Annotated in this window: 43 protein-coding genes and 4 tRNA genes (2 of these 47 cut by a window edge); 21 read left to right on the plus strand and 26 right to left on the minus strand. The window is 40.5% G+C overall.

Going from position 1 to position 57,671, the window contains the following annotated elements; translation table 11 throughout:
* Positions 1-2,677, plus strand: the 3' portion of a protein-coding gene (locus tag DBR40_RS10325; RefSeq protein WP_124559669.1) for an ABC transporter permease/M1 family aminopeptidase. The gene continues 842 nt to the left of window position 1, outside the view; the window shows 2,677 of its 3,519 coding nt (coding positions 843-3,519); the start codon falls outside the window, past its left edge; its stop codon occupies positions 2,675-2,677.
* Positions 2,678-3,251: 574 nt separating this feature from the next.
* Here the strand turns inward: DBR40_RS10325 and DBR40_RS10330 are convergent.
* From DBR40_RS10330 to DBR40_RS10370, 9 genes are all read right to left on the minus strand, one after another.
* A complete protein-coding gene (locus DBR40_RS10330) occupies positions 3,252-4,193 on the minus strand; it encodes a helix-turn-helix domain-containing protein (protein ID WP_124559670.1) in 942 nt (313 codons plus the stop codon).
* A 24-nt stretch (positions 4,194-4,217) separates the two neighbouring features.
* Positions 4,218-5,318, minus strand: a complete 1,101-nt coding sequence (locus DBR40_RS10335; RefSeq protein ID WP_124559671.1) for an efflux RND transporter periplasmic adaptor subunit — start codon at positions 5,316-5,318, stop codon at positions 4,218-4,220.
* An 11-nt stretch (positions 5,319-5,329) separates the two neighbouring features.
* On the minus strand, positions 5,330-8,614 hold the full coding sequence (locus DBR40_RS10340; protein WP_124559672.1) for an efflux RND transporter permease subunit: 3,285 nt from the start codon (positions 8,612-8,614) through the stop codon (positions 5,330-5,332).
* A gap of 13 nt (positions 8,615-8,627) precedes the next feature.
* The gene (locus DBR40_RS10345; protein ID WP_124559673.1) at positions 8,628-10,016 is read right to left on the minus strand and encodes a TolC family protein; all 1,389 of its coding nucleotides are present in this window, start codon (positions 10,014-10,016) and stop codon (positions 8,628-8,630) included.
* Between the two features lie 186 nt (positions 10,017-10,202).
* Positions 10,203-10,619 (minus strand): SRPBCC family protein, encoded by a 417-nt coding sequence (locus DBR40_RS10350; protein ID WP_124559674.1) that lies wholly within the window; start codon positions 10,617-10,619, stop codon positions 10,203-10,205.
* A gap of 277 nt (positions 10,620-10,896) precedes the next feature.
* The gene (locus DBR40_RS10355; protein ID WP_124559675.1) at positions 10,897-11,091 is read right to left on the minus strand and encodes a CPCC family cysteine-rich protein; all 195 of its coding nucleotides are present in this window, start codon (positions 11,089-11,091) and stop codon (positions 10,897-10,899) included.
* A gap of 270 nt (positions 11,092-11,361) precedes the next feature.
* Positions 11,362-12,297 carry a TolB family protein gene (locus DBR40_RS10360; RefSeq protein ID WP_124559676.1) on the minus strand — a complete coding sequence of 312 codons (936 nt, stop codon included), beginning with the start codon at positions 12,295-12,297 and terminating at the stop codon, positions 11,362-11,364.
* Positions 12,298-12,515: 218 nt separating this feature from the next.
* Positions 12,516-12,908, minus strand: coding sequence for a hypothetical protein (locus DBR40_RS10365; protein ID WP_124559677.1), 393 nt, complete (start codon positions 12,906-12,908; stop codon positions 12,516-12,518).
* A gap of 180 nt (positions 12,909-13,088) precedes the next feature.
* Positions 13,089-14,282 carry an SGNH/GDSL hydrolase family protein gene (locus DBR40_RS10370; RefSeq protein WP_124559678.1) on the minus strand — a complete coding sequence of 398 codons (1,194 nt, stop codon included), beginning with the start codon at positions 14,280-14,282 and terminating at the stop codon, positions 13,089-13,091.
* Between the two features lie 105 nt (positions 14,283-14,387).
* On the opposite strand from DBR40_RS10370, the gene DBR40_RS10375 reads away from it, so the two are divergent.
* Together DBR40_RS10375 and DBR40_RS10380 are read left to right on the plus strand one after the other, a co-directional pair.
* A complete protein-coding gene (locus DBR40_RS10375) occupies positions 14,388-15,206 on the plus strand; it encodes an alpha/beta hydrolase (protein ID WP_124559679.1) in 819 nt (272 codons plus the stop codon).
* A 244-nt stretch (positions 15,207-15,450) separates the two neighbouring features.
* Positions 15,451-15,705: a hypothetical protein gene (locus DBR40_RS10380; protein WP_124559680.1), complete on the plus strand. Its 255-nt coding sequence runs from the start codon at positions 15,451-15,453 to the stop codon at positions 15,703-15,705.
* 73 nt (positions 15,706-15,778) lie between these two features.
* On the opposite strand, the gene DBR40_RS10385 is transcribed toward DBR40_RS10380, so the two are convergent.
* From DBR40_RS10385 to DBR40_RS10400, 4 genes are all read right to left on the minus strand, one after another.
* Positions 15,779-17,338: a heparin lyase I family protein gene (locus tag DBR40_RS10385; protein WP_124559681.1), complete on the minus strand. Its 1,560-nt coding sequence runs from the start codon at positions 17,336-17,338 to the stop codon at positions 15,779-15,781.
* A 109-nt stretch (positions 17,339-17,447) separates the two neighbouring features.
* The gene (gene hepC / locus DBR40_RS10390) at positions 17,448-19,436 is read right to left on the minus strand and encodes a heparin-sulfate lyase HepC (protein WP_124559682.1); all 1,989 of its coding nucleotides are present in this window, start codon (positions 19,434-19,436) and stop codon (positions 17,448-17,450) included.
* A gap of 21 nt (positions 19,437-19,457) precedes the next feature.
* Entirely contained in the window at positions 19,458-21,410 is a 1,953-nt protein-coding gene (hepC, locus tag DBR40_RS10395) for a heparin-sulfate lyase HepC (RefSeq protein ID WP_124559683.1), read from the minus strand.
* Between the two features lie 14 nt (positions 21,411-21,424).
* On the minus strand, positions 21,425-22,624 hold the full coding sequence (locus DBR40_RS10400; protein ID WP_124559684.1) for a glycoside hydrolase family 88 protein: 1,200 nt from the start codon (positions 22,622-22,624) through the stop codon (positions 21,425-21,427).
* Positions 22,625-23,037: 413 nt separating this feature from the next.
* Here DBR40_RS10400 and DBR40_RS10405 point away from each other — a divergent pair, with 413 nt between their 5' ends.
* Entirely contained in the window at positions 23,038-24,009 is a 972-nt protein-coding gene (locus DBR40_RS10405) for an ROK family protein (protein ID WP_233603849.1), read from the plus strand.
* Positions 24,010-24,182: 173 nt separating this feature from the next.
* On the opposite strand, the gene DBR40_RS10410 is transcribed toward DBR40_RS10405, so the two are convergent.
* On the minus strand, positions 24,183-24,404 hold the full coding sequence (locus DBR40_RS10410) for a hypothetical protein (protein ID WP_124559685.1): 222 nt from the start codon (positions 24,402-24,404) through the stop codon (positions 24,183-24,185).
* A 229-nt stretch (positions 24,405-24,633) separates the two neighbouring features.
* On the opposite strand from DBR40_RS10410, the gene DBR40_RS27265 reads away from it, so the two are divergent.
* Complete coding sequence (locus DBR40_RS27265) at positions 24,634-24,780, plus strand: helix-turn-helix transcriptional regulator (protein WP_124559686.1); 147 nt, start codon at positions 24,634-24,636, stop codon at positions 24,778-24,780.
* A 196-nt stretch (positions 24,781-24,976) separates the two neighbouring features.
* Here the strand turns inward: DBR40_RS27265 and DBR40_RS10420 are convergent, their stop codons facing one another.
* Positions 24,977-25,744, minus strand: a complete 768-nt coding sequence (locus tag DBR40_RS10420) for a LytR/AlgR family response regulator transcription factor (protein WP_124559687.1) — start codon at positions 25,742-25,744, stop codon at positions 24,977-24,979.
* Positions 25,744-26,538, minus strand: a complete 795-nt coding sequence (locus DBR40_RS10425; RefSeq protein ID WP_158674024.1) for a sensor histidine kinase — start codon at positions 26,536-26,538, stop codon at positions 25,744-25,746. Before DBR40_RS10425 ends, DBR40_RS10420 begins: the two co-directional genes overlap by 1 nt.
* Before the next feature lie 1,073 nt (positions 26,539-27,611).
* On the opposite strand from DBR40_RS10425, the gene DBR40_RS10430 reads away from it, so the two are divergent.
* The 5 genes from DBR40_RS10430 (at position 27,612) to DBR40_RS10450 (ending at position 40,975) form a co-directional block, all read left to right on the plus strand.
* On the plus strand, positions 27,612-30,764 hold the full coding sequence (locus DBR40_RS10430; protein ID WP_124559689.1) for a SusC/RagA family TonB-linked outer membrane protein: 3,153 nt from the start codon (positions 27,612-27,614) through the stop codon (positions 30,762-30,764).
* An 18-nt stretch (positions 30,765-30,782) separates the two neighbouring features.
* On the plus strand, positions 30,783-32,657 hold the full coding sequence (locus DBR40_RS10435; RefSeq protein ID WP_124559690.1) for a RagB/SusD family nutrient uptake outer membrane protein: 1,875 nt from the start codon (positions 30,783-30,785) through the stop codon (positions 32,655-32,657).
* Positions 32,658-32,761: 104 nt separating this feature from the next.
* Positions 32,762-34,132, plus strand: coding sequence for a sulfatase (locus DBR40_RS10440; RefSeq protein WP_124559691.1), 1,371 nt, complete (start codon positions 32,762-32,764; stop codon positions 34,130-34,132).
* Between the two features lie 25 nt (positions 34,133-34,157).
* Entirely contained in the window at positions 34,158-36,839 is a 2,682-nt protein-coding gene (locus DBR40_RS10445; protein WP_124559692.1) for a DUF4962 domain-containing protein, read from the plus strand.
* Between the two features lie 83 nt (positions 36,840-36,922).
* A complete protein-coding gene (locus tag DBR40_RS10450) occupies positions 36,923-40,975 on the plus strand; it encodes a hybrid sensor histidine kinase/response regulator transcription factor (protein WP_124559693.1) in 4,053 nt (1,350 codons plus the stop codon).
* Positions 40,976-41,172: 197 nt separating this feature from the next.
* On the opposite strand, the gene DBR40_RS10455 is transcribed toward DBR40_RS10450, so the two are convergent.
* Positions 41,173-41,256, minus strand: a tRNA-Leu gene (locus DBR40_RS10455).
* A 68-nt stretch (positions 41,257-41,324) separates the two neighbouring features.
* A tRNA-Gly gene (locus DBR40_RS10460) sits at positions 41,325-41,400 on the minus strand.
* 390 nt (positions 41,401-41,790) lie between these two features.
* Between DBR40_RS10460 and DBR40_RS10465 the strand changes: the two genes are divergently transcribed.
* Together DBR40_RS10465 and DBR40_RS10470 are read left to right on the plus strand one after the other, a co-directional pair.
* Complete coding sequence (locus DBR40_RS10465) at positions 41,791-42,243, plus strand: GNAT family N-acetyltransferase (protein WP_124559694.1); 453 nt, start codon at positions 41,791-41,793, stop codon at positions 42,241-42,243.
* 216 nt (positions 42,244-42,459) lie between these two features.
* Complete coding sequence (locus DBR40_RS10470) at positions 42,460-42,888, plus strand: VOC family protein (RefSeq protein ID WP_233603850.1); 429 nt, start codon at positions 42,460-42,462, stop codon at positions 42,886-42,888.
* 387 nt (positions 42,889-43,275) lie between these two features.
* Here DBR40_RS10470 and DBR40_RS10475 read toward each other — a convergent pair.
* The 3 genes from DBR40_RS10475 to DBR40_RS10485 all read right to left on the minus strand — a co-directional run bounded on the left by DBR40_RS10475 (position 43,276) and on the right by DBR40_RS10485 (position 44,092).
* Positions 43,276-43,359 (minus strand) — tRNA-Leu (locus tag DBR40_RS10475).
* 74 nt (positions 43,360-43,433) lie between these two features.
* Positions 43,434-43,509 (minus strand) — tRNA-Gly (locus DBR40_RS10480).
* A 94-nt stretch (positions 43,510-43,603) separates the two neighbouring features.
* Positions 43,604-44,092: a regulatory protein RecX gene (locus DBR40_RS10485; protein WP_124559696.1), complete on the minus strand. Its 489-nt coding sequence runs from the start codon at positions 44,090-44,092 to the stop codon at positions 43,604-43,606.
* A 61-nt stretch (positions 44,093-44,153) separates the two neighbouring features.
* Between DBR40_RS10485 and DBR40_RS10490 the strand changes: the two genes are divergently transcribed.
* The 3 genes from DBR40_RS10490 (at position 44,154) to arsC (ending at position 47,921) form a co-directional block, all read left to right on the plus strand.
* Entirely contained in the window at positions 44,154-46,613 is a 2,460-nt protein-coding gene (locus DBR40_RS10490) for a bifunctional UDP-N-acetylmuramoyl-tripeptide:D-alanyl-D-alanine ligase/alanine racemase (protein WP_124559697.1), read from the plus strand.
* Between the two features lie 360 nt (positions 46,614-46,973).
* Positions 46,974-47,564, plus strand: a complete 591-nt coding sequence (locus DBR40_RS10495; protein ID WP_124559698.1) for a DUF502 domain-containing protein — start codon at positions 46,974-46,976, stop codon at positions 47,562-47,564.
* A gap of 12 nt (positions 47,565-47,576) precedes the next feature.
* Entirely contained in the window at positions 47,577-47,921 is a 345-nt protein-coding gene (gene arsC / locus DBR40_RS10500; RefSeq protein ID WP_124559699.1) for an arsenate reductase (glutaredoxin), read from the plus strand.
* A gap of 64 nt (positions 47,922-47,985) precedes the next feature.
* On the opposite strand, the gene DBR40_RS10505 is transcribed toward arsC, so the two are convergent.
* From DBR40_RS10505 to DBR40_RS10520, 4 genes are all read right to left on the minus strand, one after another.
* A complete protein-coding gene (locus DBR40_RS10505; RefSeq protein ID WP_124559700.1) occupies positions 47,986-48,480 on the minus strand; it encodes a hypothetical protein in 495 nt (164 codons plus the stop codon).
* Positions 48,481-48,502: 22 nt separating this feature from the next.
* Positions 48,503-49,009 (minus strand): hypothetical protein, encoded by a 507-nt coding sequence (locus DBR40_RS10510; RefSeq protein WP_124559701.1) that lies wholly within the window; start codon positions 49,007-49,009, stop codon positions 48,503-48,505.
* A 232-nt stretch (positions 49,010-49,241) separates the two neighbouring features.
* On the minus strand, positions 49,242-49,949 hold the full coding sequence (locus DBR40_RS10515; protein WP_124559702.1) for a TIGR00730 family Rossman fold protein: 708 nt from the start codon (positions 49,947-49,949) through the stop codon (positions 49,242-49,244).
* Positions 49,950-49,966: 17 nt separating this feature from the next.
* On the minus strand, positions 49,967-51,475 hold the full coding sequence (locus DBR40_RS10520; protein WP_124559703.1) for a sodium:solute symporter: 1,509 nt from the start codon (positions 51,473-51,475) through the stop codon (positions 49,967-49,969).
* 296 nt (positions 51,476-51,771) lie between these two features.
* Here DBR40_RS10520 and recR point away from each other — a divergent pair, with 296 nt between their 5' ends.
* The 4 genes from recR to DBR40_RS10540 all read left to right on the plus strand — a co-directional run bounded on the left by recR (position 51,772) and on the right by DBR40_RS10540 (position 55,060).
* Positions 51,772-52,389 carry a recombination mediator RecR gene (gene recR, locus DBR40_RS10525; RefSeq protein WP_124559704.1) on the plus strand — a complete coding sequence of 206 codons (618 nt, stop codon included), beginning with the start codon at positions 51,772-51,774 and terminating at the stop codon, positions 52,387-52,389.
* Between the two features lie 26 nt (positions 52,390-52,415).
* A complete protein-coding gene (locus DBR40_RS10530; RefSeq protein ID WP_124559705.1) occupies positions 52,416-53,120 on the plus strand; it encodes a glycerophosphodiester phosphodiesterase in 705 nt (234 codons plus the stop codon).
* 64 nt (positions 53,121-53,184) lie between these two features.
* Positions 53,185-54,003 (plus strand): SDR family oxidoreductase, encoded by an 819-nt coding sequence (locus DBR40_RS10535; RefSeq protein ID WP_124559706.1) that lies wholly within the window; start codon positions 53,185-53,187, stop codon positions 54,001-54,003.
* A 229-nt stretch (positions 54,004-54,232) separates the two neighbouring features.
* Positions 54,233-55,060: an alpha/beta hydrolase gene (locus DBR40_RS10540; RefSeq protein WP_233603851.1), complete on the plus strand. Its 828-nt coding sequence runs from the start codon at positions 54,233-54,235 to the stop codon at positions 55,058-55,060.
* Positions 55,061-55,183: 123 nt separating this feature from the next.
* Here the strand turns inward: DBR40_RS10540 and DBR40_RS10545 are convergent, their stop codons facing one another.
* Entirely contained in the window at positions 55,184-56,125 is a 942-nt protein-coding gene (locus DBR40_RS10545; protein WP_124559708.1) for an ion channel, read from the minus strand.
* Between the two features lie 365 nt (positions 56,126-56,490).
* Here DBR40_RS10545 and trpD point away from each other — a divergent pair, with 365 nt between their 5' ends.
* A complete protein-coding gene (gene trpD / locus DBR40_RS10550; RefSeq protein WP_124559709.1) occupies positions 56,491-57,480 on the plus strand; it encodes an anthranilate phosphoribosyltransferase in 990 nt (329 codons plus the stop codon).
* Positions 57,474-57,671: the beginning of a phosphoribosylanthranilate isomerase gene (locus tag DBR40_RS10555; protein ID WP_233603852.1), read on the plus strand. Its footprint extends 435 nt past the window's final position; only the first 198 of its 633 coding nucleotides appear in the window; the start codon lies at positions 57,474-57,476; its stop codon lies off the right edge, out of view. The genes trpD and DBR40_RS10555 overlap by 7 nt, the downstream gene beginning before the upstream one ends.

The raw sequence follows: 57,671 nt of genomic DNA on the forward strand, positions 1-57,671 counted from the left end.
GACGGCAAAGGCTACTCTAATTCCCTTTAAACATTTAGAAGTTAAGCCAAATGGTTTGGGTTATCAACTGACGGCTTTAAAAGCACAATTTAAGCTCGAAATGATCAATCTGTTTAAGAACATTCCGGTTATGGTGATGCTTTTGCTTTGGGTGTTTCTTTTCGGAGTAGAACTGAAAGATGAACTTTTTAGCGGCGTGTACGGCATTCACAGCTATCCTGCAACCGGAATTATTGTAGAAGAAATACGGTCAATTAAATTTGCATTGATACTGATTATCTTTTATGCTGCAGAGAGTATAGCCAGAGAAAAATCGGTTGGTATCCACTCGTTAATTTACAGCACTCCTGTGCGCAGTTGGGTAATGTGGGTAGCTAAAAGTATGAGCCTTTTTGCATTGGTTTTTATCCTTGTTTCTTTAAATATAGGCATCGGCATTACTTTACAGCTAAGTCATGGTTATTTTCATATCGAATTGCCCCTTTACTTTTCTTTATATTATTACAGTGCGTTTCCCTTAATACTCTTTGTAGTGCTTATCGTGTTTATTCAAAATTTGAGCAGCAATAAATATGTAGGCATGATGCTGAGCATGGTTACTGTTTTTATCATGCTTTATGCCGATCGTTTTGGGCTGGAGCATTACCTTTTCCGTTTTGCAACTGTACCAGATTTGCTGCATTCGTACTTTAACGGGTTTGGATATTATGCAACTGCATTTAACTGGTATATGTTGTATTGGGCGGCCTTTGTAACCATTATTGCATTGCTAACCATTGGAATGTGGCAGAATAAGTGCGAAATAAAAGCTAAAAACAGGCTGAAGTCGGTAGGTCTGGTACTTAAGCAGCATAAATGGATCGCTATTTTCGCTTTGCTAACCTGGATTTCAGGTGGTGCATATATCTATTATGAAAGTAATGTAGTTAGCAGGTACCAAAATGCCAAAACCTGGTTAAACTGGCAACTGGCTTACGAGCAGCAATACAAAGCACTGGCCAATATGCCGCAACCTGTTATTAAATCAGTTAAAACCATTGTCGATTTATATCCGGATGAAGGGAAATATACTGTTAAAGGTACTTACCGCTTAAAAAATGAAACAGAGAAACCAATTTCGAAAATATGGATTAGCCTGAACCCCCAGGTAAATTTGTTTGCTGTTGATATTGCCGGAGCGAAGAAAGGCGAGGTAGATGAAAAATTTAAGCAACAGTTTATTACTTTAAACAGCCCTTTGTTACTGGGCGATACCATTAAGATGAGTTTTATCCTCACTGTTTTCAGAAATGGTTTTACTCCTTTTGATAAAGAAAATTCGATAGTAAAGAATGGTAGCTACATTGAACTGGAGAAATTTGTACCACATCTGGGCTACAGTTATAATTTTGAAAGCGATGATAAGCGCTCCCGCAAACAATATGGCTTGACAGAAAAACCCGTTGAGCAAACATTTAGCAGGAACTACGAACTGATTGATTTTGAAACAACCATTTCTACCAATCACGATCAGCAGGTACTTACAGTTGGTGAATTACAAAAAAGCTGGCTTGCCAATAACCGGCGCTATTTCAGCTATAAAACACCCTTGCCTGTAAATTTTATGTTTGCGTTAAGTTCGGCACAGTATGAAGTTAAACAAGAGCAGTACAAAGGTGTTGCCTTAAGTATTTATTATCAGCAAGGGCAGGAATATAACCTAAGGCAAATGTTTAAGGGAATTAAAGATGCATTGGATTACGGAAATGAACATTTTGCAAAGTATCCCCTAAAACAACTTACCCTTGCCGAAATTCCACAATACAAAGGGGCGGCAACGGCTTATCCGGGGATTATCTTTAGTGCAGAGAACATTAATTTTCTGGGTAATTTTAGTCAACAGGGCACTATAGATCACAGTTATGCCATTGCCGCACACGAAACCGCGCACCAATGGTGGGCCAATAAATTGGCTCCGTTTGGTGGACCTGGCTATGCTATGCTTACCGAATCGCTGGCTAAATACACCGAAAATGTATTAATGGAAAAAGCTTTTGGTAAAATGTACCTGCAGCAATATCTCGATTATGATAACCGCCTCTATTTCTTAAACCGCAACAATACCGAAAAAGAATTGCCATTGGCAAAAACACTGAATCAGGCTTATGTAAACTACCAGAAGGGCGGCATAAACATGTACGCGGTTAAGGAGTTAATGGGCGAACAGAAATTCAACGCAGTATTGAAACAGCTGATTGCTGATCATGCCTATCCAAAACCAAAAGCTTCGGCTTCAGACCTGGTTAATGCCTTATTAAAAGAAGCTTTACCTGCACAAAAGAAATTTATCGACGATTGTTTCAACCAGGTGGTAACCTATGATCTTGGCTTGAAAGTACAACAATGCACTTTACTTAAAAATGGAAAGTATCAACTCGAACTTTTGGTAAATGCCGAACGTTTAAGTGCCGGCCCTAAACAATTGCCCGATCTGGAAGTTGAAATTGGTTGTTTTAATCAGCCTGAGCAAGATTGGAGGGTAGAAACCAGGCCTTTTTCTTTGCAGAAGTATCACATTAGCCAAAACCAAACCAGGCTAATACTAATTGTTGACCGTAAACCTAAAACGGTGGCCATAGACCCTTACCGGTATTTGCTTGATGCAGATAAAAGTGATCATGCGGTGGAAGTGAAGTAATACAGGATTCAGCCAGCTGTTAGATAGAAACTCTGTCCTTAGTGTTAAGCGCAGCGTCACTACGGATTATTGAAAGAATGAGTTTTTAAACTCAATAAAAGAACGAGTCAGAGACTCTTTTCTATTCATCATCCGTAGAGCCCTTCGGAACTCTACGGACAGGGAGGACAGGGAGGGGGGAGGTGAAGTAATATAAGATACAGCTTGATGGCCAATACTGATGGCCTGTGGAGACACAGGCCACTAGAAATCTCGTCATTTCGAGTGAAGCGCAGCGAAATCGAGAAATCTATTAAAAGAATAGTATTAATTCCTCTTCTGTCCGTAGCGTTAAGTGCAGCGTCACTACGGATTATTGAAAGAATGAGTTTTAAACTCAATAAAAATGAGTCATAAACTCTTTTCTATTTATTATCCGTAGCGTCCTTCGGAACTCTACGGACAGCAAGGGAAAACTTTACAGACAGGTTGGTCTGCAATTGTTGTGGCAACTTTTACGCACATCAGAAAACTGCCACAAAAATCCTTAGCACCTTTAGGAGCTCTTCGGATAAATACAGACGATTAGATAAATCTAGGTAGTTCTAAAATGTTTGGGTGTACATTGCATCTGGCGTTTAAAAAAGATGTTGAAATTGGCCGGATATTCAAAGCCCAGACAGTAAGCAATTTGTGCGATGTTCCATTCGGTATGTTTCAGCAAGGCTACAGCTTCTGTTGTTACCCGTCTCGAAATATGTTCGGAGGTAGTTTTGCCGGTAACTTCTTTTACGGCATGGTTTAAATGGTTTACATGCACCAGTAATCGGCAGGCAAAATCGTGTGCTGTTTTTAATTCGAGTATTTGCTCGGTAGAGCCAATAGGAAACTGTCTTTCCAGTAATTCGATAAATAAGGCAGTTAAGCGTACCGAGGCGTTATTTTGTTTCAGTAATTCGCCTTGTGGTTTTACTTTTAAAGCTTCGTGAACAATGAGTTGTACATAATTTCTCAGCAAATCATATTTGTGGATGTAATCACCATCCATCTCTTTCATCATTTTTAAGAAAATGTCGGTCAATACGACTTCCTGCTCTTCGTTGATGTGGATAACCGGACTATCGTTAATGCGCCAGAGTAACGAATCGCGCAGGGTTTCGTTGCGGTTATGGATAAAGTTTTCGGTAAACAGGCAAAAGTAGCCCGCAGGCTTTGGCGAAGTGCTTTCCCAGGAGTATGGAATATTGGGGTTGGTAAACAACAAGGCACGCCCCTTTATTTCAATCTCGGCATCGGGGTAATGTAATATCCCATTGCCAATAATTAAAGAAATCTTATAAAAATCTCTCCGGCTAAAAACCGAAGGCACATTGGTACAAACTGTAGTTCGGTTAAAAACGTTAAAGTGCCCAATGTCGTTAATCATCCCTAAGCTAGGCGTAGGAATTTCGGGACGGTTGATTTTTAGTTTATTGTAAAAATCCTCCAGGGTTTCGTTTTTCTGGAGGGTAGAAAGCTCCTGGTTTTTGGTTAACATACTGTAAGTGCTTATATCGTAAAGTTATGGTTTAATCGCCATTCCTTCGTGCATTTCTTCTGTAGGTTCTGCAACTAATTTGTCACCTTCAGCCAAATCGCCAAATACCTCAACACGGTCGTCTGTTTCGCGGCCTTTTTTAACCTCAACTTTTACTGCTTTATTGTTTTGCACTTTTAACACAAATAAACCTTCGCTGGTATCTAACAATGCTTTTTTGTTGATGATAAAAGTACTGGCATTGGCTGGTATCGGAATGCTTACTTCGGCTACCATGCCCGGTAACAATATTTTGCTGGCATTGGGTACGTCCATTTCAATACGTTCGGCGCGCAAGCGTAAATCTAAAGCTCCCGATAAGCGTTTCACTTTTGCTTTAAATATTTGGCTGGGTAAAGGCTTAACAGTAAAACTGATTTCGTCGCCCGCTTTCAGGTAACCCGTATAAATTTCGGGGATTGATACCGCTAAACGCAGGTTTTTCTGATCCTGCAAAGTAAAAATAGGCAAATCAGAACCTTTGCCCGATGGACCTACATAAGCCCCTAAATTTACATTCCTGGCAGAAATAATACCGCTAAACGGTGCACGGATGGTAAGGTAATCCTGTACAGAACCAACCTCTTTATAAGCTGCCTTTGCAGCCTCGAGCTGCGCCAAATCGGCGTTCTTTTTCGCCATGGCCTGATCGAGATCGTTGGTAGAAATGGTCCCCGGTGTTTTACTGGTTTCGTACAAACGGTTATAGTTGGCCTTGCTGGCAGTGTAAATGGCTTCCTGGGCTTTAACACGCGATTGGCTGGCCGAAAGTTGCGAGTTCAATTCGGGCGCCTCGAGGGTCATTAACAGCTGGCCTTTGCTTACCTCCGAACCGATATCTACCTTTAGTGTACGCACAAAACTGCTTACTTTGGCATATAAATCTACCTGTTGCAATGCAATTAATTCGCCCGGTAAGCTCAGTTTAGTAGATAATTTTTCTTTTTTAAGGTCGAATGTGGCAATAACCGGGGCTTGTTCTTTTTTTACTTCTCCCTTTGATTCGGCATGGCCACAACCATAAATAGCCGTGAGTAACAGGAAACCTGCACTTAATAAACCTGTTGAAAATAGCTTGGTATTCATTTGTGATGATTTTATTCGTTTTCTTCTAAACCTTTAATGTAATGGATGCTGTCTTTATCTTCCGGATCGAGCGACATCGAATCGGTAGTTTGCTTGCCTTGTACCCAGGCAAAAACCAGTGGTAAAATAATAAGTACAGCAAATGTTGAAGCCAGCAAACCGCCAATTACCGCCCTGCCCAGTGGCGAAACTGCCCCGCCGCCTTCTCCGTGGCCAATAGCCATCGGTAACATACCCGCAATCATGGCAATACTCGTCATAATGATGGGACGCAAACGTAAGGCTGCGGCTTCGCGGGCTGATTGGAGCGCATTTCCATTGTGTTTTCTCAACTGTTCTGCATTGGTAATCAGTAATACCGCATTGGCAATAGATACCCCAACCGACATGATAATACCCATGTACGACTGCAGGTTTAGGGTAGAGCCTGTAATGGTTAAGAGCAATAAAGAACCCAAAATAACTGCAGGTACCGTGGCTAAAATTACCAGGGGCACTTTAAACGACTGGAAATTGGCTGCCAGCATTAAAAATATCACTACAATGGCCACAAACAAGCCCGATTGTAAACTATCCAGCGTATCGGTAAGTACTTTGCTCATGCCAATGGCAGCAACATTTAAACCTCTTGGCAGTTCGCCTACACCTTTAATCGCTTTTTCTACATCTTTGGTGGCAGTGCCCAAATCAGTATGGTAAAGGTTTGCAGTAACCGATAAGAAAGGCATAGCGCCAATATTGTCGTTTTCGCCGGCAGTAGTATCGGGTGTAATCTTCGCTACATCGCTCAATACAGGTCTGGCCGAATTTTTCAATAAAGGTATTTCCCCAATATCATCTTTACTGGCCATCTGGTTTAAGGGCACCTGCACCTGAACATTGTAAGGTAAAGCCGCTTTTTCATCCAGCCAGATATTTTTATCGGTGTAACGCGATGATGAAGTAGAGGCAATCAGCGACCTCGAAATGTCGGCCATATCAATCCCAATTTGTGCCGCACGGGTTCTGTCGATTTCGATATTCAATGAAGGGTATTTAATGGGTTGTGCAATCTGAACATCGCGCATGTAAGAAATTTCTTTCAGCTCGGCCACAATTTTATTGGCGTATTGCGCATTCAGCTTTTTGTTTTTGCCCGAAATACGCACCTCTACCGGAGTAGGAGAGCCCTGGCTCAATACTTTATCAGTCAGTTCTATCGGTTCGAATGATAATTTAACATCGGGTAACAGTTGTTTAATTTTTGTCCTGAACTGGTCCTTAAAATCATCCATATCAGCTTCGTAATCTTTTAAGCTTACCTGAAATACAGCTTCGTGCGGGCCAGCCATGAACTGATAAATCGGGTTTACCGAAAACTGTGCAGGGTGTTGCCCCACAAAAACCGAAGATATGCTTACATGTTCTGCACCAACCATTTTTTTAAGTTCGGCCAAAACTACGTTGGCTTTTTCTTCGGTACGCTCCAAACGCGTTCCATCGGGCGCGCGCAAACGCAACTGGAACTGGCTCGAGTTAACGCGTGGTAAAACATCGCGACCTATATTAACCAGTAAAAGGGCTGCTAAACCAATAATAACCATCAGATAAGTTAACACGACAGGTTTCTTATATGGCAATATACGGTCGATAAAGCGCATAAAACGATTACGGAAACGATCGAAAACCCCAATTTTGCCATTGCCACTAAAATCTTCGCGCTCCACCAATACCCTTTTTTGGTTTAGGGTATCTTTTTCCGATTCGAGGGTAATGCCGGTAATTTTAAAATCAGCTTCATCCTGCGTAATGCCCGGATGGTGTTCGTTACCTTTTTTCGGGTGCGCAATCATCAGCCAGTTGGCCATAATGGGGACAAAAGTTTGCGAAAGCAAGAACGAAACAATCATCGAAAATCCAATGGCCAGTGCCAGGGGTAAAAATAAAGCCCCCGGTATGCCCGACATGGTTAAAGCTGGTGCAAAAACAGCGAGGATACAAAACAGGATCAGTAATTTAGGGAAAGCAATTTCCTTACAGGCATCCCAAATGGCCAGCGCTTTGGGTTTTCCCATATCAAAATGTTGGTGTATATTTTCTATCGTAACGGTCGATTCATCTACCAGGATACCAATGGCTAAAGCCAGTCCGCTTAGTGTCATGATGTTGATGGTTTGCCCGAATAATTTCAGGAACAAAACGCCGGCAATAATGGATGTTGGGATGGTGAGGATTACAATCAGTGCCGCACGCTTATCGCCAAGGAAGAGTAAAACCATCAAACCCGTTAAAATTGCGCCGATAGCACCTTCGCTGATCAGACTTTTTACTGCATTAATTACATAAACCGACTGATCGAACTCGTACGAAAGCTTTACATCCTCAGGTAAGGTATTTTGAATGTTGGGTAAGTTTTTCTTTAAGTTTTTTACCACATCCCAGGTAGAGGCATCGCCTGATTTTGCAATACTTAAGTACACTGAGCGCTTACCATTAACTAAAGCATAGCCGGCCACCAAATCGGCACCATCTTTAACGGTAGCTACATCGCGGAGCTGTAAATTCTGTACACTGCCTTTAAACAGGGGAATGTTCTCAAAATCTTTAACTTTTTTAATGGTATAGTTGGTAGGCGTAAGGTAGTTTTTATCGCCAATGCGCACATTGCCTGATGGAGCCGTTTGGTTATTGAGGCGGATGGCTTCAACCACCTGATCGACCGTTAAGTTGTGCGAACGCAGTAATGAGGGATTAACATTAATTTCTATTGTGCGCGGGCTACCACCAAAAGGGGCAGGAGACAGCAAACCCGGAATAGATGAGAAGCTGGGGCGCACATAAGTGTTGGCCAAATCCTGCAGTTCGTTGTTGGTGCGGATGGGGCTACTCAACACCAGCTGACCAACGGGAAGCGAAGAGGCATCGAAACGGATTACGAAAGGTGGCTGCGAGCCCGGCGGGAAAATGGCCTGTGCCCGCGTAGAGAGCGCGCTTAGTTCGGCCGCGGCCTGGGCCATATTGGTGCCTTCGTAATAGGTAAGTTTCATGAGCATTAAGCCCTGCGTATTTTTGGTTTCGATACTTTTGATACCGTTGGCAAAAAGCAGGATGTTTACATATTGCTTGCCGAAATATGCTTCCATCTGATCGGGCGTATAACCACCAAAAGGGTGGGCAATGTAAATTACCGGCAGGTTCATTTGCGGCAGGATATCAACCTTCACCTGGTTGATGGCTCCTATACCGAAAAAGAACAACCCGGCAACTAAAACCAGTATGGAAATGGGTTTGCGGAGTGCGAAACGTATTAAATTCATGTATTGGGGCAGATTAAAATTCGTTGATAAATAGGTCGTAGTTGCCAAGGGCTGCCGATTTTAACAGCAAAGCCTGCCAAACATTGGTATAGGCAATATCGCGGTCGGTTTCGGCGCGGTTGAGTGTAAAAAGTGCCTGGGTTAAATCAACCATGGTGGTTAAGCCATTCTTATATAAGGTGCTTTTTTGCAGGTAGGCATCCGAAGCGGCCTTTACCTGTACTGGTGCTTCGCGGTAATTGTCCATGGCATTGGTAAGTTTGGTTTCTGCCAGTGCCAGCTGGGCTTTTAACTGCTGATCGACCAGGTTATATTCTGCTTTTAAGCCCTCGCTAATGTATGCCTGCGCGCGTACCTGCGGACGGTTTTTAAGCAAGGTAGAGAGATTCCATGTTATTCCTATGCCAATCAAATAGTTACCCCTGGTTGGGTTGATCCCATCCAAATAGCTCGATGAAAAGGCAGTCTGATCTAAAGCATAACCCGAACTAAAACCCGAACCACGGCCCTGCATTACTCCAAATAAAGAAAGGGTAGGGTAATAAAGTTTTTTAAAATAATTGCCCTGTTCTTCACTTACCGCAATCCGGTTTTGGTAAAACTTTAAAAGCGGGTGGGCACTGTTAATGCTATCGCCTAGCAGATTTTTTGGAATGCGTGTAATCGATGCGGTATCTAAATCGTAAGTGGTGGCAGTGAGCCCCATTAAAACGCCTAAACGGTTGGCTTGTTCCTGCTCTAAATCTTTGGCTTTGGTTAAGGCAATTTTAGCATTCGAAACTTCGGCTTTGGCCAGCGATGAATCTACTCCGGCAATCAACCCGTTTTTAGCCCTGATTATAGCCGTATTTTGAAAGGTAACCGCACGTGCTAAATTCTTTTGCTGCGATTTGGTTAAGCGTTGCGCTGCCAGTAAATTAAGGTATGCTGCAGAAACGCGGATTTCCTGCTGAAATTTTTCCTGCTCCAGGTCGTTTTTATCGCGGTTGTAGGTAGCACTGGCAATTTTTATCCTTTCCTTAATTTTTCCGAAGGTGAAGAAATCCCAGTTAATGTTGGCCAGGTAAAGTGCACCAAAGGCCGCATTCCAGTTTTGCTTATCGAGCGCAGGCCCTGCCGATGCTGTACCCAAACCACCAAAGCCATACTGTGGGCCATTTTGGCCGTTAATGGTACCATAATCTTGCTGTGCACTAAGACTAAAATTAGGCAGGTATTCTCTTTTGGCTAGCTGGATGGTTGATTTGGATGCATTTGCATAACTATCTTTAGCTTTAATGGTGCCATAATTGGTTAAGGCCGTATTAACAGCCTGTTTTAAGCTGAGTGTTTGGGCATTTGCACCCGTGTACACATTAATAAATAGGAATAACGATAGTAGAAATAAAGATATACGATACATAGTGTATAATTTACACGGCAAATGTAAATTATGGTCACAATATCAAAGTATTCGGTTCAAATCAAAAATTATGCGAATCAAATAATAATCGAATTGTTACTGTAGGATTATTTTGGGATGATAAATTGCGTAAAAATGGCATATTCCTTACAGATAGGGTTAACCTGTAAGGAATATAGCTGAGCATTAAGATTCTTCGGTATATTTTTTAAAATTATCCAGAATGGCTTGCCAGCCGCCACGTTGCATTTCAATCGGGTTGGTGCCTTCCGGATCGAAAGTTTCGGTAACTCTGGTGCCTTCGCTTAGTGCGTCGAAAATGATACTTACCTTGCGGCCATCGCCCAGGGTGTATTCTATTTTTTTAAGCAAATCAACGGTGGTATAAGTACCTCCGAAATCAAAGCTCATGCTGCCATCTTTAGCGGCCATGGTGCTTTTAAATTCGCCACCAACCCTTAAATCGTTATCGGCATAAGGCGTATGCCAATCTGGTGAGGCAAATGCCCATTTTGTAATATGGTCTGGGTTATTCCAAAAGTCCCAAACTTTTTCAACAGGACTATTTACAGTGGTTTCTACAGTAATTGCATTGTTTTCCATTTTTTTTCTTGATTTAAATTGTTAATCAAAGTTATTGTAACTTTTACAACCTGAAAAGTGCAATTGCGACAAATATAAGGGGTGAAATACCCTCATTTAATTGACGACTTTTAGTTTATCCTGAACGCGTTCAGATTTGGAATAATTGTAGGAACACAATTTTAGCAAGTTTTTATTTCTCTTTTGTATAAAGAGATCGCCAAGTTTTCAGTGTTATCATTTAAGCAATAATAGGTTTAGTGATGAAATAGGATCAATCTCTTTTATCAAAGCCTCTTTATTCTCCGATCTTATCTTTTTCAGGTAGTCTTACAAAATGTAAAAATTCCCTCTCTGTTACTCCAAAAGACTTAAAATTCACTTTTGCTTGACGCAAAGAAATTGAATTTGGTCCCTCGTCATCATCAATATGCTCCTCTTGATAAAAATCTTTTTGCCAAAAAAAAAACCGGGCAGATAGTTGAAATCGCATCCTTTTGGATCGTATAAAAACTGCAACAAGCACATTTTATTTTCTGTATCCATATTTATTCCATGTATCGACTATCATAGCTTACTTAACTTTAATAATTATTGGTGATGGAGCATGACCTTATATTATAAGTAGTTTAATGTAAAAAATCAAACCTTTGAAGTTTTAAAGTAAACGGTATTGGGTTAAGAGAACTATAAATATTAAGTTCATTGGAGGGTTCTGAATTAACTTTCTTAAATATACTCTCTTAGCTATTATCTTCTAAGGTCAAGAACGAGGCATTAGTTTCAACTCACGCTTCTCTTTACCAGAAATATCTATTGAATAAATAGTTCCATCACCACTTTCGTCTGTAAAGAAAATCCTTTGAAGAGTAGAAGAGTAGCGAAGATTGGAGATGTTTGAATTAAATGAAAATATAGATTTTGTTTTCTGAGAATTCAATTCCATTATATACATTCTATTATAAACTGTGTACAATAAATGATTACTATCAATAAAAAATGGGTTTGAATAGTCTTCTGCCTTGTCGGAAGCATCATTTAAAGAGTAAATTCTCTTTGACATTCTTCCATCAATGGAGTTATATTTAAATATCCCGCCATTGTCTCCCGTAAAAACATAGAATGCGATAGTCGAAGCAGAATCTATATTCAAGTTACCTAATGAATAAGCATTTAGGTTTGTATATCTTTTAGACAAGCCAGAGGATATAGATGCGGAATAGATATCAAAATCACGCGCAGTTTTTGCTGTCACAATTGAATTATTTCCATACTCGTTTGCTGAACAATAAATTATACTATCTCCATTTGATTTAAAGATAGCCTCGGTTTTGATGCTGTTAGTGTCGGTTATTTTTTTAATTTTCCCGGAAATTATATTTCCAACGCATATTGAGCTATTTATGGAATTCTTTTCGTTTGAGACAAAAACAACATTTTTTCCATCGCCTGAAAACCTTGGATTGAGAAAAGAAGCTTCAGATGAGGAGCTGATTTTTTTCAAAACATAATTTTTCTTTATATCGTATATGTAGAGTGAAGCTTGCCCATTATTTATCCATGAGAATACAATCAATTCTCCATCTGAACTTACGTCAAAGTTACCAAAGCCATCCTCATGCTCAATATCCTTATTGAAACAACCCGAAATTGCAATGACATGCACAATAAGAAACAGGCAATATATATACTTTTTCATATTTTACATGTTAAACTTCGTTCAAAAATAAGAAGAGCCATTATATTGCCTCAATCATCCTTACGTTCTAGCGCCAGCTTAGGAATACATAAACAATAGAAGCAACGCCTGTTGTGTTACAAAAGTCTGCCCTCCCGCTCCTCCTAAACTGTTATATTACTCATCATTGTATCATATCACCTAACTATTGTCATTTCTATTGTTACACCCTTAGAGCGCTATGATTTCGCTAATATTTCATCATATTCCAAATTGGAATTAATAACCCTATCTTCAATCAGCCACTTATTTTTTCCAATTCTATAATTCCCTGCAACAACATAAAATATGTTATTTTCAGATTTAATTTCAAAAATTTTAAATCCTAAATCTTTTCTGTAATGGATTAGTTTTTTAGGGATACATCTAGTCAATTCTCCTATTTCTATTCCTTTCAAAATATTGGGTAAATCCAAATATGCTACTGCTGAAAATTCTATATCAATATTGCAATCATAGAGCTCGTTGGAGTCATCTTGATCTGGGAATTTCATTGGGCTTCTTAGTATCAGAAAACTATGGCTAACTGTATAAGCCCAAATTTGAAAAACTCTATTTAATATATCACTCATAATTTTAAACTTTAAAATGGTTTTGGAACTACCTGGTAGCTTCCGTTGGTAAACTTGAATTGTTACTTTGTTGAATTCAAACCTTAATTTTGGTCTAAATCAATCTTCAGCAAAAACCTTTAGGATTACGATTTCAAGATTAGGAATAGTAAATCTAGATCAACAAAATAAATTAAACCATCAATTCGAATTTACCAAAAAGTAAGCAATACGGCAGGCATAACCCACTGATTTTTGGTTATGATACTCGCTAATGCGTACACTTAATTTGTGTTCGCCACCACCCAGCTCATCGCCAAGCAGCAAATACCAGGGTAAATGCAGGCTTGTACTCCATTGGCTAAACAAATCGATCGTTTTTTCTGCTCCGTTATCAATGCGGTAATGCAGCATACCAGCATCGGGACCTGATAGAACAGCAATACCCACAGCATTGCCTTTAAAAATTAAATCGAAAGTACTGTTTCGGGTAGTGCTTTCGAGCACGGGGATATTTACAAAACCATCACGTGTACCCACGCCGTCATTTGGTTTCCAGCTTTTGTTGATGTTAAAGGTGTTTAAATTTTCGGCGGCAGTAACGTTAACATATTGCCCTTTGGTATAGGCAAACTTGTCTAAAATTTTAGGTATGCTACCATTAGCTTTCTTCGCAGTGTTTTTCTGGTTTTCTTCCAGATAGGTTTTAATGGTATTAAAATAAAGCTGCTGCCCAAAGGGCGAAGGGTGCAGGTTTTTGAAATCACCAGCCCAGCTAAATTCTTTGCTGGCAATGCGTTTATCTACTTCCAGTGCGAGGTTAATAAAAGGCAGGTGGTAATATTCGGCTAAATCACTGTGTACTTTTACTTCTGTTGGTACCTGGCCTTTATCGAAATCATCATTTTTATCTTCGTCGGCAAAAGCCATCAATACGATATTGGTTTTTGAGTTTTTACTCAATGTATGTCTGATAATGCCTTCTAATGCACGGCGCTGTGTCTTTTCTGCAGTTTGGTTTACATGGTCGTTAACCGCCGACTCGATAAACAGGAGGTCTATTTTTCCACTGTCCAGTACATCGCGCTGAAGGCGGAAACTATGCGGCAAACTACCCAACGATGGGATACCAGCATTGATAAATTTAAATTTGCTTTGCGGGTAGGTTTTAGACAGGTAATTGCAAACCATTGCGCGCCAGCCTTCCATATTGGTAATCGATCCGCCTAAAAAAGCAACAGTTACAGGTTCGCTTTTTTGAAGTTTTTCGGCGAAGTTGTTGCTGTAGCCGTTAAAAGTAATGAAGTTGGCAGCTTGCAGCTTATTTTGTGCAATGCTTTTAGTCATAATTGTGGTTACCAGCAGGGTAACACAAAGAAAAGAGGTCAGTTTCATTTTTGATTAGAAATAAACCAAAAGTAATAAAATTAACACCTGGCAAAGAATGTAGCTTAATTTTATAAATTTAGCATCATATTATAACCTCATTAAAAATAACGCATGAAAAATAGCTTTTTAGTAGCCATTTGTTTATTCCTGTTTACCTGTGTTGCTAACGCCGCCGAAGTAGATACTGCTGTAACGTATAGCAAATCGATGAAAAAAAATATCAATGCAGTAGTGATTAAACCCGATAGCTATAAAAGCGGAAAATCGTACCCTGTGGTTTACCTGCTACATGGTGCCGGAGGCAGTTATGCCGAATGGGTTAAAAAAGTGCCGGGAATTAAAAACCTGGCCGATCAGTATCAGTTTATCATTGTATGCCCTGATGGTAATGTAACCAGCTGGTATTTCGATAGCCCGGTAGACCCCGAATGGAAATACGAAACCTATGTGGCTACTGAGTTGGTGAGCTACATTGATGAACACTATAAAACCATTGCCGAAAAGAAGGGCAGGGCCATAACCGGCTTAAGTATGGGCGGGCATGGTGCATTTTACCTGGCCATTAAGCATCAGGATGTATATGGGGCTGTGGGGAGCATGAGCGGTGGGGTAGATATTAAACCTTTTCCTAACGGATGGAATATTTCGAAAAGATTGGGTAAACAGGATGAGTTTCCGGAGCGCTGGAAACAGAATAGTGTAATTGATATGATTTATCTGATTAAGCCCGGAGCGCTTGCTATAGCGTTTGAATGTGGTGTAGACGATTTTTTCTATAAAGCCAATATACGCCTGCACGATGAATTGCTGTACAACAACATTCCACACGATTTTACCACCAGGCCCGGCGTACACAATTGGGATTACTGGGCAAATGCAATTAAATTTCAAAGTGTTTTTTTAAGTAATTATTTTAACCAGAAACCTTAAACCGGTTGCGGGCTGCCGGTTCGAATAATTAATCCGTTTTGTTGTTGATAAACAGTGTTTTATAAGTTGTATTGCTGCTGAAAGTATTGTTGTGTGGTCGAAATCATACGTTTCGAATTGAAATTGATACATGATTTACCCAAAAAATTAACTTTTAGATTACATGAAAAATACAGACTTACCATATTTTTGACTGTTCGCGTAATCTTATTTATAAAGCGGGAAACAAAGATTTAAAACAAAAATGAAATACTTAGTCAAAGAAATAAGTGAGGGAAACTGCGATATCACTTTATTGCCGGAAAACTTAAATGACCGAAATCTTTTAGCCGAAACAGCCAAACACCTTCAGGGCGATTATCAGGAAGCTATTCAAACACACTATGAGCACGCATTAAAAAACGAAGTTCACAACGGTGCAGCTTTTGTTTCGTTAAACAACGAGCAAAGCAATTATCCGAAAAGAGTAAATGTAAATTACCAGATCATTTTAAGCTAAGCAGCTTAATTTGTTGTAAAAGGCTTTCTTTAATGGTAAGGAAAGCCTTTTTTGTTTTTAAATATAAGGTAAGCTAAGGCAATTGAAGTACCTGGCCGTTTACCTGAAAATCGTTAAGCCCCACCAGTAAATTACCACTGGTTGCCGTGGCACCATAGGCATATAACCTGAAAGTTACGGCTGTATTGATATTGGTAAGAGCTGCTGCATTGAACGATATGAGCGTAGGCGTGGTGGTACCGCTAATGCTAACCGGTGCAGAAATGTTGCTGGCATAATTATCTACACTGGAGCGCAACACAAACTGATTGGGATGCGTAGTGCTGCCCCTAAGCACTGTAAACTTAATATCGCTAAAATTAAAATAATAACCACTTTTTGGCTCTAAACGGAATTCGTAATATTCAGTAAGATCAATCGCGGTTGGTGTACTGGCCGATGATGCATTTGCCCAACCACCCAACAAATAACGCCCGCTTGGCCCCGGGGTACTGCCCGACATGCCCGATGCAGCGAGTGTAGACCGCGAAAAATCAGACCAGGGCGTACCCACCACATTATCGGCAGGGTTTGGCGCCGGACTTGTGCTGTTAACATATACAATGTTTTGCGGATCCTGATACTTAATATAAGGATGCTGGTAAATGTTGCTGGTGTTGTTATAACTGGCAGGCAGGCTTACGGTACCCGCTTTGGTATAGGGCCCATCCAAATAAGCCGGGTTAGCATCCGGAACACTGTTTCCCCAAATCAGGCCATTGCTGGTAGGTGGGTAGTTCAGGTTAATAATCCGTAAATCATCGTGGTATACAATACGTGTAAGGTTGGGTGGCACTACGTAAACACCCCATTTAACATAACCAACGTTTCCACTGCCTACATCGCCGGTAAAAGTAACGGCATTATTCCTTTCGTTGGCTAAAGTAAAATCTGTTTGCCCGGGCAATTTCATGTAAATTTTCATAGATCCGGTTGCGGTAGTGGCCCATTTTACATCTACCCTGAACTGTATCCACTGGTTTACCGATGGGCGTATATCGCTAAGGATGTCTACTACCGTTTTGGTATTATCCATATTGCCATAAACCACGCGCATTGCATTGCGCTGCGTGCGGATTTGGAGTGGAACGGCTTCGCCTCCCGACATTTTTAGCTGAAAAATATTGGTTTCATTAATCGGGTCGCCGGTATTCCAGGCTGTCCAGTCTTTTAACAATACACTAAACTCATACCGGCGTTCCTCGCCAGGTAAATAGCAGCTTACAGGTACGCCGTTGCTTGCTGCTTCGCTGCGCCAGTTGCCATCAGAGTAGTAGGTAGAATCGCCATAGGTTACTTTGTGTGCAATGGCATAATTTCCGGTAGCGCCTGATGATACAATGTATGCCGCATCGGCCGCTGTGGCATTGGTAGGTGTTAGGCCGTTAATGCCCGAGTTAAGTGTGCCGCTTTCGTAATTGATGTTTAAAATGGTATCGCCGTAGCCATAGCTTGCAGGAGCGCTTCCACTCATTCTGGAAATTGGTTTAAACGTTGTTGTGCTTTTTTCGCTTTGGATTTTACTGCACGCACCCGCTAAAAATAATACGGCAATAGCCATATACTTTTTAAAATAGACTGTTTTTTTTCTCATATGTTTTTTGGTTAGTAAGGCTTGGTTGTAATTTTTTAGATCATCTTATTCTTTTTTATCTGTAAATAAAAAGAGGTAACGTATAACCATTACCTCTTAACTTTAATCACTATGGAGTGGTGTTGCCACCGTTCAGTTTTGCTTTTAGTACACTTGTTTTGCCATTAATGCTAACTGAGATATTGATGTTGCCATTTATATAATCGTTACCGGCATTTTCTTTAATCTTTATTTCTGGTGCTTTGCTGCCGTTGTATGGATAAACTATGCTTATAAATTGCTGTGTTTTATCGTCGCTTTTTGGCTTTTCGAATACAAATGCCGGACGTTTCATTTCTTTACCATACTCGTATGAAACTTTTCCATCCTCCTCATGTAAAGTAATTTTATCTGTATTAAGCGATTGGATTAACAGGTTATTGCCGTCGGTATAAGTAGTAAAAACCTTGTTGTTCGCTTCATCAAATACCGGTTTGCTATCTTCTTTGAGTTGGAAATGTACACCCAGGTTACCGGTAGCGGTGCCCAGGGCCTCATCAAACACCAAAAAATATTTTTGATCGATGAACATTACCGTTCTGCGGTGGTCTAAATTTTTGTAGCTCGGATTGGTAAAGGTTAAAATATCCAGGTTTTTACTGCTTTGCCATTTGTTTTGTAGGGCATTCGTAATCAGCATATTTTGGTTATCCAAAGTTAGCGTGCTGTGTACCCGGGTTTGGCGGTACCAGTTGCGTTGTTTCATAATTTCGGCATCGCCACTGTAAACAAAGCAGCCCGCATCCGGTGTAAAATTGCGGCCATTTACCCAAAGCTCAAAAGTGCCGTTATCTGGCTGCGCGTGGAACTCGGCCGGAGGGCTTGCTTTAAGCATTAAAATAGTAGAGGTACTATCCCAACCGTTCCGGAATGTATAAAAACCAGCGTTGCTTAATGCGTTCGATAACCAGTTTGGTTTTTTACCTGCCTGGCCATCGCTGGCAAAATATTGAATAAAAGGATTTTCGGGAATCATAGCTGCCCACGATTGAAACTGCTTTAAACGAAGCTTTTTCTCCCTGATCCACGAGTCGCCAAACATGGGCTGGTTATAGTTAGGGAAGGTGATGTTGATAAAAGCCATGGCCATTTTTTCGATGGTTTGTTTGTAGCTGGCCGGAAACTCGCCCGCTACGCCTGCTTTTTGCGCACCCTGATAAGCTTTAATAAAAATATCAATCGCTGCGGCATGGTAAACCGGCGATAGTTCATACTGTACACCATCGGCCAGTACCTGCTTTTTAATCTCTGCATTTAACACATCGATGCCGCTTTTACGCCAGGCCGGCGCATTTTTAAATTCGGGTAACGATGCACCAGCAAATAAGGTACGTTGAGCTTCAAATAAGCGGTGATTACCCTCTGCAGCATAATTTTTAGGCAGGTAATCGGCCTGCTGACCGTAGCTTTTTAAAAAGGTTAATAAAAATGCCGGAGTAAAATTGGGCGAGTTGATGAAAAAACTCAGTGTAGGTATTAAACTTTGAATGCGGTCTGATACTTCAAGCGGACGCCAGGCGTACTTATCATTATCTGCCGATAAGCCCTGGGGATTTTTTTTCATCCAGTCTTCAAACTGGAGCATCCATTCTTTGGCATATTGCTCATTGTGGGTATAACGATAAGTTATTGCCATGGGCATCCACCATTTAACACGGTGTAGCTGCCAGCGCACTTCGTTATCTTTTACCGGCCAAAGCTGCCAGTTAATATCCTGCCCAAAATCAAAATAGCCATAACTTTCCTGCGTTTTAAAAAGATGTTTCAGGGCATTATCGGCAGTTTCCTTAGTTTTAGGGGCTAACTTATCCGTATCAATTGGTGTTTCCAGATTACTTAAATCGGGTTTAGCACCCAGTTTATTTCTGTAGTAACGCAAAAGTACTTTGCCTGCTTCCTCGTATTGGCCGGCTTCTACCGCTTTCTTTACCTGCTCCAGGCCCGGATACCCCAGGTTAATCAGGTCAAAGCTTTCTTTGCTAATGTTACTTTGGGCCTTTGCAAGCGTACCGGAGAGGAGAAAGGCACAAAAGAAAATTTTTGCTTTAAAACGTATCATGTTTATGTTGCTAAGGTGTAATTAGAGTTGTTGTTTAATGGTTTTTTCCTTGCCGTTTATGGTTAAGGTCAGGTCTATTTTTCCGGTTTCGAAATTATTGCCTGCATTTTCTTTTAACCATGCTTTAGGGGCGTTGGTGCCGGTATAGGGCATTACCAGGCTTACAAAAGTACCCAGCTTACCTGTAAGCTTCTCTTGCTCAAAAACAAATGCAAGGCGTGCAGCCTCTTTCTGGTATTCGTAAGAAACAAAGCTTTCTTCCTCCTTAAGGTTAATACCCGTTTTGTTTAATACCTGTATGCTCAGGTTGTTGCCATCAGCATAAGCGGTATTAAACTGAAGGTTGTTTTTATCTACAACAGCTTTGGCATCCTCGCCAAGCACATAATGGATGCCCAATTTACCGGTTAATGCACCATTGGCCTTGTCGATAATGATAAAGTACGACTGATCGATAAAAAGGAAGGTACGCTGATGATCTAAACCTTTATAGCCCGGATTGCTGTAGCTCAGTTCCTGTACATCACCAACGGGTTGCCACTTTATTAATTTGGCGTTATTTTCAATGGTTTTATCATCAAGCATGAGGGTTTGATGTGCTTTGGTACTGCGGTACCAGTCTCTTTTACTGTTTTCCTGATTGCCTACATTAGCATAAATAAAGCTGCCGGCATCGGGCGTAAAATTGCGTCCCTTAACCCAAAGTACAAAGTTGCCATTATCAGGGTGTGAGTGAAATTCGGCCGGTGGCCCTGCCTTGATTTGCATTACGGTAGCTTTTTGGTCCCAGCCATTTCTAAAAGCGTAGAAACCTGCATTGTTTAGCGCACTGGATAAATATGCAGGTTGAGCGCCCGATTTGCCGCCGGTAGCAAAATAGGCTATTTCGCTATTCCCAGGAAACACTTCAGCCCAGGCCTGGTAGTTCTTCATCATCTGTGTTTTGTTGGTGATAAACGAATTGCCATACAGGGGGAAAGTATAATCCGGAAACGAAAATTTAGGCACTGCCGTACACATTTTCTCTACCAGGTTGCGGTAACTCTGAGGGAAATCGCTTGCAGTTCCGGCATCTTTGGCCATTTTTAAAGCACGCAAAAATGTGCTAATGGTACCAATATGATAAGACGGCGACAACTCGAACTGTACACCATCGGGGTAAACCTGTTTCGTAATTTCGGCATTTAGTACCGTTATACCACTTTTGCGCCAGGTATTGGCCTGGTTAAATTCAGGAAAACTGGTACCTGCCAAAAGCAAATGTTCTGCTTCGTACAACCTGTGATTGCCCATATCGGTATAGTTGGCCATTACATAATTGGCTTGTTCGTTATAAGCATTTAGAAAAGCCAATAAAAATTTTGGCGTAAAATTTGGCGAATTAATAAACTGGTTAAAGAAAGTAGCCCAATTGTTTAACCTAAACGAAACTACAAAAGCTTTCCAGGCGTAGTCTTTATCATCGGCGTAAGCGCCTTGTTTGTTCTTATTAATCCAGTCTTGCACCTCAAAAACCCATTCTTTAGCGTAACGTTCATCGCCTGTGGCTAAATAAACGGTACCCAGCGATTCCCAGAAAGTTGTGCGGTGCAAAAAAGTGTTCAGCAACTGGTCTTTAACCGGCCGAAACTGCCAGTTAATGTCTTTCCCGTAATCAAATGTGCCGTAACCTTTGTGCGGTTTAAATTTGTGCAGCAAAATATCATCGGCAAGTTGTTGCGTATTGGGGTTTACCTTTTGGGTAGTTTGGCCAGGGCTTAACGCGGCTTTGCTTTTGCGGAAATAAGCCAGCAACTGTGTGGCGGCTTTTTCGTAGTCGTTTTTAGCCATAGCTTTGGCCACATTTTCGAGGCCGGGGTGCGACAGATTTATACTGCCGAAGCTATTGCTGCCTAAAGGTTGCTCCTGGGCATATAAAGCAACGCCCGAAAGGCAAAAAAGGCAAGCCGTTAACAATAATTTCTTTAACATCATTTTTATGGGCTTTGTTAACCTTTAATTTTTTTATAACGATTTAAGGCCTCCAGGTAATAATAGTCGGCATAATCAAGAGGGGTATCTATTTCCGAATTGTATAAAAAAGCACCTACACTGTGTTTCAGGATAAAATATTGGTTTTCTCCTGGTTTAGCCAAATAAGCGTCGGATGATAGCGTTTTCAAAATATCTTCGGCGTAGTTAAAATATTTTTGACCATCTTTTACCTGGGTGCTTAAATCGAGCAGGGCCGAGGCAATTACTGCGGCAGCCGAGGCATCGCGTGGAGCTGCACCATCGGTATCCAAATCATCGGCGTTGTGTACATCTAAATCCCATGCCGGAATCTTATCTTTCTGTAAGCTGGGATGGTTCATAATAAATTTGGCAATGTTTTCGGCCTGTGTTAAAAAGGCCGGGTTTTTACTGTTTTTATAACACATGGTATAGCCGTATAAACCCCAGGCTTGTCCGCGGGCCCAGGCCGATTCGTCTGTTAAACCCTGGTGGGTGGCTTTTTTCAATACTTTTCCTGTTGCTGCATCGTAATCTACCACATGGTAAGAGCTAAAATCTTTGCGGTAATGGTTTTTCATGGTGGTGGTAGCATGTGCATTGGCTATAGCAGCATAGTTAGGGCTGTTAAATGTTTTGGCGCCCCAATATAAATATTCGAGGTTCATCATGTTATCGATAATTACAGGGTAATGCCACCAGGCGAAATCCCACGAACGGATTACCCCAACTTTAGGGTTAAACCTCGCTGCAAGGTGCTTTGCTCCATCGGCTAATACCGGTAAATAGGCTTTATCGCCGGTTAGCCTAAAAGCATTGCCGTACGAGCAGTAGAGCATAAAACCCAAATCGTGCGTATTGGTAATGTTGCGGATCGAATCTAGCGCCAGCGTAAATTTTTTAGCTTCATCTGCCAGGTTCTGATCGCCGGTAAGCTCGTATCCATACCATAAACTGCCCGGAAAAAAACCGGTGGTCCAATCGGTTAAGCCAGCAATCCTAACGGTTCCATTTGGATTTACAGAACGCGGATTTTGGCCCGGTTTATAGGTTTGGCTAGCCTTGTTCAACTGAAATGCAATGATATCAGTGGTTTTTTTTAGCCAGCTTGCCGGCGGGTCGTTTTGTACGGGCGCAGCGTAACCATTTAATAAGAGTGTAGTAGCCAGCACTATTAAGCAAAAAGCTTTTTTCATTGTGTTAAGGTTTGAATCTTTGATATTTGTTGATAATTGTTTTATAATTGTGAAATTAGGGGCATCGGTACATAAACACTTTTGATTATTACCATAAATATTTTGAATTTGATTAAAACCTCATTTTTATGGGCTGATTAATACATTCGAAATGAAATCATGTTTTTTTTGAAGGGTAGGATAGTAGTCGTTAACCAATGTTAAAATATTTTGAGCCAAAACCTAAGCCCTTAAAGCACACTGCGTTTTATTTTTAGCCCTGATTAAAAAGGATAAATATGGTGTCGATTCAATGGCAGGAAGCAAAATTGCTGAGCAGGAATAATGCTTAGGCAAAACTGCCAGCCAGAGCAGGGTTTGGAATTGACAAAATTACCCTAAAACAAAAACAGAAAGACTAAAACCACAAACAAATGATAACTTTAAACAATACCAACATGGATCAATCTTATGCCATTGGAATTGATGTTGGCGGCTCGTCGCTAAAATGCGGGGTAGTGAACCAGCAGGGAGAAATTTTATATTCCACATTAATTTCGTTAAAAAAGGCAAAAACACAGGGTGCAATTATTGCACTTATTGTGGAGGCGATCCAAACCTGCGCGTCAAAAGTTAAGCACCCTATTCTGGGCGTTGGAATAGGATTTCCGGGAACGATATACAACAATAAAATTATTGCCGGTGCCGACAATTTACCCGGCTTTAAGCAACTGGCCCTGGGCGAAATTTTGCAGGATGTAACCCGTTACAATATTATAATGGATAATGATGCCAATTTGATGGGGCTTGGCGAAATGACTTATGGTGCAGCGAAAGATTGCAGTGATGTTGTTTTTCTTACCGTAGGCACGGGAGTAGGAGGGGCTGTTATGATCGATAATAAGTTGTACGGTGGGTTTAGAAACAGAGGAACAGAATTGGGGCATATTATTGTGCAACACAACGGTTTAGCCTGTGCATGTGGCGCTAAAGGATGTTTAGAAGCCTATGCTTCGGTAACAGCTTTATTAAAACACTACCAGTTTATTCATCCGGGGATACCCGAAACAGACGAAGTTGATGGCAGGTACATTATAGAAAAGTACTTGGAGGGAGAAGAATATGCGGTTAAAGCAATGGAACTGCATTTCGATTACCTGGCTACAGGTATTACCAGCTTTATCAACATCTTTAGTCCCGAAAAAATTGTAATAGGTGGAGGCATAAGTGAAGCCGGCGCTTTTTATACCAGAGAGATAGAACGGAGAATTAAAACATTAGCCGTTCCGGTTGCATCAGTTAATGCATTGGTTGTGCCGGCTAAACTGGGTAACAAAGCCGGTTTGCTGGGCTGTGCCGCTAACGTTTTTCAAAAATTTAAAGTATTTGATTACGCCACGAAATAATAGTGCCGGGGCTGGCATTTAGAAAAAATATAAAAATTGTTTTTTAAGCCCTGGTTTATACTGTGACAACTTTTACTGTGACAAAAAAACTGTCACAACAAAAGTTGTCACAAATTTGTGTGCAAATTTTAATAGAGATTAAAAAGTGCCACAATTAAAACAGATTAGTTTAGTTAATGTGATCTATACTTTTCTTCTACTTTTATTCCACGGTCAGTTACCAACTTAAACATCTTGTCTGAATTAAGGTAATCGCCTTGATTGTAGTAGATCACACCCAATAAATAGGATGCATCATAAACTGATCTGCTTTTTTGAGCAAGATAAAGTGGGATGGATTTTTTGCCAAACCTTATGGCATTTTTCTGGTCCTTAGCATAATAGTAGTTCGTCATTAAATTATAGTAACTTTCAGGATCATTAGGGGTATTCTTTTAAATATTGTTTTCCCTTCATTATTGCTATATCATACTTTTTTTGATACAAGTAGCAGGTAATGATATTCCTTTTCGAGGATGAATCACGAGGATTAATGGCCAGCGCTAAATTAAAATTTTCAATGGTAAGACCTATTTATTATATATTAGACCCATCCCGAAATTATATTTATAATCATGTATTAGTATGAATAAAAGGTTAGGGAAAACTTTAAAACAATTCAGACAGAAATCTGGACTTACACAACAAGAGATTGCAGAAATATTATTCGTTAGCAGGCCAGCCTATATTAAATGGGAAAACGATATAGGTACACCAAGTTTCCTGCATTGATACTGCACTACAACATTACTTTCGAAGATTTTATAGACGATGTGGTTAAAGTTTAACTCCCAATAGTCCTCGTTTTTAACGAGGACTATCGCATCGTACATTTGTAATGCACAATAAATGCGATTCAATATCCCAGTCAAAAACACTATACACACCGGTTTTATTTCCACTGCTTAAAATGATAATCCGCTCTGGATTATAAATCAAGTGCCAGTCTAATTTGGTTAATGTAAGTAGTGCCGGAAATGATTTTTGTATCGTTGCTATCATTCATTAAAATAATTAGCCGGTTATTGAAATACCGGTTAATTTCGAGTATTTTTTCTGTATTGATAATATAAGAACGTTGTACCCTTAAAAAGTTGGAGGGAAGTTTATCTTCTAGTTCAGATAGTGTAAGTTCTGTTAAAAATTTCTCTCCATTATCTGTATAAATCATAACATAGCCCTGTTCGGCCAGTAAGTATGATATTTTACTTAAGCGTACCAGAATAATTTTATCTTTTATTTTAATCGGTATTGCTGTAATCATTTTTTTAGGTTGCAAATGATCAAAAAACTGCTTCAAACTATTAAAATCAATAACCTGCGGTGTAGCATTTACAAAGTGCCTGAGCTTTACAATACATTTGTCAAATCTGGCATCTTCAATGGGTTTTAAAAGATAATCAACGGCATGCTCCTCAAAGGCTTTTATAGCATATTGCTCATAAGCGGTTGTAAAAACTACCATAGGTTTATGATTAAGCTTAAGGAGCATAGTAAATGCCTCCATGTCAGGCATCTGAATATCTAAGAATATGAGGTCAGGTTTTAAACTATTGATCAGTTTAATTGCCGATTTACCATTTTCTGCTTCGCCAATAACCTCAATCAGATCCAAATGCTTACTAATCAATTCTTTCATCATTAGCCTGGCCGGGTATTCATCATCTACAATGATGGTTTTGAATCTTTTACTCATTATATTTTTTTGTGTTCACCGATAGTAATATTTACCTGTTTGGGATGATTTTCAAAAGCAATCTCATATTGCCCTGAAGTTAAAAGATCGAGTTTATCGTACAATGATTTTATGCCATAGCCCGGGCTAAAATCCTGATCGAATGGTTTACCGTTATCGGCAACCTGTAGTACGATATTTTTTTCATCCTTTTTCATTACGATATTTATTTCTAAATTATCTGTCTGGCCACCATGTTTTACCGCATTTTCGACCAATGGCTGCAAAATATGTCGGGGAATCAGCTCGTCTTCCAGTTCATTGGGTATATTATAACTGTAATTCAAACGCTCATCAAACCTTATTTTTTCAATCTCTAAGTAAGTTAATACCATTTCCATTTCTTCGCTTACACTTACATAGTTACTCTCTTCTTTGTTAACATTATACCTAAAAAATTTGGAAAGTGCAATAGCCATGCTTCTCGTCTTTAAACCGTCGGATGTGGCTAAGCCGGCAATAGAATTTAAAGCGTTGTACAAAAAATGAGGGTTTATTTTTGATGATAGAGCATCTAACTGCGATTGCGAAAGCTGCTGTTGCAAGCGGACAATCTGTAATTCCTTTTCACGGAATTTAAGCCTGTTGTTATAAATGTAATAATTATAAAAAGCGAAAGCCAGCGCACAACCAGTTGGTCCGGGAATCCAGATGGATAGCGATACAAGTATATTATTGAAGCCCAAAATAAATACTTGAGTGATTACCATAGTTCCCATACTGAGGATAAAGGCAAAAGCGCCTTCAATAATCATAATTTTTACAATATCCTTCACTGATCGTTTCCAATAGCTACTTGCCCAGAGATAAAGAACGAATAGTAATGCAAGTACTATTGGAGCTAATATTATAAACCTTATATCACCAATTTTAATGTGAAAATTTGCTGAATCATCAAATCTTATACGCCTGATAAAACTTGCGAGATTCTGTGCAGATTGCACTGTAATGATTATGACCAACACAGCAAGCCAAGCAGTTAGAACAGAATTAAGCCACCTATTCATATTTACCCGTAACATATACTTTCTAAGAAAATAAAAGCAGAATAGAAAGGCCAGTGTGTATAGCCCGCAACGGAGGGTACTTTCACTAAATAGATTACTTAATGTTCTTAGAAACGGGTTATTGTCCATGAGATTTTGATGTTTAAATATTGTTCAAATAGACATACTTTAATTATCTGATCAAATAGAAATTTCTTAAACCTGAAAATTTTGTCACTGAACTTAGATAAGTTGATCATGAGCAACGAAAATATCTGGATAGTTCTCGTTTGTAACGAGGATTATTGAACCCTGAGTTTGTAATGCACATTAAAGGCGGTTCAATATCCCGGTCAAAAATTCCAATATTTATTATTTTGTAGTATTTATACGTCCACTTATTTTAATAAAAAGTGCTTCGCTATTTTCTGTTTTTAATATAAAAAGGGCTTAATATGTGCATTTTTGCGGGTATTAGTCAAATTTGATAGTATTTTAAACAAATTCGAAACCCGGTTTTTATATCGATTGCTAAATTCGTTTCCGTCGATTTAACCAGATAGGTAAAAACTTAAACCAGGCAGGTTTCTAATAACTACCTGAAAGGAAAAAATGAGTAAACACAATTGTAAGTGTTTAACAAAGGTTTAAGCGATAACCAACAAATTAAAATAACTAACCAAACAATGGCAGGAGATCATGAAAAAACTGAAAATATCGCCTTAATTTTCTTAGCAGATAAGATGCGGCGATGGCAATTTTTTAAATACAAAGGAATTACCAAAACTATAATCTAAACTAACTTACGCTTGCACTTTATTTCCAACTAACCAAAACCAAAAATGAAAAGGATTATAATATTAATAGGCTTACTCTGCTTTTTTAAGGGATTACATGCACAAAATGTAATTACCGTAAAAGGAGTGGTAAGAGATGGATCCAACCAGCCAATTCCCGGGGCTACCATAACCGAAAAAGGGACTAAAAACATTACGGTTTCTTCTAATTTCGGAACTTATCAAATTAATGTGAAAACCGATGCTGTATTGGTTTTTAGTTATTTAGGTACGAAAACAGTAGAACAGAAAATAAACGGCCGTACTACAATTGATGTAAAATTACAGGACGATGCCAACAACCTGAATGATGTAGTGGTAATTGGTTATGGGCAAACCGTACAACGTAAAGATTTAACAGGAGCCATTGCATCTTTAAAAGGGAGCGAAATTGCAAAGACACCGGTAGCTAATGTTGCCCAGGCCTTACAAGGCCGTATGGCAGGCGTACAGGTAACCATGCCAAGTGGCGATCCGGGTTCAACACCGCAGATTAAAATACGTGGAGGTTCGTCAATTACACAGAGCAACGAACCGCTGTATGTGGTAGATGGTGTGCCTCAAACCGATGGTTTGGCGTTTTTAGATCCAACCGATATTGAGTCGGTTGATGTGATGAAAGATGCTGCATCAACAGCTGTTTACGGCGCCAGGGGAGCTAATGGTGTAATTCTAATTACCACAAAACAATCGAAAGGAGGAAAAACCACCATCAGTTACGATGGTTATGTAGGAGTGCAAAAAGCGCCTAAGTTTTTACCTGTATTGAGTCCGTATGAATATATGCTGTATACCTACGAAAACTCTACACGAGATGCAACCAGGGCACAAAAGTTTTTAACCAGTTTTGGTACTTTCGAATCGCTCGCCACCACTTATGGCAATAGAGAAGGGATTAACTGGCAGGATGAAATATTTGGTGGAACAGCCTCAAGCCAGTATCATAAAATTGGTATAAACGGCGGGAGTGGCGATACCAAGTATAATTTATTTTATTCGCGGAATATTAACGATGGTTTGATGCTTAAAAGTGGTGCCAACCGCGATATCGCTAAGCTAGCGGTAACCAATAATCCGAGTAAAAAAATAAAGCTGAACGGGATTGTTAATTATTCTAATCAGAAAATATATGGTTCAGGTGGTACACAGGAAGGTGGCAATGCACGCCTGAGCATGTTACAAACTTTACTGCAATACCGTCCGGTAAATTTACCAAATGTTTCGGATGTAGGCCTGATTGACGATGTTTTAGATCCATTGGATGATGCAGGAAACCCTGCTTTTCAAAGCCCTATTGTAACCATAAATACCCGTTTGCGAGATCAACGTATCCGTTCGTTAAATGCTAACGCTACAGCCAGGTATGCCATTAGCAATAAATTTACCTATAACGGATTGGTAGGTTTTACCAATACCTCTAGGGTTGATAAAACTTTTAACGATTCGGAATCGATTACCGCAATCCGGAATAAAGGAGCTTCGGGAGGCATAATTACTACGTTTAATAACCGGTTTAACTATAATAATACCCTTACTTATAGCGATGTTTATGGTAAAGACCATAAGTTCGATATTACTATAGGTCAGGAGTATATTTATAACTATTCGGAAAGCGTAAATGCAAATGCTACTAATTTTCCGAATGTAAATAGCGGCTGGAATAATCTGGGTTTGGGTACCGTTGCAGGTTTCCCTTCTTCTTTTGCCGAAGAAGATAAGCTGTTGTCGTTCTTTACACGCGCCAATTACAGCTACAAGGGCAGGTATATTTTTGCCGGAACATTAAGGGCTGATGGTTCTTCTAAGTTTGGAGAGGAAAACAGATGGGGTTATTTCCCTTCAGGGTCTTTTGCCTGGAAAGTAACCGAAGAAAACTTCATGAAATCGTTAAACTTTTTATCTGATTTGAAATTAAGGGCCAGTTATGGTACCTCTGGTAATAACAGGATTGCCAATTATGCCGCATTGGGTATTTTTACTTCAGGCCAATACGCTTCGAATACCAGTATTTTACCAACTGTGTTTCAAAATAGTTTAGCTAACCCTTTTCTTAAATGGGAAGCCGTTAAAGCAACCAACATTGGTTTGGATATCGGTTTATTGAAACAACGCATTGCCTTAACGGTTGATTGGTTTGATAACCGTTCTAAAGACCTGTTGTACAACACCCGGATTCCGGCAAGTGCTGGTTTTACCCGTCAGTTTCAAAATATTGGCTCTACATCAAGCAAGGGGATCGAGTTTACTTTAAATACGGTAAACATTAAAAAAAGTGACTTTAACTGGAGTACCAATTTCAATATTACATTCAATAAAACTAAAGTATTGAAATTGAGTGATGGCGAAAATTCATTAATGACCAGCAGTTACAACAATAGCTATCAGGATTACATTTTACAGGTTGGCCAGCCGGTAGGTACCATGTTTGGTTATCAGCAGGATGGGCTTTACCAGGTTAGCGATTTTAATTATGATGCCACTGCCAAAACCTATAGCTTAAAGCAAGGCGTTGTACAAGATGCCATTGCCGTACAGCCGGGCTATATTAAATTTAAAGACCTTAACGGCGACGGCAAAATTACCGATGCCGACCGTACCATTATTGGTAGTGCCAATCCTAAATTTTCGGGCGGTATTAACAATACCTTTGCTTACAAGGGTTTTGATTTGAGCATATTCCTGAACTTTACACAAGGCAATAAAATTTTTAACGCCAATGTTAAAAATAACTTAGCCATTGCCAGCGACTTTAGTAATAACCTGGCTTTCCAGGCTGATAGATGGAGAACCATTAATGCAGCAGGGCAGGTGGTTACCGATCCGGCCGAACTAACGGCACTTAATCAGAGTAGAAACTCGGTAGCATCTATATTGGGCAATACCAGCGGCCGCATGTACGACAATGTAATTGAAGATGGTTCTTTTTTGAGAATCAGCAATGTAAATCTGGGTTATACTTTCCCGAAAAGATGGCTTGAAAAGGTTAAAATAGCCAACGCCAGGATATATGTTACCGCTTATAACCTTCACGTATTTACCAATTACTCGGGCTACGATCCGGAGGTTAGTGTTATCGATAATGCGATTACACCGGGTGTAGATTTTAGTGCCTACCCAAGACCGCGATCATTTGTAGCGGGAATTAATCTCTCTCTATAACCAAAACTGTATTCCGTTATGAAAATTTTAACATCAAAAATAAAAACATGTGCCTTAGCAACAGCGTTATTGGCCGTGTCGTTTACCTCGTGTAAAAAAGCTACAGAGGCCACTCCATACTCTTATTTTACTACAGCCAATTTTTTTAGTACTGTAGATGAGGCCCAACTCGCTACTACCGGGGTTTACGAAATTATGAAATACCCGTCTACTTATGCCTGGTATGTACCGCTTATATATGATAATGATTCAGACATCCAGTTTATTAGTGATGGTGTTACGCCCGACTGGAGAATTATTCCGCACTATTTAGGAATTCCTGAAACCCCGTTCTTGTACGAAACCTGGAGTGCCTATTACAATGGTATAGACAGGGCAAACATGGTAATAGACCGTATTCCGAAAATGAATTTGTACAATAATGGCAGCAGCGAACAAAAAACAGCGCTGAACAGGATGCTGGGCGAAGCTAAATTTTTACGTGGTTTCTACTATGCTGAATTGGTGAGGTTATGGGGCGATGTGCCTTTTAAACTTAAAAATTCGGAAACTGGCGATGATTTAAAACTGCCATTAACCGATCGTTATCAAATTTATACGCAGATTATTAAAGACATGCAGGAAGGAGCCGATTTGCTGCCTGCTGCACTGCCAACCGATGAACGTATAAATAAATATGGTGCCAAAGCCATGCTGGCCAGGGTTGCCTTAGCTGCCGGAGGCTTTTCGTTAAGGGCAGATGGAACCATGCAACGACCTGCAGACTATAAAGATTATTACAAACTGGCGCAAACACAAATTAACGATGTAGTGGGTTCGGGCTTGTACGCCCTTAACCCCGATTATTCGATGGTTTTTAAAAATCAAAGCATACAAAAGTTTGAGCCAAAAGAAAGTCTTTTCGAAGCAGGTGTTTATACCCCCACACTGGCCACAACCAATCAATCCAGTTATGGAACATTTAATGCACCACAAACCGCCAGCAATGCCACTTCTCCTTATGGTAATACGCAAAACCGTTGCTTTGTAACCAAAACTTTTTACGATACTTTTAAAGATGGCGATTTAAGAAGGGATTTTTCGATTGCGAAATACAGTATTGATGCCAGCGGTAACCGGCTTAGCCTGCTTACCAACAACCGGATTTGGGCACCAGCCAAATGGAGCAGGGAATACCAGAACAACTCTAATTTAGAAAGGGTAAATACGAACATTAATACTGTATTAATGCGTTATTCGGATGTACTGCTAATGCGGGCAGAGGTTGAAAATGAATTAAACGGAGGCCCTAATACTTTGGCTTACGATGCCATTAACACTGTACGCCGCCGTGCTTACGGACAGGCGCTTGGTGGTAGCAGGGTTACCGTTGCGCTTACCAATGGTGGTACCGGTTATACTACTATTCCGGTAATTAAATTTACAGGCGGGGGCGGTACCGATGCATCTGCGGTGGCTACCATTAGTGCTGGCAAAATAACCGCCATTACTATGCTGAATAATGGTTTTGCTTATACTACTGCACCCTCAATTACCATTACCAATACCGGAACCAGCACAGGTAGTGGCGCAGTAGCTACTGTTACTTTAATGACAGGTGCTACCGGTGTTGATTTGCCCCCTGCTTTAAGTCAAACTGCTTTCTTTCAGGCTATACAAGATGAACGTGCCTGGGAGTTGTGTTTTGAAGGCACCAGGAAAGCCGATTTAATCAGATGGAACTTGTTAGGCGATAAGATTAAGGCAACCCAGGCTGCGTTAAAAATTATCAATACAGCTTATCCATATAATGCAGCCAATAATTTTGTTTCGGGCAAGCACGAATTATATCCTATTCCACAAAATGAAAGAGATGTAAACAGTGGCATTACCAGGAATAATCCTAAATATTAAAATTTAGTTAATCAAAGTGAAGCAGCTATCTCTAAAGTGAAAGATTGATATCGCCCGTGATGTTATGAGATAGTTCGCTTCATTAGGTTAGGTATATTCATACTATGAAATTCATCCTCGTTTACCTAAGCTTTTTTATTTGCCTGCATACGGTTTCTGCGCAACAGCAATCGCGGCCCAATATCCTCATTATCATGACCGACCAGCAAACGGCCGAAGCCATGAGTATTGCCGGTAACAAGGACCTGAATACCCCGGCTATGGATAAGCTGGCCAAAAATGGTGTGCGGTTTACCAAAGCTTATTGTGCACAGCCTTTATGTACACCATCGCGTACGGCCATTTTTAGTGGTAAAATGCCTTTCGAAACCGGCTTTGTTGGTAATGCACCCGAAAAAGACGGGCAATGGTCTGATAGCTTGCTCATGATGGGTAAAATATTTCAACAAGGAGGTTATCAAACAGGTTACGTAGGCAAATGGCATTTACCGGTACCCACAAAAAAAGTAAGTCAGCATGGCTTTACCTATATCGAAAACACCAGTTTTTTAGACTATAATGATGGTGCAACACCTTCATTTTGCGCACGTTTTATAAAAGAAAACAAAGCAAAACCATTCTTGCTGGTGGCCTCGTTCCTTAACCCGCACGATATTTGCGAGTGGGCGCGCGATGAAGATTTGAAAATGGATGTACTGGAAAATGCACCACCGCCCGATCAATGCCCCGCACTGCCGGCCAACTGGCAAATTCCGGCCAGCGAGCCTCAAATTGTACGCGATCAGCAAAAAACAGTTGGTTTACGTACCTATCCATCGGTAAATTATACACCCGAAAAATGGCGGCAATACCGCTGGGCCTATAATCGTTTGGTAGAAAAAGTAGACCAGTATATCGAACAGGTACTTTACTCGCTCGAAAAATATGGCGTAGAAAAAAATACCATCATTATTTTTACTGCCGACCATGGCGATGGTTATGCGGGCCACAGCTGGAACCAAAAACAGATTTTGTACGAAGAGGCGGCTAAGGTGCCTTTCATTGTCGCCAAAATGGATGGCTCGTTGAAACCGAGAACCGATGAGATGTTGGTTTGCAACGGAACAGATATTATTCCTACCATTTGCGGCTTAACCGGTGTACAAAAACCAGCTTATTTAAAAGGTGTTGATATTAGCAAACGGTTAACCAATCCGGGGCAAAACCTGCGCGATACACTTGTTATCGAAACCGATTTTGCAGATAATGAGCAACTACTTGGCATTAATGGCCGGGCGGTAATTACTAAAGATTTCAAATACATTGTTTACAATAAAGGAGAGATTAAGGAGCAGTTATTTAATTTAACCAATGATCCGGGCGAGATCAAAAACCTGGCCGTAGATAAAACTTATAGAAAGCAGCTCATCGCCATGCGCAACTACCTGAAACGCTGGTGCAAAAACAATGGAGATAAATTTACGGTAGCGCTATAATTTTTATTTTTCAAGAATCACAACCATGAAATATTTTTTGATGTTAACATTTTGTGTGCTCACCTTAGGTGTGTATGCACAATACCCTGCTGTAATAACCCTTAATGCCGATAGGCTCCATGCCCGTGTGCGCGAATGGCCTTATCCTGCAAACGGCATTACCGTGCCCACCAATGCGCCCGCACTAATGTGGCCTGCAAGCAATGGCAAAACCAATGTTTTGCCGATGGAAAGCGGCAGCGAGGTACCCGAAGATGTGAATATTGGCAATGTGCGCTACCAGGTAGTGCTGGCCATGGATAAAGCATTTACAAAAAACACCATAAAGAGTGGTGTACAAGCCTGGGCAGTGTATCCACTCCATCAGGCTTTGCAGCCGGGCAAATGGTTTTGGAAATATGGTTACGCATTAAAAGGTACCAGCCAATGGAGCTGGAGCCCTGTATACGATTTTGTGGTCGATGCCAAATATGCAGGCGATAAAGTTTCGCCACAGGTAAGTGAAGTGCTGAAACGCAACGAAGGTGCTCATCCACACCTCTGGAATCTACATCAGATAAAAAACGACTTTTACCAAAACAACCTGAATAATACAGAAGCCAGGAGTTTTATCTCGTTCGCAGAAAAACTCATGAAAGCGCCGCTACCCGAAGAAAAACCAATCCGCGATATAGATACTACCGGGAAAAAGGGTAAAGAACTGGAAGGCTTGATTGATAGGATGTACCATGGCTTTGGCGATATGGTGGGTAACCCTGTGCGTAATCTTTGTATAGCTTACTATTTAACCCACGATAAGCGTTTTATAGATGATGCAAAACGAAGGGCTGTTAATTTGGTTAAAATGGATCCGGAAAAGAACCTGGCCACCAGCAGCGATTTTAATAACGGCGCAGTACTTGAGGCATTGGGCTGGTTTTACGATTTAGGCTACAACGATATCAATGCAGAAGAAAAAGCACTTTTTAGAAAGGTGATGACACAAAGGGCAAGGAAAATTTACGATCACCTGCCAAACCGTTTCGAATTGCATGTAAGCGATAACCATGTGTGGCAAATTACCCTACGCCAGCTGGCCATAGCCACTGTAGCTTTAATGGGCGATGAACCTGCAGCCAAAGAATGGCTTACTTACATATACGAGGTTTGGAGCGCAAGGTTTCCTGTTTTGGGTACTACCGATGGTGGCTGGCACGAAGGTAACGGCTATTTTGTAGTAAACTTCCGCTCTACCATTTACCTGTCGCAGTTGTTTAGCGATTTTTCTGGTGTCGATTATTTTAAGCTGCCATGGATGCAGAACCTGCCCTGGTATTTGTTGTATAGTTACCCACCTGCCGGTACCTCAACCGCTTATGGCGATCAGTGGGAAAACTTACGCGGTGGAATAAATGCGGGTTATGCCTTGTTTGCCGATGCGCTAACCTATAAAATAAACAATCCTTATCTCAACTGGTACGTACAACAAATAAAGGCAGATCATCCCGACTTTTTTAAAGGCACCGACGATTATCTGTTTTTCCGCTTGCTTAATTATAATCCCAAACGTAATCTAAAAGCTGAATCGCCCGAAAAGCTGCCCCGCACTAAAACCTTTGCCGATATTGGATTGGCTGCCATGACCGACAACCTGGCTAAAGCAGGCGAAAATATTTGCAGTTATCTCATCAGTAATCCTTTTGGCTCATCGGGCCATGGGCACGCCGGGCAAAATGCCTTTACCATTAATTACAAAGGTAAAACCCTTTTTGGCGCCAGTGGGTATTACAGTAATTTTAGCGATAGGCACAATTTATTGGATTACCGCAACACCCGTGCGTTTTGCACCATACTGGCCGATAGCCTGAGTCAGAAAATAGGCGAAGAAGGATATGGCTGGATACCCCGCTCTATGAGTGGTTTAAAAATACAATATGCCCTGGGCGATGCCAGTAATGCTTATGGCAATATCGAAAGTACTTTCTGGCTAAACCGTTTCGATCAGATTAAAACCAGGGCCGATTTGGCAAATGGCTTTGGCGATCCCGGCGTTACACTTTACCGCAGGCACATGCTGCAATTAGAAGGCGGTTATATTGTGCTGTACGATGAACTCGAAGCTAAAAAGCCGGTAAAATGGACTACCCAGTTTCATACCCCTTTTTACCGGATTGCAGGTAATAAAACCGATAAAAGTAACCGGCAGGATTTTGAAGTAAAAACGGATTTGGGGAAAGTAACTGCGGCTGTTTTTGCTGCAGCTCCCTTACAAATGACCGTTACAGATCAGTTTGCCGAACCTGCTGTAAACTGGATGAAGTTAACCGATGGAGATAAATTGCGGGAATACACCAACCAATGGCATGCAGCAATTACCTCGGCCCCAGCTCAAAAGTTCAGGTATTTAACCGTTATTCAAATAAAGGATGGTAAAACTGAAGTAATCAGGAACCTATCTGCCACCAACGGATTGTATGATTTGCAGGTGGGAAGCTGGAATATTAAAGCCCAGTTAGATGGCAGCAAAGAAGCGGCCTTGCAAATTGTTAACGAACAGGCTAAATCTATGTTTAGCTATGGCAATTTGCCTGTGCAGTTTTTGGGTAAAACCTATCAGCACGATCGCAAAAAAAGCTCCATGTTGTTAGAAAACAACGGAACAAAGCTGAACAAAACAGAAGTAACCGATAGCCTGCCCGATGTGGCGCGATTTGATTATAAAAAATAGAAAGGTTAAAATGTGTAATTTTAATCTTTAACAACCATTTAACGGTTTTGAGAAGCAGGTGTTGGGATATAAACCAGAAAAAAATGAAAATATTAAATAAACGTTTGGTTACGCTTTTTTGTAGTTTACTGTTGCTGGTTCAACTGGTAAACGCGCAGGAGGGTAACAAATATTTTAGGAATATTTCTGTAGAAAAAGGTTTATCGCAAAGTACTGTTTTTTCCATCAAACAAGATAGCCTGGGTTTTATCTGGATGGCCACGCAAGATGGCTTAAACCGCTACGATAGTAAAGGTTTTAAAGTTTACCGCCCGGTTGATGGGGATAAGAACGGACTGCAATCGCACTATATCCGATGCCTGTTTGTCGATCATAAAGGGGTAATGTGGATTGGCGGCAACCAGGGTGTTAGCCGTTATAACTATGCTTCCGATGATTTTGTAAATTATAAACTTCCGGGCAGCCTGGGCGAGTGGTATATCTCATCAATAACAGAAGATGCCGCACACAGTATCTGGGCAACCACCATAACAGGCAGTGTGTTTAGGCTTAGCACCGGTGCGTCGCAGTTTAAGCAGGTTAATTTTGATGCCGTAGAGCATGGCATAAAAAAAATCACCTACATCAGTGCCTGGAACAAAAATATGTTAATAGGTACCGATGTTGGCCTTTTTGAATTTAACGGACAAGGCCGTCGCCTTAAAAAGCTAAATTTAGGTATAGATAAGCCTGCTATAAACGATGTAAATATAGATGGCAGTAATTTATGGGCAGCTACAGAAGGGAACGGACTCATTAAATACGAAACCCCAAATGGTAAGCTTACCTTTTTTAACCACCAGTCGGCCAAAAATAGCATTGTCGATAACAACGTAAGGTGCGTAGGGAAAGATGATGCAGGTAACTTCTGGCTGGGTACTTTTAAAGGCTTATCCATTCTGAACCCCAATACTAATACTTTAGAAAATTATTTTCATCAAATTTCCCAGCCATACACCATCAGTCAGAATTCGGTGCGTTGTTTTTTTAAAGACCGGCAAAATGGCATTTGGTTAGGTACTTTTTATGGTGGGGTTAGCTATTATCATATAAACGATATCAAATTTAACCTGTTAAGTCAAAATACAGGTCGGTTATCTTTAAATGATGAGGTAATTAGTGTAATTAAGGAAGATGCGAGCGGTAATTTTTGGATCGGAACCAATGATAAGGGGCTAAATTACTGGAACAGGGCAGCCAATACCATCAGCTATTTTACCAGCAATGAAAACAATGCCAATAGCTTAAGTTCGAACAACATTAAAGCCATTGCTTTTGATGATAACCAAAATCTGCTGATAGGCATGCACAATGGTGGTTTTAACATCTTAAACCCTGCAACGAGTAACGTAAAAAGGTATCGCCATAACGAGCACGATCCGAATAGTATAGCCGGCGATCTGGTATATGGTATTTTGAAAGATTATAAAAGCCGAATCTGGATCGGAACACGCTCGGGCCTGGATCAGTTTAATCCCCAAAGTCAGACTTTTACGCACATTCATTTAGACAGGGCGGGCAAACGGCCGGCATCTGATGATATTACTTATCTTTTTGAAGACAGTAAACACCGGATCTGGATTGGTACTACCAATGGTATTACACTTTTCTATCCCGATAACATGCTGTTTGATAATGAGCTGGCCAGGCTGTTGCACGAAGAAGTAATTAGTTGCATTACAGAAGATAAGCAGGGTAGGGTGTGGATTGGCTCGCGCGAAGGACTAATTTTGTACCAGGAGGCCCAGCAAACATTTGTAACCTATAAAGACCGCAAAGATTTTGTAAAAGGCACCATTTATGGTTTGCAGCCCGATAACGAAGGCAATTTGTGGATTTCTACCAATAGGGGGCTCATTCGCTACAATCCAGATACCAAAACAGCACAGGCTTTTGATGAAAGCGACGGCTTACAGAACAATCAGTTTAACGATTATGCTTTTTGCAAAGCCAGCGATGGTATGCTGTTGTTTGGTGGCATTAAAGGGCTTTCTTATTTCTATCCATCGGGCATTAAGCAGCAGCAGTTACCCTTAAAACTAACTTTTACGGGCTTAGCTGTTTTTAATAAGAACGTAACCAGTGGCGATGATACCAAAATACTCGAAAACCATATCGATCAGAGTACCAGACTTAAATTTGCAGCCGAGTATAAACAATTTACCATCCATTTCAATACCTTCAATTACATTTCGGCCAACAGGACCAGATACCTGTATAAATTAGATGGTTTGGATAAAGACTGGCAAAGTACCGAAGACTTAAAAATAACCTATAACAACCTGAGGGCAGGCAGCTATAATTTTTTAATTAAAGCAGTAGGCCCTAACGGCGAAAACAGTGCCGTTCGATCGTTAAAAATTATAATTTCTCCGCCATGGTACAATGCTACCTGGTTTTATTTGCTCTTGTTAGCTATTGCAGCTACGGGTAGTTATATTGCGTACCGCATTATTTCTGAAAGGATTAAGGCTTTACAGCAGCTTAAACTGGAGCGGGTTGATAAAGAACGGGTTCGTTACATCAATCAGGTGAAAATGGATTTCTTTACCAATGTTTCTCACGAATTAAGAACCCCGCTTACCCTGATTCTGGCACCTTTAGAGGAGCTGATTAAAAAACCTTCTGACGATAAGCTGGTAACAAAACGGCATGAAATGATGCTGATCAATGCTAAACGCTTGTATAACCTGGTTGATCAGTTATTCGAATTTAGAAAAACAGAAACAGGTACGCGGAAACTCAAAGTGGGCAAAAGCGATATTGTGAGCTTTATACATGAGATTTACGAGTCGTTTAAGCCACTCTCAGAAAAAAATCAGATACAATATACTTACCACTCAACTGAGGCTAAATTATCTTTCTATTTCGATAATGATGCCATGGAGAAAATATTGTTCAATCTCTTATCCAACGCATTTAAATATACGCGGGCGCATAACAAAATCAATGTCGAATTGGCTACGCAAAACAACTTTGCCATTATTACCGTAACCGATACGGGTGTGGGTATTGCCGCCAATGAGATTGCAAAGGTTTTCGATCGTTTTTATCAGGTTAACAATCAGGAGATGAATTTAGGCTCGGGTGTTGGCCTGGCTTTTACCAAACGCCTGGTAGAGCTTCACCACGGGACTATTAAAGCCGAAAGTGAGCTTGGTAATGGAAGTTGCTTTACCATTGCCATTCCAATGGATGATACCGTTTATAATGATGATGTAAGGACCGAAACTACCCGTTACGAACTATCGATTGTAACAGATGAAGAAGCCCTTGCCGAAAATAACAAGATTTACGCCGAGCAAACGCTAACAACCGGCCCAGTAGAAAACGAAGGGCAAAGAAGCAGGTTGCTCTTAGTTGATGATAACAAGGAGATTTTAGACTACCTGCAGGATTATTTTAAAGAAAGTTATGAAATTACCACTGCTTTTGATGGTAAGATGGCGCTCGATATTTTAGAGAAAGAACAATTCGATTTGGTAGTGAGTGATGTGATGATGCCTGAATTGGATGGATTGCACTTTTGTAAAAGATTGAAGCAGAATATTAATACTTCGCATATTCCGGTTGTGCTGCTCACCGCCAAAACAGAAGTTAGCCAGCAAATTAAAGGCCTGGAGATGGGTGCCGACGATTACATTACCAAGCCTTTTTCTATAGATATGCTGGGCGCTAAAATAGCCAGTCTGTTAAAATCGCGCAAACGTTTAAAAGAATATTACAGCGGAAGCAGAGAGGTTGTGCCGCAAAATTTAGCCTTTAACGCGCTCGACGAAGAATTTTTAAAAGAAGCAATTGAGATCGTAGAAAAATACCTGGCCGATTCTGACTTTTCTGTAGATAAATTTAGCCGGGAGATAGGCATGAGCCGTTCAAACCTTTATTTGAAGTTTAAGGCTATAACAGGCGAGTCGGCAACCGATTTTATTAAAAGGATCAGGTTTAATAAAGCAGTCGAACTGATGCAAAGCAAACGATACACCATTGCACAAATTACCTATATGTGCGGTTTTAATTCGCCATCTTATTTCTCTACTGCATTTAAGCAGTATTATGGCTGTATGCCTAGCGAATATTTTGAAAAGAAAAGTTAAGCAGAAATAGGCGGTAGAAACGTTAAATTATTCTTTTTTCTACTGGCTGGTGTCCGCACCTGCCAACTTCAGGTTACCTGTTTCGGTCGGTAAGACACCAACCGGTAGATTGCGGATATTTGAAGCCTGTTTAACGAAATAGCCGCAAAACAGAAAAGCCTCGATTTTCATCAAGGCTTTTTGTTCGATTTTTGTTGTACTCGGGGCGGGAATCGAACCCGCACGCCTTTGAAAGCACAGGATTTTAAGTCCTGCGTGTCTACCAGTTCCACCACCCGAGCATTAGCCGCTACCGATCTCCATCGGCTTGGTTAACTTTAAAATAAATGCCTTCGGTTAGGAAGGCATTTGGAGCGAAAGACGAGATTCGAACTCGCGACCCCGACCTTGGCAAGGTCGTGCTCTACCAACTGAGCTACTTTCGCAATTGAATACTGATGTGTTGTATTCCGTTGGGGTTGCAAATATAGAAATATAAATATCACTTTCAAAAATAATTTTATTTTTTTTGTGCTGATTGGTAAACTGAGGGGCTTTTTGCCCTAAATTAACAAGGGTGAGCCCTTATGTTTTTCTCTAATTTTTGATCTAAAATTTAAAGATTATCAGCGAGTTAAAAGCTGGCTTAACGAACGCAAATGTATGGGCTTATCAAGCTTGAAAAAAAAATGAAATTATTTTTTTAGCCTGGTAAAAAGAACCGAAAATTTGTTCCGCTGTTTAGCGCATTTGCAACAATTGGTAGTTTTTTGAGTAATATTGGTGCCTTTGAATGATCAATATCTGTTAAAAAAACTAAAATAAATTAACCAGCCATGAAATACCATACCGTTGTTAAAGCCTTTTACGATTTAAGCCCGGATGAACTTTATCAGATTATGCGGCTTCGGATTGAGGTTTTTGTAATCGAACAACAGTGCTTTTATCAGGATGCCGATAACAAAGACCAGCATTGCCACCACTTAATGCTTTTGAAAGATAACGAACTGGTAGCCTATGCGAGGATTGTTCCGGCAGGGCTTTCATTTGAAGAAGCCTCTATTGGAAGGGTAATTACCAGTGCGCAGGTGAGGGGTACCGGAGCAGGAAAAATATTAATGGAAGTAGCAATTCAAACCTGCAGGCAGCTTTTCGGTAATGTTCCGATCCGTATTGGTGCCCAAACTTATGCCAAAGCATTTTATGCGTCGCTGGGTTTTGAAGCATCGGGTAGTGAGTTTATGGAAGATGGGATACCACATATCGAAATGGTGACTAAACCGCTATAAAGGCTTTTGTTTGGTGGTTTGATTGCCTTTATCACCAAATACCTTATTAACAGAAAGATTCTCTAACCATGTAGAATATTTATGGACTACAATAAAGTATATCCCTTTATATAATTAGTATTTTTATTCATGCTTATCTGTTGCTGCCCAGGCAGTAAACCTGAGGATGGAGTTTAATAAATAGCTAAGATTATGGTAAAAAATAAATTACTACGAATGGACAATGTGGGCATTGTTGTAGAATCACTGGATAATGCCATCTCATTTTTTTCTGAATTAGGCCTTAAGCTCGAAGGGCGGGGTATGGTAGAAGGAGAGTGGGCAGGGAATGTTACCGGGCTGGGGTCTCAAAGTGTTGAGATTGCAATGATGGTTACTCCTGATGGTCACAGTAGGCTTGAAATTTCGCGGTTTCTTAGTCCGCCTACTATTGCCGATCACCGAACTGCTCCTGTAAATGCGCTCGGTTACTTACGCGTTATGTTTACTGTTGAAGATATTGATGAGGTAGTTTCCAGACTCATTAAGCACGGTGCTGAGCTGGTTGGCGAGATCGTGCAGTACGAAAATTCTTATCGCCTTTGCTACATCCGGGGAACTGAAGGAATACTCATAGGTCTGGCCGAACAGCTGGGTAATAAATAAGCTGTTACCTACTGGCTGGTGTCTGCACCTGCCAGCTTCAGGTTGTCTGTTTTGGTCGGTGAGACACCAACCGATAGGGCACGGATATTTGAATGTTGTTCAGGCATGGAGAAAGTTTGTTCTATGTACCTACTGGCTGGTGTCTGCAGCTGCCAGCTTTAGGTTGCCTGTTTCGGTCGGTGAGACACCAACCGATAGGGTACGGATATTTGAATGTTGTTTAGGCCCGGCGAAAATCTGTTCGATGCATCTACTGGCTGGTGTCCACACCTGCCAGCTTCAGGTTATCTACTTCGGTCGGTGAGACACCGACCAATAGATCGAAAATGGCTATAAAACACAAAAGCCTTGATTTTCATCAAGGCTTTTAGTTCGATTCTTTTGTTGTACTCGGGGCGGGAATCGAACCCGCACGCCTTTGAAAGCACAGGATTTTAAGTCCTGCGTGTCTACCAGTTCCACCACCCGAGCATTAGCCGCTGCCGATATCCATCGGCTTGGTTAACTTTAAAATTAAATGCCTTCTGGTAGGAAGGCATTTTTTTTGGAGCGAAAGACGAGATTCGAACTCGCGACCCCGACCTTGGCAAGGTCGTGCTCTACCAACTGAGCTACTTTCGCATTTACAAAACTGATGTTGTTGTTTCGTTTTGGTGATGCAAATATAGGCAGATTTATATATCTGTCAAGAGATTTTTTATTAAAAATTTAATATTTAGTTTAAATTGCTGGCTTTCAGTACTAGTAAAATTAAATCAGTTTCAAATCCTTTTGCCTGAAGGTAGCTCATCAGCTTCATTTTTCTTTTAAAGGGATCATTTTCGCTCAAACTTTCTGCTTTTTTTACCGCTAGTTTTTCTAAAGTAAGCAGGTAATCGTCTTCATCCAAACTATAAATTGCTTTTTGCAGCATCTTATCCGGAACGCCTTTCAGCTTTAAACCCTGTTTAATTTTTACCCGGCCCCAATGTTTAATGTTAAATTTACCCGAAGCATAATTGAGAGCAAACCTTTCTTCATTTAAAAAATTATTTAAAATAAGCTCGGTAATTATTTCTTCCAGCTCGTCGCCCCGCATGCCCAGGTCTAACAATTTGCTACGCACTTCCTTTTGTGAGCGTTCCTGGTAGGCGCAAAAACTTTCGGCCTTGGCCAATGCCTGCTTTTTATCTAATATTATGGTGTCTTGTTTACCGCTTTTCATAATTAATTACTGAAATTCGTAAAAATATAAACGATTACCCTATTTTCTGAATAAAAATAGCATGCAAAACCCGATATACACCATTGCCAGAATAGCCGAAATTTTAAATGCAGATGCCAAATTGATTGACAAAGAGGTGCTTATCCAGTATTTGGTAATCGATAGCCGCTCCGTGCTCGTTCCGGAAAATTCTATATTTTTTGCCCTCGCCGCGCATCGCGATGGCCATGAGTTTATAAAAGATGCTTATGCTAAAGAGATCCGTAATTTCGTAATTACTGACGAAAAGTATATTTCACAATATCCAGATTGCAATTTTTTAAAGGTTAACGATGCACTGGCAGCCTTGCAACAACTGGCAATTGAACACCGCAGGCAATTTAACCTTAAAACCATTGGTATTACCGGCAGTAACGGCAAAACCATTGTGAAAGAATGGCTGTACCAGCTCCTGGCCGCCGATTTTAATATTGTTAAAAGCCCTAAAAGTTATAATTCGCAAATTGGTGTACCGCTTTCGGTATGGCAAATTGAGGAGAGTCATACTTTAGGCATTTTTGAAGCAGGTATTTCTGCCGTAAATGAAATGGAAAGTCTGGCAAAGATTATTCAGCCCCAAATTGGGATTTTAACCAATATTGGCGAAGCACATGCCGAAGGTTTTAGTTCGAAAAAGGAAAAGCTGACTGAAAAACTCAGGCTTTTTAAAGATAGTGAGCTTTTTATCTATTCGCCCGAGTATGTAAGCGAAGTGAGTTTTAAAGAGTTGCCCGGGAAAAAACAATTTAGCTGGAGCAGTAAACAAGCTGCCGATTTACAGATAATTGCGGTAGAACCTATTAAAGGTAACTGTTACTTAAGGGCCATTTACCAGGATAGGGAAATAGAATGCATGCTGCCTTTTAAAGATAAGGCTTCGATTGAGAACGGCATGATTTGCTGGGCTACTTTGCTTGCTTTGGGCTACACGCCCGAACAGGCCGATTTGCGTTTAGAGAAACTGAGCCATGTGAGCATGCGCCTCGAACTGAAGAATGGCATTAACCAGTGTTCCATTATCGACGATTCGTACAGTGCCGATATTTCTTCGCTTGCCATTGCCCTCGATTTTCTGAACCAACAGAACCAACATGCGCGGAAAACTGTTATTCTTTCCGAATTATTCGAAACCGGAAGAGATGACCTCGATTTATATACCGAAATAGCCGAATTGCTATTGCAGAAAAAGGTAAATCGCTTAATCGGGATCGGAACACACATTGCACGTTTTGCCGATCTTTTTAAGTTCGAAACCCAGTTTTTTGACTATACCAATGCCTTTGTTGAAGCTTTTCCAGGCTTGCAGTTTAGTCACGAAACCATTTTGGTAAAAGGAGCGAGGCGCTTCGAATTTGGCCGGATTAGTAAACTCCTCACGCAGAAAATACACGATACGGTTTTAGAGATCGATTTGAACGCCATGGTGGGTAACCTCCAGTTTTACCGCTCTAAAATTAAACCTGGCGTTAAAATGATGGCCATGGTAAAAGCCTTTTCGTATGGTAGCGGTAGTTTTGAGATTGCCAACTTACTGCAATTTCATAAAGTAGATTACCTGGCGGTAGCTTACGCTGATGAGGGTATAGCCCTGCGCAAAGCAGGAATTACTTTGCCGATTATGGTAATGAGTCCCGAAGAATCTGCTTTCGAAGCCATTATTAAACATCGGCTAGAGCCCGAAATTTACAGCATCGAAATTCTGAACAGTTTTATAAATGTGCTTTCTGATTACGATTTCGATTATCCCATTCACATTAAGATTGATAGCGGGATGCACCGTTTAGGTTTCGATCAAGCAGAAATTACCACCTTAACCGGCTTGTTAAAAGATAATGCTAAAGTAAAAGTACAAAGCATTTTCTCACATCTCGTGGCCAGTGGAGAGGCCGAGCATGATGGTTTTACCCAACAGCAAATAGCGCGGTTTAAAGAAATGGCCAAACAATTAACCGATGTTTTAATTTACAAACCTCTATTGCATATCGCCAATACCTCGGGCATTTCGCGCTGGCCCGAAGGCCAAATGGATATGGTACGCCTGGGCATTGGTTTGTATGGCTTCGATTCTGCATTGCCCAATAATCGTGGCCTGCAAACCGTTATGGTGCTTAAAACTACGGTTAGTCAGGTAAAAACACTCGAACCCGGCGAAACAGTAGGTTATAGCCGGAAAGGAATTATGCCTGAGGGTGGAAAGATTGCAACCGTAAAAATTGGCTATGCCGATGGTTATAGCAGGGCTTTTGGTAATGGGGTAGGTAAAATGCTCATTAATGGTAATCTGGTGCCCACAATAGGTTCTATTTGCATGGATATGACCATGCTCGATATTACAGGGATTGATGTTAAAGCCGGCGATGAAGCCATCGTATTTAATAAAGAGCACACCATTATGCAGTTAGCCAGCGAGGTAAATACCATTCCCTACGAGATTTTAACCAACATTTCGCAAAGGGTTAAGCGTGTTTATTTTTACGAATAGTTTATTGGTTCACTTGTTCATTGGTGCCAGGCAAAATGCCACATAGGGTACCTTTTAGCCCTTCCTGTATCGTCATTTCGAGCGAAGTGCAACGTAGTCGAGAAATCTGTATCTATAGATTTCTCTCAGTCTGTACTGGGAGGTATTCTGCCAAATGTATCGTCCACGTTTGTAACGTGGACGGGAGAGACAAGCGATTGTATCGCTTTATATGGCCCTTTTTGTCCATCTGTTTCGGTCGGTGAGACACCAACCGATAGGGTGGGACTATGGGTTTCACTAATGAACCAATGCCTAATGAACCAATGAACAAACAGGGATAGCGCGTGGGGTTTCACTATTTTTACCTAAATTTGCCGCATGAACAAAGTAGGGAAAGCCATTTTAAACTATCTGATTAAAGGTTTATTAATAGTTGTGCCTATTGCTGTAAGTATTTTTATTGTAGTTTGGGCGGTTACAACTGTTGATAGCTGGTTAAACGTAAAGAATATACTTGGTGTAAATCCGCTAACAGGCGAAAGTAGAAACATACCTGGTCTGGGTTTGTTAACCGTTGTTACCATTATTTTGCTGGCGGGTATTTTTGTAACCAATTTGGTTACTGAACCCATGTACAATTGGTTTCAGCGGATGATGCACCGCCTGCCTTTGCTTAATTTCATTTACTCTTCGATAAAAGATTTAACCGAAGCTTTTGTGGGCGACGAAAAGAAATTTAACCATCCCGTATTGGTAGAGGTAGAAGGAGGTTTAAAGAAGATTGGTTTTTTAACCCAGAACGATTTGCATAAATTGGATTTGCCCGATGAGGTAGCGGTTTATTTTCCGCTTTCCTATTCATTTGCCGGGCAGTTGTGTATTGTACAACGCAATAAGGTTACCGATTTAAAAATGACTGCTGCCGATGCCATGAAGCTGGTAGTAAGCGGTGGTGTAAGCGGATTATAAACAGCATTCATAATGATTACCATTTATCACAATAACAGGTGCACCAAAAGCCGTTGCGCTTTACAGGAACTCGAAAAAAGTGGAAAAGCCTTTGAAGTAGTGTACTACCTGGATACCCCACCAAACAAGGCCGAACTTACAGCAATTGTAGCCAAACTCGGTATTAAACCACTGAAACTGATTAGGAAAGGAGAGGCCGTTTTTGTTGAAAACTACAAAGGCAAAACACTAACGGACGAGGAGTGGATTGAAGCCATGGTTAAGCACCCTATTTTAATTGAACGACCAATCGTTATTTCTGGCGACCAGGCCGTTATTGCCCGCCCAACCGAGAAAATACAGGAAATTTTAGGGTAGCTTACGAAGTTTAAAGGGGAGCGAACGGAGAAAGACTTTTTAAGTCTTAGCTTGGCCGTTGAACCTAAAAAATATTTCTACAGCTGATCAGGATGATTATCAAAATGATCATGCCAAACAGTAGTCTCGAATAATACTCACGGATAAAAAGCCCGGTAAGTACCAGCATATCATCGTTTACATTGCTGTGGATGTTTCCGTTTCCGGCCGATGCACTGAACAGGATCTGTTTATCTTTGAGGTTGTTGAGCGACCAGCGGCTTAACCAGCTATTCTGGTAACGCCAGTCTAATGTTTCGCCTGAGGCAAAAACAACCCTGGCCTTAAACCCAAGCCAATCATAGGTAATGGTAGCCAAAGTCTCGTTCTGGTTATTTAGAATCCTGGTTTCAGGCTTTGAAAAACCCTCGCTCTTTAGGAGGTAAATTCCGCTTTGCGTAGTGGCAATGGCAGAGTTTTGCCAAGAACTAAAATTCATCGAAAATTTCAGCTGCTGCTCATAAAATACCTGATAGTTGCTATCAAATAAACCTTTTCTCCAATATAATACCTGTTCCATCGCCAAAAAGATTAATTAATGCCTAACCGTGGTGACGGGTAAGGGATGCGGTAATAACTGGAACCAAACAAGCCACCATTACCGCTGTTTTCTTATTGTAAATCTGTTTAATAAACAAACCCGAAACAATTAATAAACTGTTGTCTGCTTCGGTAGAAATAGCACCAGTATTGCTCGAAGCCTGGTAATAAATGTGCGTGTCTTTGTTGTTCGAAACCGTCCATTCTGAGCGCCATGAACTGGTTGCTTTCCACTCATATTGCTCACCCGATTTTAAACTGATAATGGCTTTCGATTTCCAGCCGTCGTAAGTGATGATGGCTACCACTTCATTCGTTTTACGGTCGGTTACCGTTGTAGTTCTTTGCCAGAAACCTTTATTTTCAAAAGCATAGTCTTTATCCTCGAATAAGGTATAGGCATTGCTTTTCCACATTTCAAATGTTAAAGCACCCTTCTGAATCCCGTCAACAAACAGTTGTAAGTTGCCGTTCAACCAGTCCCTTTTCCAATTAATAAACTTTGCCATATGTATGCTGTTTTATTTTAGATGGCAAGAGACTTAAGTTGTTACAATTTATTTGGGCATAAAAAAAGTGCTCATCTTGTGAACACCTCTTTATTAATATTCAATAACCAGTTATCAGTTTTAAGTTAGCTTAATGGATATTGGCTATCAACCATAAGCCATCGACTATTGAGCAATTACTCCTGGATAATGGAAGCCCTGCTATAGATTATTAGCCATGAACTTCTATGAACTAGAAATTTGGCTTCAGCACATACTTATCGTAGAAACGGAAGATATGTTCAGCAGCTTCTTCGGCAGTATCAACCAAGCGGAAAAGGTTTAAATCTTCTTCGTGGATATTGTGCTCTTTTTGCAGCATAGTGCCTTTAATCCATTCAATTAATCCGCCCCAATAATCAATGCCTACCAATACAATTGGGAAACGGGCAATTTTACCGGTCTGGATCAGGGTTAAGGCTTCGAAAAGCTCGTCCATAGTGCCAAAACCACCAGGTAACACCACAAACCCCTGACTGTATTTCATAAACATTACCTTGCGTACAAAAAAGTAATCGAACTCCAGTAATTTGTTATGATCGATATATTTATTGTGGAATTGCTCAAAAGGTAGTTCGATGTTTAAACCAACCGATTTACCACCATTGGTATGTGCACCTTTGTTACCTGCTTCCATAATACCAGGACCACCGCCTGTAATTACACCGTAACCGCGGTCGGTTAATAATTTACCACACTGCTCTGCCAATTGGTAGTAGCGGTGGGTTTGGGCGGTACGGGCCGACCCGTAAATTGTAACACATGGGCCAATTTTAGCCAGTTTCTCAAAACCATCTACAAACTCGGCCATAATTTTAAAAATTTGCCAGGAGTCTGTTACTTTAATTTCCTGCCAGTCTTTATTCTCAAAAGCGCTTCTTATTTTTTCTTCACTCGTCATATACGTAATGCTAAATATTAAAACCTGGTTTGCGCATCAGTTTTTTTGCTAATGAATAACAAACCTATAAATGTGATTAAACCGTTAATTAAAATCAGTTCAACACTAAAAACATATCCGCCCAATATTGCAGCCGAATTGCTCGCAAGCAAGTAACATAAAAAAGGCGATAATATGCAAACTATCGGTACTAATTTATCGTGAAGTCCGCGTTTTTTTACAAATAATCCAAAACTATACAAGCCTAAAAGCGGACCATAGGTATAAGAGGCAATGGTGAAAATTAAGCTCACAACCGACGAACTGTTTAATGCATTAATTACAATAATGACCAAAAACATTAAAACTGAAAAAGCCACGTGCACGGTATGGCGCTTTTTAACCGCACTTTTTTCGTCTATGTTTTTGGCTTTATCCATGCCTAAAAAGTCTACACAAAACGAAGTGGTTAGGGCGGTCAAGGCCGAATCGGTAGTGGCAAAGGTAGCGGCTGTTAAACCCAGCATAAAAATAATGGCGGGTACCGAACCCAGGTTATTCAGGGCAATTTCAGGAAACAGTAAATCTGTTCGCGGTTTGCCTGTAATGTGATCTAAAGGGATATCGATACCGTTTTTACTTGCGAAAATGTATAACAATGCACCTACACTTAAAAAGAAAACATTTAAGATCACAAATACCCCTGTAAAGGTGAACATGTTTTTCTGCGCTTCCTTAATGGTGCTCATGCTCAGATTTTTCTGCATTAAATCCTGATCAAGACCAGTCATGGCGATGGTTACGAAAATACCGCCTATAAACTGTTTGCTGAAATAGAACTTGTTGGTAAGGAAATCATCCAGAAAGAATATTTTAGAATAACTGCTGTTTTTTATGGTTTCAAACGCTTGTGGAATGCTGAAATCGAGACTATTACAAATAAAATAAATAGTTAAAAAAACAGATAATACCAGGAAAAACGTTTGCAGGGTATCGGTAATAATAATGGTTTTTAAGCCTCCTTTAAAGGTGTACGACCAGATTAAGGCCAGTGAAATTAAAACCGTTAACCAAAACGGAATACCATAATTATCAAATATAAAGCGTTGTAATACAATTACTACCAGATAAAGCCGCGTGGCCGATCCAAGTGTTCTGCTTAACAGAAATATCGATGCAGCTGTTTTGTAACTGTAATGGCCCAACCGTTTTTCGATATAACTGTAAATAGAAGTTAAATTCATCCGGTAGTAAAGCGGCAACAAAACAGTGGCAATAATGATAAAGCCCACCGCATTGCCCAGTACAAACTGAAAATACTGAAACTGGTTTCCGCTGGGCGCGCCAACCTCGCCAGGTACCGAAATAAAAGTTACCCCCGAAAGCGCCGTTCCAATCATGCCAAAGGCTACTAAATACCATTTAGAGTTTCTGTTGGCAACAAAGAACGTATTATTGTCTGACGATTTTTGAGACGTTACAAACGAAATGATAATCAGTAGCAGGAAGTAACCAATTAGAAAACACAAGAGGATGGTTGGTGACATAGTTTTGTTTTAAGCTGATAAATGTAATAAATTCAAAGTTAAAGTCAATGGCTTTAGTTTTTACTGCTTTTGTTTAATGGTTTATAGCTGATTGTTAATAGTCATTACACCTAAGCCGGCGAGCCATTAATATTCAATCGTTTTTCTAAAACATCGCATTGGACTATAAGTAATCGACCATTAACTTAGAAATGCTTCGGAACATTGGCTATCAACTATGAGCCATTAACTATAACCCCATGAACTATTGAACCAATGACTAATGAACTAATAAACCTTTTACCTATTTTTGTATTATGAATTTTTCATCCAAACTACTTGAGGATGCAGTAAACGAATTTTCGAAACTGCCTGGTGTAGGACAAAAAACGGCTTTGCGTCTGGTGTTGCATCTTTTAAGCAAAGAACAAGAGGAGGTAAACCAGTTTGGTAACACATTTATTAAACTCAAACAACAGATTAAACACTGTACCACCTGTCACAATATTTCTGACTATACAATTTGCGAAATCTGTACCTCGCATAAACGCGATAAAGAAACCATTTGTGTGGTAGAAGATACGCGTGATGTAATGGCGATTGAAAACACCGGACAGTACTTTGGTGTTTACCACGTTTTGGGCGGTTTAATTTCGCCAATGGATGGGGTAGGACCATCTGATCTGTTTATTGATGGTTTGGTTACCCGTGTTGCAGCTGGCGGAATTAAAGAAATTATTTTGGCCTTAAGTCCCAATATGGAAGGCGATACCACTTTGTTTTACCTCTACAAAAGACTAAAAGAATTCAATGTGCCGGTTACTACCATTGCGCGTGGTATTGCCTTTGGTGGCGAACTCGAATATGCCGATGAAATTACCCTGGGTCGTTCGATTGTTACCCGTGTACCTTACGAAACTGCGATGATGAAATAATGGCAAAGCATTTTTTATTCTTATCAATGATTTTTTTTTCGGGATGGTTTGATCAAACGCCGATCAGGATCCATTCCCACAACGATTATACCCACAACAAACCTTTTTACGAAGCCGTTCAGAACAAGGCTTTTTCGATAGAGGCCGATGTATTTGTAGTTGGCGATTCGTTAATGGTGGCACACAGTAAAAAAGAAATCAAAGCTGGGAATACCTTAGATAAAATGTACCTCCAGCCGATCTTGGCCTTTTCTAAAACTAAAGATTTTTATAGTTTCCAGTTGATGATCGATTTTAAAGAAAGCTGGGATATAACCTATCCTGTTTTGCTGAAAACATTGAAGCCCTACGAAAAACTATTTTCAAAAAGAGGCAAAAGGGTAAGCATTGTGATCAGCGGAAACCGGCCGCCGCACAATACTTTTCATCTTTATCCCGAAATGATCAAGTTTGATGGCTTGCCAGGCGTAAACTATGCCCTTGAAGATTTAAAAAAGATAACGATGATCAGTGCTAATTTTGCTGATTATTCCAAATGGAAAGGAATAGGTGAAATACCGGAAGCTGATCAAGACAAATTATCTGCACTTGTACTTGCCGCTTATCAAATCAATAAACCTTTCCGTTTTTGGGGAGCACCAGATAACGAAAACTACTGGAAGCAATCCCTATCAGGCATCATAAATACGGATAAAGTTACTGAAGCTACAAACTACTTTAAAACAAAATAAATATAAGAAGTATCAAGTCTCAATACTTATATCTTGATACTTAATACTCAAACCTTGCTACTAAATGAATCTAAAAAATAAAGTAATCATCATTACAGGCGCATCAAGCGGAATTGGAAAAGCCTGTGCCGAAGAATTTGCAAAACGTGGTGCCAATCTGGTTTTAGCTGCGCGCCAATATGTAACATTATGCGAAATCACAGCCGACCTGGAAAAACAATATGGCATCAGGGCAGTGGCCGTTCAGGCTGATGTAAGTAAAGAAGCCGATTGCGAGCTGATTATTAAACAAGCTCTGGTTTCCTTTCAAAAAATAGATATCCTGGTTAATAATGCCGGTTTATCGATGCGTGCCCTTTTTAACGACCTTGATTTATCGGTGCTTAAAAACCTGATGGATGTGAATTTCTGGGGTACCGTTTATTGTACAAAATATGCCCTGCCCGAAATTCTAAAAACCAAAGGAACAGTAGTTGGCGTATCATCAATTGCAGGTTACCGCGGTTTACCGGGCCGTACAGGTTATTCGGCTTCTAAGTTTGCCATGAATGGTTTTATGGAATCGTTGCGTACCGAACTGCTAAAAACCGGCGTAAATGTAATGGTGGCCTGTCCGGGGTTTACCGCTTCGAACATCCGTGTAACAGCCTTATCAAAAGATGGTGCAGCCCACGGCGAAACCAGTATGGATGAAGGTAAAATGATGACCTCAGAAGAAGTCGCCAGCATTATAGCCGATGGTATTGAAAAACGTAAACGTACTTTAGTAATGACCGGACAAGGAAAATTAGCAGTATGGATGAATAAGCTTTTCCCGGCTTTTGTAGATAAAAAGGTATTTGATCTGTTTGCGAAAGAGAAAAACCCGTTGATTAAGGCTTAGCATTTCTTGAAAAGTCGTCATCTCGACCGAAACACAGTGGAGCGGAGAGATCTGTCTCGAGATAGATTTAGCTTCGCTGAGCACTTCGTGGTTCTCGACTGCGTTGCACTTCGCTCGAAATGACGATCAAGCAGCCTGTCGTGCTCCAAAAATCCACCTTTACAACAATTTCGTTTATTTATATAGAGAAGAAAAATCTTGTTTTATGTACAAACCCTTTGTTTTATTCATGCTCTTATTTCAAACCATCGTTTCACCTGCTCAGGTAAAAAAGGCGAAAAACATCAATTACGCCGGCAATACCGATGAGGCCAATACGCTAAACATTTTTTATAAGAACGACAGTATAAAAGATAAACCCGTTTTGGTTTTCATTCACGGTGGTTCATGGAGCAGTGGAAAAAAGGAGACCTATTGGTGGTTGGGTAGAAATTTTGCGCGTAAAGGTGTGGTTACGGTAATCATCAATTATCCCCTGGCTCCAAATGTGCAATACGAAAAAATGGGCGATGATTGTGCTTTGGCCGTAAAATGGGTGAGCGAAAATATTGCCACTTATAAGGCAAGCGCCGATAAGATTTTTGTAATGGGGCACTCTGCCGGTGCGCATTTGGCCGAGCTTATTAACGCCGACCCAAAATATTTTAAAAATGCAGGGATTAAAAACCCAATTAAAGGTGTAATCCTCAACGATCCCTTTGGCCTGGATATGCACGAATATTTAACCACAGCTGAAAAAGACCATTTTTATTTCGATTTCATCAGAACTTTTACCGAACAGGCTGAAGTTTGGAAAACAGCTTCGCCGATGGATTATGTAAGCAATATCAAAAATCCACATCTACTTTTTTATGGGAGTAAAACTTATGGCGCTATTAAGTTGCAAACGCCTAAACTATACGAGAAACTAAAAGCCAATGGTGTTCAGGCCGAGATAAAAGAAATTAAAGGTAAAAGTCATGTACCTATGATTAGCCAGATGATTTTTGGCGGGAACCAGTTGTATGAGGATATTTTGGGTTTTATTGGGCAAGTTGTCGCTAAAACTCCAAATTAACGTCATGCTGATCCTATAGCTATTGGACTCCCATTTAACGTCATGCTGAATTTATTTCAGCACCTCTATTATGGGCGAGACCCTTAAGTAATTCCGACAGTTACCGAATCGAGGGGGACGATTTTACACCGTCCGCGTAACCTCATCCAGTTTACTGTAATCCATTACCATTTTACCAGCCTCGTTGTGGTGATACATTTTCTCAAAACGGGCGTCCATTTCAATTTCTTCATCCTGGTAGCTGGTGCGTGTGTGGATGGTTTGGGCAAAAGTATCATCAAAGGCCTTTAACATTACAAAAACCTCAACCTCTGCCAGCTGCAATTCGATAAGCGATTTTTCGAACAACGGACTTTCTTCATTAATTGGGTGCACCAAAGTCCAGTTTAAAGAAAGGATGCTGATTTTATCACGTTCGAGGTGAAGCGGGTAAAAACGCCTCACTTGTTTATCATCAACCATTTCGTTGTACGACATTACCATCTGCACTTCTACCTCAATTAGCTGGTTGCGGCGTAAATTAACCAAACGGCACATTAAGCCATGGCCGCCCTCGTAAGGGGCAATTACCATTTTCTTACTGAAACTAACCTTAGAAGTTGGCCGGCTAAAACGCCCGTATAACAAACCGGTTGCCAGGGCAAAAGCGAGCAGGCCGAGCATACTTTCGAATGCTGCCAGTACGCTGGTTACAAAACCTTGTGGCGCAATGTGGCCATAACCGACGGTAGAGATGGTTTGTGCCGAAAAGAAGAATGCATCGAAAAACTGATCGCGCAGGGTAAGGCCCTTTGCGCCAACTAAATTTTCAATCCCAATCAGGTTGTACAGAATGGCAAATAAAGTATTTACAAGGAGATAGGTTATGAGAATAACCAAAAAGAAACGCGGCCAGCTCATGGTAACCAAACGCGTATAAGTATCATCGAACTTAAACCAGGGCAAGCCCGTACGCTCTATATTGGCCGAACCATCGGGATTGAGCATACGCTGATTTTTGGTTACCGGATTAGACCCGAAACCGAAATCATCATTAAACTGTACTTTTCTTTTGAAGAAAGACATATATTTTTAGAAAGATTTTGGAATTTTAAAAAACTATATCAATATTTGCTTTATACAAACATGATAATTAAAAACTTAAATAACAATTGGTGGTGGCATAACGAAATTCGTTAGGCAAATTCTATTGTTATATATTTTAAAATATTTTATACACAACGAAGAGGATTGCCCAAAAAGCAATCCTTTTTTTATGCGCCACGGTTCGTGTCTTCACGGAACGGATTTAAATAAATGGTTCGTGAAGACACGAACCATAATGAAATAAAGATATAAATGAAAAATGAACCACAGATGGACACAGATACACAGAGATTTTATCCGTGTTCATCCTTTTTATCTGTGGTTAAATAACATTGGCAATAAACATGAAAAAAATATTAAACCATTTATTCGAGAACAAGAGCTTTAGTAGGGAAGAGGCAAAAAACATCCTGATCTCCATATCAGAAGGTGCTTTCAATTCTTCGCAAATTGCCGCTTTTATAACCGCTTATGCCATGCGCAACATTACCGTGCAAGAGTTACAGGGCTTTAGAGATGCCATGCTGGATATGTGCGTGAAAGTTAACCTTTCGGCTTACGAACTGATTGACCTTTGCGGTACCGGTGGCGATGGCAAAGACACTTTTAACATTTCTACCTTATCATCCTTTGTGGTAGCAGGTGCAGGTCATCATGTAGCCAAACATGGTAATTATGGTGTTTCCTCAGGATGCGGTTCATCAAACGTAATGGAGTACCTGGGCTATAGTTTTACCAATGATGAGGATACTTTGAAACGCAATTTAGATGCTGCAGGCATTTGCTTTCTGCATGCACCACTTTTTAACCCGGCCATGAAAATAGTAGCGCCGATTAGAAAAGAGCTGGGCGTGAAAACCTTTTTCAATATGCTGGGGCCAATGGTTAACCCGGGGCAACCCAGGCACCAGATGGTTGGCGTGTTTAGTTTAGAACTGGCCCGTTTATATGCCTATTTATACCAGGATACCGATAAAAACTATACCATTGTGCATGCGTTAGAGGGCTACGATGAAATTTCGCTAACCTGCGATGTGAAAACCTTTAGCAACAAAGGCGAACAGATTTTAACCCTCGATGATATGGGCTTTGAAAGGGTAGATGTAAATGCGATTAAAGGTGGCGATACGGTAGAATCATCAGCTAAAATATTTATGGATGTATTAAATGGTGAGGCAACAAGGGTACAGAACGATGTAGTGCTTTGCAACTCGGCACTGGCCATCAGAACCATAAAGCCCGAACTGTCTTTTGCCGATTGCTATTACGAAGCTGAAGAATCGCTGGTGAGCAAAAAAGCACTTAACAGTTTTAAACAACTACTGGCATGCTAAAGTTAAAAGTATGCGGTATGCGTTTGGCGGCTAATATTGCTGCGGTTGCAGAGCTGCAACCAGATTATTTGGGCTTTATCTTTTATGATAAATCGCCGAGATTAATCAGCGATGTTTCTGCAGAACTGATCAAATACATTCCTGCTGAAATTAAAACCGTTGGTGTTTTCGTAAATGAAGATATCGAAAAG

This window comes from Pedobacter sp. KBW01 (assembly GCF_003852395.1).
In the GTDB taxonomy this organism is placed as follows: Bacteria; Bacteroidota; Bacteroidia; order Sphingobacteriales; family Sphingobacteriaceae; genus Pedobacter.

Excerpts from the sequence above, each read along its gene's own strand:
- DBR40_RS10330 (WP_124559670.1), bottom strand. The coding sequence starts at position 4,193 with ATGTTAACCAAAAACCAGGAGCTTTCTACCCTCCAGAAAAACGAAACC.
- DBR40_RS10495 (WP_124559698.1), top strand. The coding sequence starts at position 46,974 with ATGAACAAAGTAGGGAAAGCCATTTTAAACTATCTGATTAAAGGTTTA.
- DBR40_RS10365 (WP_124559677.1), bottom strand. The coding sequence starts at position 12,908 with ATGAGTGATATATTAAATAGAGTTTTTCAAATTTGGGCTTATACAGTT.
- DBR40_RS10360 (WP_124559676.1), bottom strand. The coding sequence starts at position 12,297 with ATGAAAAAGTATATATATTGCCTGTTTCTTATTGTGCATGTCATTGCA.
- DBR40_RS10425 (WP_158674024.1), bottom strand. The coding sequence starts at position 26,538 with ATGATTATTGAAGGCGCTTTTGCCTTTATCCTCAGTATGGGAACTATG.
- DBR40_RS10355 (WP_124559675.1), bottom strand. The coding sequence starts at position 11,091 with ATGCGATTTCAACTATCTGCCCGGTTTTTTTTTTGGCAAAAAGATTTT.
- DBR40_RS10515 (WP_124559702.1), bottom strand. The coding sequence starts at position 49,949 with ATGACGAGTGAAGAAAAAATAAGAAGCGCTTTTGAGAATAAAGACTGG.
- DBR40_RS10405 (WP_233603849.1), top strand. The coding sequence starts at position 23,038 with ATGATAACTTTAAACAATACCAACATGGATCAATCTTATGCCATTGGA.
- DBR40_RS10545 (WP_124559708.1), bottom strand. The coding sequence starts at position 56,125 with ATGTCTTTCTTCAAAAGAAAAGTACAGTTTAATGATGATTTCGGTTTC.
- DBR40_RS10445 (WP_124559692.1), top strand. The coding sequence starts at position 34,158 with ATGAAATATTTTTTGATGTTAACATTTTGTGTGCTCACCTTAGGTGTG.
- DBR40_RS10380 (WP_124559680.1), top strand. The coding sequence starts at position 15,451 with ATGAAATACTTAGTCAAAGAAATAAGTGAGGGAAACTGCGATATCACT.
- DBR40_RS27265 (WP_124559686.1), top strand. The coding sequence starts at position 24,634 with ATGAATAAAAGGTTAGGGAAAACTTTAAAACAATTCAGACAGAAATCT.
- DBR40_RS10465 (WP_124559694.1), top strand. The coding sequence starts at position 41,791 with ATGAAATACCATACCGTTGTTAAAGCCTTTTACGATTTAAGCCCGGAT.
- DBR40_RS10535 (WP_124559706.1), top strand. The coding sequence starts at position 53,185 with ATGAATCTAAAAAATAAAGTAATCATCATTACAGGCGCATCAAGCGGA.
- arsC (WP_124559699.1), top strand. The coding sequence starts at position 47,577 with ATGATTACCATTTATCACAATAACAGGTGCACCAAAAGCCGTTGCGCT.
- DBR40_RS10340 (WP_124559672.1), bottom strand. The coding sequence starts at position 8,614 with ATGAATTTAATACGTTTCGCACTCCGCAAACCCATTTCCATACTGGTT.
- DBR40_RS10540 (WP_233603851.1), top strand. The coding sequence starts at position 54,233 with ATGCTCTTATTTCAAACCATCGTTTCACCTGCTCAGGTAAAAAAGGCG.
- DBR40_RS10350 (WP_124559674.1), bottom strand. The coding sequence starts at position 10,619 with ATGGAAAACAATGCAATTACTGTAGAAACCACTGTAAATAGTCCTGTT.
- DBR40_RS10450 (WP_124559693.1), top strand. The coding sequence starts at position 36,923 with ATGAAAATATTAAATAAACGTTTGGTTACGCTTTTTTGTAGTTTACTG.
- DBR40_RS10490 (WP_124559697.1), top strand. The coding sequence starts at position 44,154 with ATGCAAAACCCGATATACACCATTGCCAGAATAGCCGAAATTTTAAAT.
- DBR40_RS10345 (WP_124559673.1), bottom strand. The coding sequence starts at position 10,016 with ATGTATCGTATATCTTTATTTCTACTATCGTTATTCCTATTTATTAAT.
- DBR40_RS10470 (WP_233603850.1), top strand. The coding sequence starts at position 42,460 with ATGGACAATGTGGGCATTGTTGTAGAATCACTGGATAATGCCATCTCA.
- DBR40_RS10430 (WP_124559689.1), top strand. The coding sequence starts at position 27,612 with ATGAAAAGGATTATAATATTAATAGGCTTACTCTGCTTTTTTAAGGGA.
- DBR40_RS10505 (WP_124559700.1), bottom strand. The coding sequence starts at position 48,480 with ATGGAACAGGTATTATATTGGAGAAAAGGTTTATTTGATAGCAACTAT.
- trpD (WP_124559709.1), top strand. The coding sequence starts at position 56,491 with ATGAAAAAAATATTAAACCATTTATTCGAGAACAAGAGCTTTAGTAGG.
- DBR40_RS10520 (WP_124559703.1), bottom strand. The coding sequence starts at position 51,475 with ATGTCACCAACCATCCTCTTGTGTTTTCTAATTGGTTACTTCCTGCTA.
- DBR40_RS10435 (WP_124559690.1), top strand. The coding sequence starts at position 30,783 with ATGAAAATTTTAACATCAAAAATAAAAACATGTGCCTTAGCAACAGCG.
- DBR40_RS10440 (WP_124559691.1), top strand. The coding sequence starts at position 32,762 with ATGAAATTCATCCTCGTTTACCTAAGCTTTTTTATTTGCCTGCATACG.
- DBR40_RS10400 (WP_124559684.1), bottom strand. The coding sequence starts at position 22,624 with ATGAAAAAAGCTTTTTGCTTAATAGTGCTGGCTACTACACTCTTATTA.
- DBR40_RS10420 (WP_124559687.1), bottom strand. The coding sequence starts at position 25,744 with ATGAGTAAAAGATTCAAAACCATCATTGTAGATGATGAATACCCGGCC.
- DBR40_RS10485 (WP_124559696.1), bottom strand. The coding sequence starts at position 44,092 with ATGAAAAGCGGTAAACAAGACACCATAATATTAGATAAAAAGCAGGCA.
- DBR40_RS10385 (WP_124559681.1), bottom strand. The coding sequence starts at position 17,338 with ATGAGAAAAAAAACAGTCTATTTTAAAAAGTATATGGCTATTGCCGTA.
- DBR40_RS10510 (WP_124559701.1), bottom strand. The coding sequence starts at position 49,009 with ATGGCAAAGTTTATTAATTGGAAAAGGGACTGGTTGAACGGCAACTTA.
- recR (WP_124559704.1), top strand. The coding sequence starts at position 51,772 with ATGAATTTTTCATCCAAACTACTTGAGGATGCAGTAAACGAATTTTCG.
- DBR40_RS10410 (WP_124559685.1), bottom strand. The coding sequence starts at position 24,404 with ATGACGAACTACTATTATGCTAAGGACCAGAAAAATGCCATAAGGTTT.
- hepC (WP_124559682.1), bottom strand. The coding sequence starts at position 19,436 with ATGATACGTTTTAAAGCAAAAATTTTCTTTTGTGCCTTTCTCCTCTCC.
- DBR40_RS10370 (WP_124559678.1), bottom strand. The coding sequence starts at position 14,282 with ATGAAACTGACCTCTTTTCTTTGTGTTACCCTGCTGGTAACCACAATT.
- DBR40_RS10375 (WP_124559679.1), top strand. The coding sequence starts at position 14,388 with ATGAAAAATAGCTTTTTAGTAGCCATTTGTTTATTCCTGTTTACCTGT.
- hepC (WP_124559683.1), bottom strand. The coding sequence starts at position 21,410 with ATGATGTTAAAGAAATTATTGTTAACGGCTTGCCTTTTTTGCCTTTCG.
- DBR40_RS10530 (WP_124559705.1), top strand. The coding sequence starts at position 52,416 with ATGATTTTTTTTTCGGGATGGTTTGATCAAACGCCGATCAGGATCCAT.
- DBR40_RS10335 (WP_124559671.1), bottom strand. The coding sequence starts at position 5,318 with ATGAATACCAAGCTATTTTCAACAGGTTTATTAAGTGCAGGTTTCCTG.